Origin of the sequence: Mobilisporobacter senegalensis, assembly GCF_003752155.1 — a bacterium.
Taxonomy (GTDB): Bacteria; Bacillota; Clostridia; order Lachnospirales; family Lachnospiraceae; genus Mobilisporobacter; species Mobilisporobacter senegalensis.
The window spans coordinates 403,700-461,370 of record NZ_RJVG01000001.1 but is presented as its reverse complement, the minus strand read 5'-3'; the positions used below and the strand labels follow the sequence as shown (position 1 = coordinate 461,370).

Annotated in this window: 45 protein-coding genes (1 of these 45 cut by a window edge); 39 read left to right on the top strand and 6 right to left on the bottom strand. The window is 33.6% G+C overall.

What is annotated here, in order from left to right; all coding sequences use genetic code 11:
* A protein-coding gene (gene rplJ, locus EDD66_RS02060; protein WP_123607882.1) for a 50S ribosomal protein L10 crosses the window boundary here: on the top strand, positions 1-6 show its 3' end. It extends 489 nt beyond the left edge of the window; only the last 6 of its 495 coding nucleotides appear in the window; its start codon lies off the left edge, out of view; its stop codon occupies positions 4-6.
* Positions 7-46: 40 nt separating this feature from the next.
* Entirely contained in the window at positions 47-412 is a 366-nt protein-coding gene (rplL, locus tag EDD66_RS02055; RefSeq protein ID WP_123607881.1) for a 50S ribosomal protein L7/L12, read from the top strand.
* Positions 413-459: 47 nt separating this feature from the next.
* Here the strand turns inward: rplL and EDD66_RS18345 are convergent, their stop codons facing one another.
* The 5 genes from EDD66_RS18345 to EDD66_RS02035 form a co-directional block, all read right to left on the bottom strand.
* On the bottom strand, positions 460-606 hold the full coding sequence (locus tag EDD66_RS18345; RefSeq protein ID WP_170164215.1) for a hypothetical protein: 147 nt from the start codon (positions 604-606) through the stop codon (positions 460-462).
* Positions 607-743: 137 nt separating this feature from the next.
* On the bottom strand, positions 744-887 hold the full coding sequence (locus tag EDD66_RS18340; RefSeq protein WP_170164214.1) for a hypothetical protein: 144 nt from the start codon (positions 885-887) through the stop codon (positions 744-746).
* A gap of 118 nt (positions 888-1,005) precedes the next feature.
* Positions 1,006-2,853, bottom strand: coding sequence for a S8 family serine peptidase (locus EDD66_RS02050; protein ID WP_170164213.1), 1,848 nt, complete (start codon positions 2,851-2,853; stop codon positions 1,006-1,008).
* Between the two features lie 536 nt (positions 2,854-3,389).
* Positions 3,390-3,875 (bottom strand): hypothetical protein, encoded by a 486-nt coding sequence (locus tag EDD66_RS02040; protein ID WP_123607878.1) that lies wholly within the window; start codon positions 3,873-3,875, stop codon positions 3,390-3,392.
* Positions 3,876-4,297: 422 nt separating this feature from the next.
* Positions 4,298-5,035 carry a DUF2089 domain-containing protein gene (locus EDD66_RS02035; RefSeq protein WP_170164212.1) on the bottom strand — a complete coding sequence of 246 codons (738 nt, stop codon included), beginning with the start codon at positions 5,033-5,035 and terminating at the stop codon, positions 4,298-4,300.
* 434 nt (positions 5,036-5,469) lie between these two features.
* On the opposite strand from EDD66_RS02035, the gene rpoB reads away from it, so the two are divergent.
* The 16 genes from rpoB (at position 5,470) to EDD66_RS01960 (ending at position 35,587) form a co-directional block, all read left to right on the top strand.
* Complete coding sequence (gene rpoB / locus EDD66_RS02030) at positions 5,470-9,366, top strand: DNA-directed RNA polymerase subunit beta (protein WP_123607876.1); 3,897 nt, start codon at positions 5,470-5,472, stop codon at positions 9,364-9,366.
* 20 nt (positions 9,367-9,386) lie between these two features.
* A complete protein-coding gene (gene rpoC, locus EDD66_RS02025) occupies positions 9,387-13,103 on the top strand; it encodes a DNA-directed RNA polymerase subunit beta' (RefSeq protein WP_123607875.1) in 3,717 nt (1,238 codons plus the stop codon).
* Between the two features lie 200 nt (positions 13,104-13,303).
* Positions 13,304-14,254: a 3'-5' exoribonuclease YhaM family protein gene (locus EDD66_RS02020; protein ID WP_123607874.1), complete on the top strand. Its 951-nt coding sequence runs from the start codon at positions 13,304-13,306 to the stop codon at positions 14,252-14,254.
* Positions 14,255-14,473: 219 nt separating this feature from the next.
* The gene (rlmD, locus tag EDD66_RS02015; protein WP_123607873.1) at positions 14,474-15,856 is read left to right on the top strand and encodes a 23S rRNA (uracil(1939)-C(5))-methyltransferase RlmD; all 1,383 of its coding nucleotides are present in this window, start codon (positions 14,474-14,476) and stop codon (positions 15,854-15,856) included.
* Positions 15,857-15,896: 40 nt separating this feature from the next.
* Entirely contained in the window at positions 15,897-16,646 is a 750-nt protein-coding gene (yaaA, locus tag EDD66_RS02010; RefSeq protein WP_123607872.1) for a peroxide stress protein YaaA, read from the top strand.
* Between the two features lies 1 nt (position 16,647).
* On the top strand, positions 16,648-17,043 hold the full coding sequence (locus EDD66_RS02005; protein WP_123607871.1) for a DUF1284 domain-containing protein: 396 nt from the start codon (positions 16,648-16,650) through the stop codon (positions 17,041-17,043).
* Between the two features lie 111 nt (positions 17,044-17,154).
* Positions 17,155-18,390 carry an FprA family A-type flavoprotein gene (locus EDD66_RS02000; protein WP_123607870.1) on the top strand — a complete coding sequence of 412 codons (1,236 nt, stop codon included), beginning with the start codon at positions 17,155-17,157 and terminating at the stop codon, positions 18,388-18,390.
* 129 nt (positions 18,391-18,519) lie between these two features.
* Complete coding sequence (locus EDD66_RS18790; RefSeq protein WP_279232875.1) at positions 18,520-18,642, top strand: hypothetical protein; 123 nt, start codon at positions 18,520-18,522, stop codon at positions 18,640-18,642.
* 188 nt (positions 18,643-18,830) lie between these two features.
* Positions 18,831-20,195 (top strand): MATE family efflux transporter, encoded by a 1,365-nt coding sequence (locus tag EDD66_RS01995; RefSeq protein ID WP_243115276.1) that lies wholly within the window; start codon positions 18,831-18,833, stop codon positions 20,193-20,195.
* Positions 20,196-20,468: 273 nt separating this feature from the next.
* A complete protein-coding gene (locus EDD66_RS18555; RefSeq protein WP_207667737.1) occupies positions 20,469-21,716 on the top strand; it encodes a hypothetical protein in 1,248 nt (415 codons plus the stop codon).
* 148 nt (positions 21,717-21,864) lie between these two features.
* Positions 21,865-22,251 (top strand): hypothetical protein, encoded by a 387-nt coding sequence (locus tag EDD66_RS01985; RefSeq protein WP_123607869.1) that lies wholly within the window; start codon positions 21,865-21,867, stop codon positions 22,249-22,251.
* 173 nt (positions 22,252-22,424) lie between these two features.
* Entirely contained in the window at positions 22,425-22,625 is a 201-nt protein-coding gene (locus tag EDD66_RS01980) for a hypothetical protein (protein ID WP_148053919.1), read from the top strand.
* Between the two features lie 340 nt (positions 22,626-22,965).
* A complete protein-coding gene (locus EDD66_RS01975; RefSeq protein WP_123607867.1) occupies positions 22,966-24,312 on the top strand; it encodes an Ig-like domain-containing protein in 1,347 nt (448 codons plus the stop codon).
* Between the two features lie 298 nt (positions 24,313-24,610).
* Positions 24,611-33,868, top strand: coding sequence for a glycine rich domain-containing protein (locus tag EDD66_RS01970; protein ID WP_123607866.1), 9,258 nt, complete (start codon positions 24,611-24,613; stop codon positions 33,866-33,868).
* A gap of 192 nt (positions 33,869-34,060) precedes the next feature.
* The gene (locus tag EDD66_RS01965) at positions 34,061-35,296 is read left to right on the top strand and encodes a hypothetical protein (protein ID WP_123607865.1); all 1,236 of its coding nucleotides are present in this window, start codon (positions 34,061-34,063) and stop codon (positions 35,294-35,296) included.
* A gap of 9 nt (positions 35,297-35,305) precedes the next feature.
* The gene (locus EDD66_RS01960; protein ID WP_123607864.1) at positions 35,306-35,587 is read left to right on the top strand and encodes a hypothetical protein; all 282 of its coding nucleotides are present in this window, start codon (positions 35,306-35,308) and stop codon (positions 35,585-35,587) included.
* Between the two features lie 188 nt (positions 35,588-35,775).
* Here EDD66_RS01960 and EDD66_RS01955 read toward each other — a convergent pair whose 3' ends face one another.
* Positions 35,776-36,117, bottom strand: coding sequence for a hypothetical protein (locus EDD66_RS01955; protein WP_123607863.1), 342 nt, complete (start codon positions 36,115-36,117; stop codon positions 35,776-35,778).
* Positions 36,118-36,879: 762 nt separating this feature from the next.
* Here EDD66_RS01955 and EDD66_RS01950 point away from each other — a divergent pair.
* The 21 genes from EDD66_RS01950 to EDD66_RS01850 all read left to right on the top strand — a co-directional run bounded on the left by EDD66_RS01950 (position 36,880) and on the right by EDD66_RS01850 (position 57,224).
* Positions 36,880-37,278, top strand: a complete 399-nt coding sequence (locus tag EDD66_RS01950) for a hypothetical protein (RefSeq protein ID WP_123607862.1) — start codon at positions 36,880-36,882, stop codon at positions 37,276-37,278.
* A gap of 35 nt (positions 37,279-37,313) precedes the next feature.
* Positions 37,314-38,123, top strand: a complete 810-nt coding sequence (locus EDD66_RS01945; RefSeq protein ID WP_123607861.1) for a hypothetical protein — start codon at positions 37,314-37,316, stop codon at positions 38,121-38,123.
* Between the two features lie 13 nt (positions 38,124-38,136).
* Complete coding sequence (locus EDD66_RS01940) at positions 38,137-38,769, top strand: DUF5081 family protein (RefSeq protein ID WP_123607860.1); 633 nt, start codon at positions 38,137-38,139, stop codon at positions 38,767-38,769.
* Positions 38,770-38,771: 2 nt separating this feature from the next.
* Entirely contained in the window at positions 38,772-39,059 is a 288-nt protein-coding gene (locus tag EDD66_RS01935) for a hypothetical protein (protein WP_123607859.1), read from the top strand.
* A gap of 13 nt (positions 39,060-39,072) precedes the next feature.
* Positions 39,073-40,338: a hypothetical protein gene (locus tag EDD66_RS01930; RefSeq protein ID WP_123607858.1), complete on the top strand. Its 1,266-nt coding sequence runs from the start codon at positions 39,073-39,075 to the stop codon at positions 40,336-40,338.
* The gene (locus tag EDD66_RS01925; RefSeq protein ID WP_123607857.1) at positions 40,335-41,180 is read left to right on the top strand and encodes a leucine-rich repeat domain-containing protein; all 846 of its coding nucleotides are present in this window, start codon (positions 40,335-40,337) and stop codon (positions 41,178-41,180) included. Before EDD66_RS01930 ends, EDD66_RS01925 begins: the two co-directional genes overlap by 4 nt.
* Before the next feature lie 75 nt (positions 41,181-41,255).
* A complete protein-coding gene (locus EDD66_RS01920) occupies positions 41,256-41,693 on the top strand; it encodes a hypothetical protein (RefSeq protein WP_123607856.1) in 438 nt (145 codons plus the stop codon).
* Complete coding sequence (locus tag EDD66_RS18985) at positions 41,693-41,995, top strand: leucine-rich repeat domain-containing protein (RefSeq protein WP_123607855.1); 303 nt, start codon at positions 41,693-41,695, stop codon at positions 41,993-41,995. The genes EDD66_RS01920 and EDD66_RS18985 overlap by 1 nt, the downstream gene beginning before the upstream one ends.
* A gap of 75 nt (positions 41,996-42,070) precedes the next feature.
* Positions 42,071-42,562, top strand: a complete 492-nt coding sequence (locus tag EDD66_RS01910) for a leucine-rich repeat domain-containing protein (RefSeq protein ID WP_123607854.1) — start codon at positions 42,071-42,073, stop codon at positions 42,560-42,562.
* 326 nt (positions 42,563-42,888) lie between these two features.
* Complete coding sequence (locus tag EDD66_RS01905; protein WP_123607853.1) at positions 42,889-45,018, top strand: protein kinase domain-containing protein; 2,130 nt, start codon at positions 42,889-42,891, stop codon at positions 45,016-45,018.
* Positions 45,019-45,167: 149 nt separating this feature from the next.
* Positions 45,168-46,022, top strand: coding sequence for an FHA domain-containing protein (locus EDD66_RS01900; RefSeq protein WP_170164211.1), 855 nt, complete (start codon positions 45,168-45,170; stop codon positions 46,020-46,022).
* Positions 46,023-46,038: 16 nt separating this feature from the next.
* On the top strand, positions 46,039-47,085 hold the full coding sequence (locus tag EDD66_RS01895) for an AAA family ATPase (protein WP_123607851.1): 1,047 nt from the start codon (positions 46,039-46,041) through the stop codon (positions 47,083-47,085).
* 11 nt (positions 47,086-47,096) lie between these two features.
* Positions 47,097-47,351 (top strand): ubiquitin family protein, encoded by a 255-nt coding sequence (locus EDD66_RS01890; RefSeq protein ID WP_123607850.1) that lies wholly within the window; start codon positions 47,097-47,099, stop codon positions 47,349-47,351.
* 12 nt (positions 47,352-47,363) lie between these two features.
* Positions 47,364-51,947 (top strand): type VII secretion protein EssC, encoded by a 4,584-nt coding sequence (essC, locus tag EDD66_RS01885; protein WP_170164210.1) that lies wholly within the window; start codon positions 47,364-47,366, stop codon positions 51,945-51,947.
* 11 nt (positions 51,948-51,958) lie between these two features.
* The gene (locus EDD66_RS01880; protein ID WP_123607848.1) at positions 51,959-52,276 is read left to right on the top strand and encodes a WXG100 family type VII secretion target; all 318 of its coding nucleotides are present in this window, start codon (positions 51,959-51,961) and stop codon (positions 52,274-52,276) included.
* A 26-nt stretch (positions 52,277-52,302) separates the two neighbouring features.
* Positions 52,303-52,758, top strand: a complete 456-nt coding sequence (locus EDD66_RS01875) for a hypothetical protein (protein ID WP_123607847.1) — start codon at positions 52,303-52,305, stop codon at positions 52,756-52,758.
* Between the two features lie 33 nt (positions 52,759-52,791).
* Positions 52,792-54,120 (top strand): tetratricopeptide repeat protein, encoded by a 1,329-nt coding sequence (locus EDD66_RS01870; protein ID WP_123607846.1) that lies wholly within the window; start codon positions 52,792-52,794, stop codon positions 54,118-54,120.
* The gene (locus EDD66_RS01865; RefSeq protein ID WP_123607845.1) at positions 54,117-54,500 is read left to right on the top strand and encodes a WXG100 family type VII secretion target; all 384 of its coding nucleotides are present in this window, start codon (positions 54,117-54,119) and stop codon (positions 54,498-54,500) included. The genes EDD66_RS01870 and EDD66_RS01865 overlap by 4 nt, the downstream gene beginning before the upstream one ends.
* Before the next feature lie 68 nt (positions 54,501-54,568).
* Entirely contained in the window at positions 54,569-54,859 is a 291-nt protein-coding gene (locus tag EDD66_RS01860; protein WP_123607844.1) for a WXG100 family type VII secretion target, read from the top strand.
* Positions 54,860-55,057: 198 nt separating this feature from the next.
* Entirely contained in the window at positions 55,058-56,509 is a 1,452-nt protein-coding gene (locus EDD66_RS01855; protein WP_123607843.1) for a hypothetical protein, read from the top strand.
* 22 nt (positions 56,510-56,531) lie between these two features.
* Positions 56,532-57,224: a PoNi-like cognate immunity protein gene (locus tag EDD66_RS01850; protein WP_170164209.1), complete on the top strand. Its 693-nt coding sequence runs from the start codon at positions 56,532-56,534 to the stop codon at positions 57,222-57,224.
* The last annotated feature ends 447 nt before the right edge of the window (positions 57,225-57,671 follow it).

Genomic DNA, 57,671 nt, shown 5'->3' with positions numbered 1-57,671 from the left:
GCGTAGTAAAACATTAAATAATAAAAATTAATCGGAGGTAATTATAATGACAACTCAAGAATTTATCGAAGCTATTAAAGGCTTATCAGTTTTAGAATTAAATGATTTAGTAAAAGCATGTGAAGAAGAATTTGGTGTATCAGCAGCAGCAGGTGTTGTAGTAGCAGGACCAGCAGCAGGCGGTGCAGCTGAAGAAGAAAAAACAGAATTCAACGTAGAATTAACAGACGTTGGAGCTAACAAAGTTAAAGTTATCAAAGTAGTTCGTGAATTAACTGGTTTAGGATTAAAAGAAGCGAAAGACGTAGTTGACGGCGCTCCTAAAGTAATTAAAGAAGGCGCTTCTAAAGAAGAAGCTGAAGAAATGAAAGCTAAACTTGAAGCAGAAGGTGCTAAAGTTACACTTAAGTAATATCACAAAAAATACTCTCACTTATGTGAGAGTATTTTTTTGTTATCTTATTTTCTTAATTCAAGATATCCATAACCATTATTACAGATACCAGCCCATTCCAGAATGGAAGAAAGAGCAGAAATTGTTCTAAGAGTAGATTCTCCCATTTTAATTCCATAAGCTTTCCAGATCAACACTCGTGAAGCTTCCATCTTCCCAAATAGGAAGTCTTGAAAGAATTACTTCTATATTTACTGGTAAATTTTCGTCTTCCTTATTAAATTTTAATAATTTTATAGAGTGTTTCATGTTAGTTTTTATTGTAAGTTAATAGTTTGGAATTTTAAAATTAATTTAGTGTTTCGAGCGCATTTGCTATCATGCCGCCAATATTGGTACCAGCATTTTGAATTGCTGCAGCAATAATGATTCCCGCAATAATTATTGAAATTGCAAGAATAGTTTTCCCTATGATTTCTTGATAATCTTTCATATTAAATAACCTCCTAAAGTTTGAATAATTTACTGATTTAGACTGAGTGTATTATACAATAAAAATATATATAATTCTATTATATTTTAATTCTTATGATCTTGTACAAAGAAGGAATTCATTTTTGGTCATTAACAATTATATATAAATATTTGTGCTTTTTATTGAGTAGTTGTATTTTTATTCGACAGTTTCCTTTTTGATTAGCAGTTACTTTTCCATAATTAGATACAGAAGCAATATTATCATTACTTGAACAATATTTTATTTCATCTGTTGCATTAGTGGGAATCAATTTATACTCTATTTGATATCTTTCACCAATCTTTAGGTGTACTTTTTCAGTTCTTAAGAATAATTTCTTTCCTTGTATATTATGTAAAAACATGGTTAAAACTTTTTCATTCCCCGAATAGTCGCTGGAATATAATGTATAGAACCCCTCTTTGTCAAGTATGATTAAATTGCTATTAATAGTATGCCCTATTGTTCCGCGGGAAAAATCACTAATAAGTTTCTTCCCATTTAACCATTTGGAAAGGCATATTTCTGAACCTCCCTTATCTATAATGATCGGATTGACCATAAACTTTTTGCCATTATAGACATAAGAATACATAATTGATGGCTCAACAATATCTATTTTTAACTGACTCAAATTGCCAATTATCTTTGTTGTGTTCAATATACCTGGATATTGAACATAATCTTTTAATAAACTAATATTATCCAAAGATTTTGTAATTATATTCTTAACACTAATAGGGTATGTATAATTTTGATATGAATATAAAAGTGCAGCAATCGAAGTGATGTATGGAGTAGCAATAGATGAACCATTCATTTGATTATAGTTTCCACCTACAATAGTACTAAGTATGTTTGTTCCGGGTGCAACAACATCAACGCTATTTTTTCCATAATTTGAATTACGTTCTAATTTATTTTCTTTATCAGTATAAGCAATTGATAATATATTATCTAAATCAAATGATGCTGGATAAACTGGATTAACATCATTATCATTACCATTATTGCCTGCGGCTGTAACAAATAACATATTTGATTCTCGAATAGTTTTTTCTAATATTCTACTATAAGTGTAACCACCTAAACTCATATTACAAATTTTAGCTCCGTTCGCAGTAGCATATTTTATTGCAGAAATTGCTGCTGCAATTGAGCCGTTGCCATCAGCTCCACCTTGTATTTTAAGACTCATAATTTTTATATTCGAATTCAATTTACTAATATTTATTAATTTTACATAATTAGAAACAATTATTCCTGCAACATGTGTTCCATGATTGTCACAATCATTTGGATTGGATACATACTCTTTTGTCTTATTATTATACTTGTAAGAGCATAATGTATTATCGTTATTATAAAAATCCCACCCATTAATATCATCAACATAACCATTAATATCATTGTCTATACCATCATTTTCAATTTCATTAGTATTTATCCATATATGATTCTTTAAATCAGGATGAAGTGTATCTATACCTGTATCAATAACAGCAACTATAATGTTATTATCATTTATTTGGTTTTGAAATATAAGAGTATCATTTTTAAGGTTATTTGTTATATTGCCAATATTATTATTTTTTAGAATATAATTCGGTTCAGCTTCTATGATCATTGGTAAATTATTTAATTTATGCAATATTACATCCATATCTTGATCTGCTACTTTTAATTGAACAAAATTTTCATTTATAGCCACACTCTGTGCTATTATATCTTCATTTTCTAATATTTTTTTTAAAATATTATCATTTATGCTAGTTTGAAAAAGTACATTAATTTCTCCTTGTAAAAATTCGGTTTTGCTTATCGATTTTTTACCACAATTATATATTAGAACATCGCAAAGCAATATAAGCGATATTATAATATATAGTAGTAAAAAATTTCTAAAAGTCTTATTTATAATAATTACTGAATTTACCACCATATATTTCATCCTTTTTTACCTTATTTAGAGTACTTCTACGTAGAATTTGTTAAAATATTTAAAAATAACACATCCAACAAATTATTATTGGATGTGTTAAAACTAGTGCTTTTATAATCCAAACCTACTATCACTACCATAAGCTGGCCATGAATATGATGAATTTGCTATACTAGCGCTAACCCCTGCTGTTTTTCCATTTACACCAAAAGTAATACTATTAATTGTTGCCTTATCCCATGTATGTATATAATATCCTGTTGCAACAGCACCAAAACTGGAAAAGTTAGAGTCGTAATTACAAAGACCTCCAAACTGATAGCCAACATAGTATGTAAATAAAGTTCCAGAATCTGCATAAACATAATCTTGTAATCTGAATCCAAACCCTTTACTACCATCTCCATCAGAACGATTTGACGTTGAAACTGATTTTTTGATACGTCCATCATTAATATATCCAGAGACACTGACTACCGATGATTTATAAGTTCCAGTAACACTTGTATAACCTATACCAAAGGCATCTTGGCCACCTACGTTACCAGGAGCGCTTTATCTTTTTCCCAGTTCATATTTTTCCAGTAACCACCACATGTAACTGTCCATGTTTTATTATAAGCATTATAATATATAGTCGGCGTTGATACTGTTACATCTGAACTTGAAGAAAATGTTATCAATTCCTCACTTGATGGATTCAGAACATAACAACCATAGGATTCGAGTGAAGAATAAATTGCTTTTTTATCTGCATACACAGATGAAATTTCTTCTAGCATTAATTCTTCAATCTTCTTAGTATTTGCTTTTTTAATTTTTCCTCCTTTTAATTTGGTATTATATTCTTTATCTTTTGTGTTTTTGAAGTTTGTTTTTGTCTTTGCACTAAAGTATACTGAACCTTTATTGGATTTTAGATTGTAATCAGTATTTTCTTCAGCTGATATGCTAAGAGTAAAAAGATTCATCATTAAAACAAATACTAGTAAATAGCTTAAAATTTTTCTTAGTTTATTCATTTCTTATTTCCTCCATTACGTTAATAGTTTAACTAGCTAAATTTTATCAGCGCGCGAAGTTATTATATGTTTACTTCGCGTATATTGTCAAACTAATTGTCTTAAATGGGAGCCTAGCTTGTCTATTTAGTATTTCAAATGAAATTAAAGAAAATGTTATATTGTGTCTACTGTATTTATAAATAAGCATATCAAGAAATATATGCATAGATATAAAGTAATTGAAAATATAAAACAACTATGATAGGTATTTATAAATATAAATAAATGATGAAATCTATTAGCTCATCAATTTTTTTAATGAGCTATCCTTGGGAATAACAATATCATAAACGGTTATATAAGGACTTTTTTAGTACTCTCCACGCAAGTGAGCGTTTTTATATTATTACATAATATAAAATTTCATAATAAGCAGAATCTTATTTTCTTAATTCAAGATATCCATAACCATTATTACAGATACCAGCCCATTCCAGAATGGAAGAAAGAGCAGAAATTGTTCTAAGAGTAGATTCTCCCATTTTAATTCCATAAGCTTTATAGGCCACATAACCTTCTATCGTATCCAAGGTTAGATCAGGTTCTCCTAATTTAGCTTTCATAGCCTGCCCTTTCTTGGCTTTCCCATGGTTCTTCTCCATCACCTCAACTGCAGAGTCGAAAGCCTTCCAAGTCAGCACTCTTGAAGCAGGCACGTTTGTTGCTATTATTCCATTTCCAAAACCATCATAATAGATCTGGAAGCTGCCCCCTCTGGGCAATGCAAGGGTGGCAAGTCCATTATGTGCATTTAATCTTTTCTTAATTGCTTTTACTGTATTGCTTTCATCTTCGTAAATAGGAAGTTCTGAAAGAATTACTTCTATATTCGCTGGTAAATTTTCGTCTTCCTTATTAAATCCCAATGATTTTAGTACATTATCAAATTGCCTTTTGGCAGCTGGATAGGATATTTTCAATTGTTTTTGTAATTCTTTTAGACTTCCCTGACATTTTAAATACATTTCAATAAAGTTTAAATCATCCTCTTTCAGATAATTAAACTTACTTAAAGTAAAGTCGTTAGATAATTCCAGACCACAATGACGGCAAGTTAATCTGCTTGCAATTAATTGCTCCTGACAGATAGGACAATGTCCAATAATTTCTTTTGACACAACACCCCTTCTTTCAATATTAAGTAAACAGTTGGTTACAATTCAGCTATAAGCTTGATTTCACTTTGCTCCATCTTTCCATATGGCTGAACTGTAATAAAATTTTTATTAAAATAGTATAAATTTAATTTAACACATTATAATACTAATTACAACTTAGTATTAATAAAAATACTTACTATGTTTAATAGAAGATATACTAATAAAATAGTAATTCTAAATTGTTTAAATATAATAAAGAAATCAAAAAATTTTAAGCTAAAAAAGAGATGAAATTAAAAAAAGGCATAAAAAAAGACACACAAAATAGTGTTGACATCTGAAAATAGATGTGATAACATGAAAAATGCACTATTGTGGTGTTGTATGCCTAAAATCTAATATAAATGGATTATAGCATATTAATATAAAAAATTCAAGGGGTGAAAACGTCAATGGATAAAAACAGAGTACGACCAATTAAAATTGGCAACGGTTTAAGAATGAGTTACTCAAGGCAAAAAGAAGTGCTCGAGATGCCTAATCTTATTGAGGTACAAAAAGATTCTTATAAATGGTTTTTAGAAGAAGGACTCAACGAAGTTTTTGATGATATCTCTCCAATTGCAGACTATAATGGACATTTAAGTTTAGAATTTGTAGACTTTGCATTATGTGAAGATGATATTAAGTATACTATTGAAGAATGTAAGGTAAGAGATGCTACTTACGCTGCTCCTTTAAAAGTAAAAGTAAGACTTCATAATAAAGAGAATGACGAAATCAACGAGCATGATATTTTCATGGGTGATTTACCATTAATGACAGAAACAGGTACATTTGTGATTAATGGTGCTGAAAGAGTTATTGTTAGCCAATTAGTACGTTCCCCTGGTATATATTATGGTATTGCACACGATAAGATTGGTAAAAGGTTATATTCTTCTACTGTAATTCCTAATAGGGGTGCATGGTTAGAATATGAGACGGATTCCAATGATATTTTCTATGTACGTGTAGATAGAAATAGAAAAGTACCAATTACAGTTCTTATTAGAGCCCTTGGTATTGGAACAAATGCAGAAATTTTAGAATTATTCGGTGAAGAACCAAAGATTCTTGCAAGTATTACAAAAGATACCTCTGATAATTATCAAGATGGTTTATTAGAGTTATATAAAAAGCTGCGTCCAGGTGAGCCACTTTCTGTGGAAAGTGCAGAAAGCCTTGTTCATAGCATGTTTTTTGATGCCAGAAGATATGATCTGGCTAAAGTGGGTAGATTCAAATTCAATAAAAAATTGGCCTATAAGAATAGAATTGTCGGTTTCCCAATTGTTGAGGATGTGATCGATACATCTACAGGTGAAATCATTGCTGCATCTGGAACGATTGTTACAGAAGAGATCGCAGATCAGATTCAAAACGCTGCAGTACCATTTGTATGGGTACAAGCAGAAGAACGTAATGTCAAAGTACTATCTAATATGATGGTGGATTTAAGCAGTTTTGTTGATGTTGATCCGGAAGAATTAGGTGTTACGGAAGAAGTTTATTATCCAGCATTAAAAGCAATTTTAGATGAATTTACTAATATTGAAGATATTAAAGAAGCAATAGGTAAGAATATAGCAGAATTAATTCCAAAGCATATTACCAAAGAAGATATCATTGCTTCTATTAACTATAATATGCATCTTGAGTATGGAATCGGCAGCGACGATGACATCGACCATTTAGGGAACAGAAGAATCAGAGCGGTTGGTGAGTTATTACAAAACCAATACCGTATCGGTTTATCCAGAATGGAACGTGTTGTTCGTGAAAGAATGACAACTCAGGATATTGAAGGTATTTCACCCCAATCATTAATAAATATTAAACCGGTAACTGCAGCTGTCAAAGAATTCTTTGGATCTTCCCAGTTATCACAGTTTATGGATCAAAACAATCCTCTTAGCGAATTAACACATAAGAGACGTTTATCAGCCCTTGGACCTGGTGGTTTATCAAGAGATAGAGCCGGATTCGAAGTTCGTGACGTTCATTACTCTCATTATGGAAGAATGTGTCCGATCGAAACTCCCGAAGGTCCTAACATCGGTCTTATTAACTCACTTGCTTCTTATGCAAGAATTAATGAATATGGTTTTATTGAAGCTCCATATCGTAAAGTAAGTAAAGAAGACCCTAACAATCCAAAGGTTATTGACGAAGTTGTTTATTTAACAGCAGATGAAGAAGATAAATTTGTAGTTGCACAGGCAAATGAGCCGCTTGATGAAAATGGTTATTTTGTAAATTCCAGTGTATCAGGACGTTATAAGGAAGAAACTTCTGAATTTGAAAAATCAAAAATTGATTTAATGGACGTTTCACCTAAAATGGTATTTTCTGTTGCAACAGCTATGATTCCTTTCCTTGAAAATGACGATGCGAACCGTGCCCTGATGGGATCCAACATGCAACGTCAGGCAGTTCCTCTGCTTATTACAGAATCTCCTGCAGTAGGAACAGGTATGGAATTAAAAGCAGCAGTCGATTCAGGTAACTGTATCGTTGCTAATAAATCTGGTGTTGTTGAGAAATCAACAGCAACTGAGATCATAATAAAAAATGATGATGGAACAAAATCTGTATATAAGGTACTTAAATTTGCAAGAAGTAATCAGAGTACATGTTTGAATCAAAGACCTATTGTTATGAAAAATGACAGAGTGGAAGCAGGTCAGGTAATTGCAGACGGCCCATCTACTTCACAAGGAGAATTAGCTCTTGGTAAGAACCCATTAATCGGCTTCATGACATGGGAAGGTTATAACTACGAAGATGCGGTTCTACTCAGTGAAAGATTAGTACAGGAAGATGTTTATACTTCTGTTCATATTGAAGAATATGAAGCAGAATCAAGAGATACAAAGCTTGGACCAGAAGAAATCACAAGAGATGTTCCTGGTGTAGGGGATGAAGCATTAAAAGACCTTGATGAAAGAGGTATTATCCGTATTGGTGCTGAAGTTCGTGCAGGTGACATTCTTGTAGGTAAAGTAACTCCTAAGGGAGAGACAGAACTTACAGCAGAAGAGCGATTACTTCGAGCAATCTTTGGCGAAAAAGCCAGAGAAGTAAGAGACACTTCCCTGAGAGTACCTCATGGTGAATTTGGTATTATCGTTGATGCCAAAGTATTTACAAGAGAAAATGGCGATGAATTGTCCCCTGGTGTAAACCAAACAGTTCGTGTTTACATTGCTCAAAAGAGAAAGATTCAGGTTGGTGACAAGATGGCCGGCCGTCATGGTAACAAGGGTGTTGTTTCCAGAGTATTACCGGTAGAAGATATGCCTTTCTTACCAAATGGCAGACCACTTGATATCGTTCTTAACCCTCTAGGGGTGCCTTCCCGTATGAACATCGGGCAGGTGCTTGAAATTCACTTAAGCCTTGCAGCAAAAGCGCTCGGAGTTAAAGTATCAACTCCGGTATTTGATGGTGCTAATGAGTATGATATTATGGATACCCTGGAGCTTGCCAATGATTATGTAAATACACCAATTGCAGAATTTAAAGAAAAATATAAAGACATTTTAGATCCTGAAATATTAGAATTCTTGGTAACAAATCAAGATTATAGAAAGCAATGGGAAGGTGTTCCAATCAATCGCGATGGTAAAGTAAGACTTCGTGATGGTAGAACGGGAGAGTATTTTGATAGTGCCGTAACAGTTGGTTTCATGCATTACTTAAAACTTCACCACTTAGTAGACGATAAGATTCATGCTCGTTCTACTGGCCCTTACTCACTTGTAACCCAGCAGCCGCTTGGTGGTAAAGCACAATTTGGTGGTCAAAGATTTGGTGAAATGGAAGTTTGGGCACTGGAAGCATATGGTGCCGCATATACTCTTCAAGAGATCTTAACTGTAAAATCTGATGATGTAGTTGGTCGTGTTAAAACTTATGAGGCAATTATTAAAGGGGAAAATATACCTGAACCAGGTATTCCAGAATCCTTCAAAGTATTATTGAAAGAACTTCAATCCCTTGCACTTGATGTAATTGTACTTGATGAAGATGGAAATGAAGTCAAGATGGCAGAAAGCATCGACTATGGTGATGAAGATTTAACTCCATTAATTGAAGGAGATGATAGCTTCCGCCATAGAGAAGAATCATTCTCCGATGCAGGGTTCAGAGAAATATCAGAGGAAGATGATGATAGTATCTTTGATGCATTTGAAGATGATGACGAGGAAGAAATTGAATTAGCTGATAATGATGAATTAGATGATGATAAGAGTAAACTCGGAATTGGGATAGAATTTGATGAAATGAATGATTTTGAAGACTAATACGAAGGGAGTACCAGAGCATGTCAGAAACAGGTATTGAAAACATTAAGGAAATGACATATGATGCTATAAAGATTGGTCTAGCTTCACCGGAAAAGATTAAAGAATGGTCCAGAGGAGAAGTAAAAAAACCAGAGACAATCAATTATAGAACCCTAAAGCCAGAAAAAGATGGTCTCTTTTGTGAGAAAATCTTTGGACCAAGTAAGGACTGGGAATGTCATTGTGGTAAATACAAGAAGATTCGATATAAAGGTGTAGTATGCGATAGATGTGGTGTTGAAGTTACAAAAGCCAGTGTTCGTAGAGAAAGAATGGGACATATTGGTTTAGCAGCTCCAGTTTCTCATATATGGTACTTTAAAGGAATTCCTAGTAGAATGGGTCTGATTTTAGATCTTTCTCCTAGAACTCTTGAAAAAGTATTATATTTCGCATCTTATATCGTATTAGATAAAGGTGATACAGACCTTCAATATAAACAAGTTCTTACTGAAAAAGAATATAGAGAAGCTTATGAAAAGTTCGGCAATAAATTCCGTGTAGGAATGGGTGCAGAATCAATTCAGGAACTTCTTAGAGCAATTGATCTTGAAAAAGAATCTGTAGAACTGAAAAAAGGATTAAAAGATTCTACTGGTCAAAAGAGAGCCAGAATTATTAAAAGATTGGAAGTAGTTGAGGCATTTAGAGAATCTGGCAACAAACCGGAATGGATGATCTTAACAGTAATTCCTGTAATCCCTCCAGATTTAAGACCTATGGTTCAACTTGATGGTGGACGTTTTGCAACGTCTGATATGAATGATTTATACAGGAGAATCATTAATAGAAATAACCGTCTAAAGAAATTATTAGAGCTTGGAGCACCGGATATTATTGTTCGTAATGAAAAGAGAATGCTTCAAGAAGCAGTAGATGCACTTATTGATAACGGCAGACGTGGGCGTCCAGTAACCGGACCTGGTAATCGTGCCCTTAAATCTCTTTCTGATATGTTAAAAGGTAAGCAAGGACGTTTCCGTCAAAACTTACTTGGTAAACGTGTTGACTACTCAGGACGTTCCGTTATCGTTGTAGGACCAGAACTTAAAATCTATCAATGTGGTCTTCCTAAAGAGATGGCAATTGAATTATTCAAACCTTTCGTTATGAAAGAACTTGTAACTAAAGGTACTGCTCATAATATAAAATCTGCTAAGAAAATGGTAGAAAGACTTCAATCAGAAGTCTGGGATGTTCTTGAAGAAGTTATTCGTGAACATCCGGTAATGCTTAACCGTGCACCAACTCTTCACAGACTTGGTATTCAGGCATTTGAACCAGTTTTAGTGGAAGGTAAAGCCATTAAATTACATCCACTTGTATGTACCGCATTTAATGCCGATTTCGATGGTGACCAGATGGCTGTCCATCTACCATTATCAGTGGAAGCGCAGGCAGAATGCAGATTCTTACTGCTTTCCCCTAACAACTTATTAAAACCTTCCGATGGTGGTCCAGTTGCCGTTCCTTCACAGGATATGGTTCTTGGTATCTACTACTTAACTCTTCACAAACCTGGAGATGTAGGAGAAGGACATTTCTTCAAGAGTGTAAATGAAGCAATTTTAGCTTATGAAAATGGAGCGCTTACACTTCATGCAAGAATTAAAGTTAGAAGAACTGGTATTAATGCTAAAGGAGTAGAAGAATCAAGAATTGTGGAATCTACTTTAGGACGTTTTATCTTTAATGAAATCATTAGTCAGGACTTGGGATTTGTTGATAGAACGAAAGACGAGAACTTCTTAGTTCCGGAAATTGATTTCCTTGTAGGAAAGAAACAATTAAAACAAATTTTAGAGAAAAATATCAATACTCACGGTGCAACCAGAACAGCTGAAACCTTAGATTCCATCAAGTCTCTTGGTTACAGATATTCAACCCGTGCTGCGATGACAGTTTCTGTCTCTGATATGACAGTACCAGAAAAGAAAAAGACTATTATTGAAGAAGCAGAAGCTACGGTTGAATTAATCGCAAAGAACTTCCGTCGTGGTTTAATGACAGAAGAAGAAAGATATAAAGCAGTTATTGAAACATGGAAAGAAGCCGATGATGAAATTACAGACGCTCTATTAAAAGGTCTTGATAAGTTTAATAATATATTCATGATGGCTGATTCCGGTGCCCGTGGTTCTGATAAGCAGATTAAACAGCTTGCAGGTATGCGTGGTCTGATGGCAGATACTTCAGGTAGAACAATTGAACTTCCTATCAAATCCAACTTCCGTGAAGGTCTTGATGTATTGGAATACTTCATTTCAGCTCATGGTGCTCGTAAAGGTCTTTCTGATACAGCTCTTCGTACAGCCGATTCAGGATACTTAACCCGTCGTCTGGTAGATGTATCACAAGATCTGATCATTCGTGAAGTGGATTGCTGTGAAGGAAAAGAAATTCCAGGTATGTGGATTAAAGCTTTTGCTGATGGCAGAGAAGTAATTGAAAGTTTAGAAGAAAGAATCACAGGAAGATATTCATGTGAAACAATCTTGGATGATAATGGCGAAGTAATCGTAAAAGCAAATCATATGATTACTCCAAAGAGAGCAGCAAGAATTGTGAAAACAAAGAAGATTGAAGAAGCAGGATTTAATGCTAAAGTTAAGATTCGTACCATTCTTTCTTGTAAATCTCACATTGGTGTATGCGCAAAATGCTATGGCGCCAATATGGCCACTGGTGAAGCTGTTCAAGTGGGTGAAGCAGTAGGTATCATTGCAGCCCAATCAATCGGTGAACCAGGAACACAGCTTACAATGCGTACATTCCATACAGGTGGTGTTGCCGGTGATGATATCACCCAAGGTCTTCCTCGTGTTGAAGAACTTTTCGAGGCAAGAAAACCTAAAGGACTTGCAATTATTGCTGAATTTGCCGGTACAGTTACAATTAAGGACACTAAGAAAAAGCGTGAAGTAATTGTAACAAATAACGATACAGCTGAATCTAAGGCTTATCTGATTCCTTATGGTTCAAGAATTAAAGTATCTGATGGTGATGTTCTTGAAGCCGGAGATGAACTTACAGAGGGTAGTGTTAACCCTCATGATATCCTTAAGATTAAGGGTGTCCGTGCAGTTCAGGATTATATGATCCAGGAAGTACAAAGAGTATATCGTTTGCAAGGTGTTGAAATCAATGATAAGCATATTGAAGTAATTGTAAGACAGATGCTTAAGAAGATTCGTATCGAAAATAATGGTGATTCTGAATTTTTACCAGGAACATTAGTTGATACACTTGATTTCGATGATGTAAATGAAAAACTGGAAGCAGAGGGACTAGAACAACCAGAAGGAAAGCAGGTAATGCTTGGTATCACAAAGGCTTCTCTTGCAACAAATTCATTCCTTTCAGCTGCATCTTTCCAGGAAACGACAAAAGTTCTTACAGAGGCTGCTATCAAAGGGAAAATTGATCCATTGATCGGTCTGAAAGAAAATGTAATTCTTGGTAAATTAATACCAGCTGGTACTGGTATGAAGAGATATCGCTCTGTAAAATTAGACAGTGATACTGCTGAAGAAATTATGATAGATGAAGATGACGATATGGATGAAGTACTAATTGCCGGCAATCAGGATGTAGATGATTTTAATCTTTCAGAAGATGATTTTGATCTTTCAGAAGAAGATGACTTAGATCTTGATGATTTAGGCGATGAAATCTTTGAAAATGAAAAAGAATAATAAATTATAAATATTTATGTTAAGGCGGATTCTTTTAGACATATACAATTATTTCATATATTAGAGAATTTCAAGTTAATACCTTTAAAAATTCACACAAGGAAAATAATTGTGTGAATTTTTTTGTCTAAGTTTTTCTTTCATAAAAGATAATAGTAAGGTATAATGAGGATTAGGAAATAGAAAGGTTAGGTAGTAAGATGAGATTTATCAATGAATTACATGATGGTGATATGGTTACAGGAACATATCTATGTAAGAAAAAAGAAACTCTTAAGACAAAAGCAGGTAAGAGTTACTATTCTCTGATTTTACAAGATAAAACAGGGATATTGGATGCAAAAGTTTGGGAGTTATCTAATGGTATAGATCATTTTGAATCAATGGACTACATTCATATAGAAGGACAGATCACAAGTTTTCAGAATGCATTACAATTAAATGTCAAAAGAATACGTAAGAGTCAGGAAGGAGAATACAATGAATCGGACTTCTTCCCTGTTTCTAATAAGAATGTAGAAGAGATGTATGGTGAACTTTTAAAATATATCAATAATATTAAGGAACCTCATTTACGTAAATTAGTTTCCAGCTTTTTTGTAGAAGATAAAGATTTCATTATAAGATTTAAAAAACATTCTGCGGCCAAAAGTGTACACCACGGTTTTATTGGAGGCTTATTAGAACATACTTTAGGTGTAGTTAAGTTTGCTAATTATATAGCAGATAACTATCATATTATTAATAGAGATCTATTAATCAGTTCAGCTCTTTTTCATGATATAGGAAAGATGGACGAATTATCTACATTTCCAGAGAATGATTATACAGATGATGGACAGTTGCTGGGTCATATCTTTATAGGAGCAGAACAAGTTGGGTTAAGAATTAGAGAAATACCAGGTTTTCCAGTGAAATTAGCAAGTGAGATAAGACATTGTATTTTAGCTCATCATGGAGAATTAGAGTATGGATCTCCCAAAAAACCGGCACTTGTGGAAGCAATGGCGCTTAATATTGCTGACAATGCAGATGCAAAACTTCAATCTATGATAGAATTATTCCAGTCAGCAGATGATAGAACAGACTGGTTAGGTTATAATCGGTTATTTGAATCTAATATCAGGCGCAGTTCAAGTTACAATAGTTAAAGGGAATATAGCAAGATCAAAACATATTAACGGTACACTAAGAATTGAACATAAGATTTTTATACTTATTTTGAGGTTTCCCAATTATTTTATGGGTGACCTCATAATGGTTTTATCAGATGCGGTTCAAATCTCATCTGGGTTGAGCTTTACTTTACTGTAAAACATTTTCTAAGATATATATTGCTTAGAATAATATAACTGTCCTGGAGGAATACAATGACAAGTGAAAAAGAATTAAAAAAGAATGACATGATTCGAATAGAAATCGATGATATTAGTTCAGAAGGGGAAGGAATCGGACATTTTAACGGATATACCCTTTTTGTAAAAGATACAATTACAGGGGATATAGTAGATGTTAAAATAATGAAGATGAAGAAATCCTATGGTTATGCAAGGTTAATCCATTTAATTACTCCATCTCCTATCCGTGTTGAGCCGAAATGTCCCATCGCAAGACAATGTGGCGGATGCCAGGTACAACATATGGATTATAAGGAACAGCTTAAGTATAAAGAAAATAAGGTGAAAAACTGCTTAACCAGGATTGGTAAGTTTGATAAAGAATATATTGATTCTATTATGGAGCCCATTGCAGGGATGGAAGAGCCATTTTATTATCGCAACAAAGCCCAATTTCCCGTAGGAAGAGATAAAGATGGGAAAGTTGTGATCGGATTTTATGCAAGCAGAACACATACTATTATCGATACAGCACATTGTTATATACAGGCAAAAATAAATGAGGAAATTATTGAAAGAGTTAAGGTCTTTATAGAGAAATATAATATCACAACCTATGATGAAGAGAATCATACAGGACTGGTAAGGCATATTCTGACAAGGGTCGGATTTGTCACAGGTGAAATTATGGTCTGCCTTATTCTTAATGGTGATGATATACCACATAAAGATAAATTCATAGATAGCTTAACAGACATTGAAGGTATGACAAGTATCAGCCTGAATATCAATAAAGAGAAAACGAATGTTATTCTTGGAAATAAGGTGGTAACAGTATGGGGGAAACCATACATTGTTGATTATATCGGTGATGTGAAATATCAGATATCTCCTCTTTCCTTTTATCAAGTTAATCCGGTTCAAACAAAAGTTCTTTATGAAACTGCATTGGATTATGCAGGTTTAGAAGGGGACGAGACTGTTTGGGATTTATACTGCGGTATAGGAACCATTTCACTATTCTTAGCGAAAAAGGCGAAAAAGGTCTATGGAGTAGAAATCATACCTCAGGCAATTGAAGATGCAAAAATGAATGGGAAGATTAACGGGATTGAAAATGCAGAATTTTTTGTGGGAGCGGCTGAAGAAGTATTACCGGCTAAATATAAAGAAGAACAAATCTACGGTGATGTTATAGTGGTGGATCCACCTAGAAAAGGGTGTGATGAAGGTCTTCTTGAAACGATTATAAAGATGAATCCGAAAAAAGTAGTATATGTAAGCTGTGACCCGGCTACATTAGCCAGAGATTTAAGATATTTAAATGATAACGGATATAACCTTAAGAAAATCAGAGCAGTGGATCAGTTTAGTCACAGTACACATGTGGAGTGTGTGGCCCTCTTAGAATTATGATCAAAAAATAAGATGGTATGAGCGTTAGAAAGAGAGAGTTATGAGAATTATTATTTCACCTGCTAAGAAGATGAAAATGGAGACAGATTCTTTAAATTATTATCAGCTTCCTCAATTTTTAGAGGATACAAAAATCCTACAGTCCTATTTAAAAGAATTAAGTTATCTGGAAGTAAAATCAATATGGAATTGCAATGATAAAATTGCTGCATTAAATTATGAGCGGATACAGAAGATGAACTTATACCGCAATTTGACACCTGCGATTCTTTCCTATGAGGGAATCCAATATCAATATATGGCTCCTGGCGTGTTTCATACAGGAGAGCTTACATATCTGGAAACACATCTGCGTATTTTATCCGGGTTTTATGGTCTGCTCCGTCCTTTTGATGGTGTTGTTCCTTACAGATTAGAAATGCAGGCAAAGTTAAAAGGCAATGAATTAGATTCACTCTATGATTTTTGGAGTAACAAGCTGGCCAGCCAACTCTTTTTGGAAAGTCATTGCATTATAAATCTGGCATCTAAAGAGTATAGTAGATGTATTTCTAAATATTTGAATAATAATATACGATTCATCACCTGTGTTTTTGGAGAAATCATTGGACACAGGGTAATTGAGAAAGGTACCCAGGTAAAAATGGCCAGAGGTGAAATGGTAAGATTCATGGCAGAAAGACAAATTGAAGTTGCAGAGGAAATTAAAAACTTTAACAGGCTGAATTATATTTTTGCAGATGAACTGTCAGATGATAGCACATATGTATTTATAAAACAAGGAAAATAAGATGCAGAAGAGAATGGTAAAAATGAGAAATTATAAAATAAGAGCACATCACGGACTTTGCCTTGCTTTTTTCAAAGGAGAAGGATATAGTTCAGATTTTGTGAACAATATGAAGGAAGTCATTGAGAAACTAAGTGAAGATCCGATAATAACAATCACTACTTCCCTGGATGACATTTGCATTAGCTGTCCTAATTCTAAAGATGGTATATGCGAGAGTATTGATAAAGTCAATAGATACGATAATTTAGTATTGAAGCAATGCGGCCTGGAATGTGGTGAAACTATGTTATGGTCAGAATTTCAAAATAAGGTTTTTACAAAAATAATCGCTGCAGGTAAAATGGATACCATATGCAGAGATTGTGAGTGGTCATATATATGTTTCGAATCTTGATATTTAAGTAATAAAATATTCTAAAATGTGATTCAAATCTCAGAATTATTTATGAAAGTGTCTTACAATGAAGGGCGTAAAGAAAGTAATAAATAATTTGGAGGTTATGATATGAATAAATTAGGACATGTAGAATTAGGAAAAGATATATACTGGATAGGAAAAATTGATGACCGTAAAGTACCATTTCACAGATTAATATTGGAAAAAGGAACATCATATAACGCTTATTTATTAAAAACGGAAAAACCAACAGTAATTGATACAGTAGACATTTCATTCGGAAGAGAATTCATAGAGAATGTAAGCTCATTAATTGATCCAAAAGAGATTCAATATATTGTAATTAATCATACGGAGCCAGATCATTCTGGTGGATTAGGAGCCTTGGCTTTACGTGCTACAGAGGCTACTATTGTTTGTACAGAGCCTGCTGTTCATGAACTAAAAGAAATGTACCGGCTGCATAATCGTAATTTTTTAGTGGTAAAAGACGGAGATACTCTGGATGTTGGTGGTAAGACATTAAAATTTAAAGAAACGCCATATCTTCACACGGAAGAAACCATGATTACCTATTGTGTAGAAGATCAAATACTGTTCCCTTGTGATATTTTCAGTACACACGTAGCAGATGAAAAACTATTTAATGATGTGGATGGAATTGATATTACAGATGATTTTATCGGCTATTATAATGTTATCATCCACCCTCATCGCAGATATGTAGGGACTTTACTTGATGCCGTTAAGGATATGGACATTAAGATGATTGCACCTTCCCATGGTTATATCATACGTAAGGATATAGAAAAGTTCATTGACTTATATAAATCATTGAGTGCTGATATGGCAACGGGTAAGAAAGCAGCAATTGTTTATACGACCATGAAAAACAGCACGAAAAATATAGCTATGTTATTAAAAGAGATATTTGAAGAAAATAATATTGAAACTGCTGTATTTAATGCAGATAAATCAGAGAAAGAAGAAGTATTGGACAGTATAAAGGAAGCAGATGTGATTCTTTTTGGCAGTTCTACAAGATATGCGGATATGATTGGTAACTTAGAAGAGATACTAAAATCATTAAAGGATATAAATCTTGAAGGAAAAGTGGGAGCAGCCTTCGGTTCTTACGGATGGAGCGGAGAAGCGATTGAAGTAATTCAGGACTATCTGTTAGAAAGTAAGCTTAAAGTGCTTACTACTTCTAATGTGATCAAATCTACAGGTATGACACATGTAGAATTTCCTGTGAGAGTTCGATTTGCACCAAATAATGAACAAGAAAAAATTAAAAATGCCGGAATATTCATTTCTGACTTATTATTAAGCAATCATTAGAAATAGTGGAAAAAGAGCTATGAATAACATGTCTAAAACCTTGGGCCCATTGGATTTGTCAATGCAACAATTCTAAAATAAAACATACCATATATTATAAATGTGGGATGAAGAAGATGAGTTAATTTTATGAGTTCAAATCAAAGAAATAGAAGAAGTGGTGATATTATACATGTGAGAGATGCGCTTATTGAAGATATTTTTCGAGATAGAAATGCTGGATATGTAACCATAATTAAGAAGTACCGTTAGCTGTGATTCTACCGGTACTTCTTTTGTATTTATAGTATATAATAAATTAAATATATATTTAATTACTAGTTATAATTTCTATTGATAACTTATCACCACGGTGCTACAATATACATTATCTTTTTTGAATGAATATAATAAATTTTACTTAAACCAGAGATAAAATAGAAAGTACAAAGGTGTATTTTATGGATCATGTAATGGAAGATGTCATCATAGAAAATAATAAAATCACAGAAGGAGTCATCTGGAAGCAATTGCTTATCTTCTTCTTTCCTCTATTATTTGGTTCTTTCTTTCAGCAATTATATAATACAGCAGATGCAATTGTTGTAGGCCGATTTGTAGGAAAAGAAGCCTTATCTGCAGTAGGTGGGACAACCGGTACATTGATAAATGTTTGTGTCGGTTTTTTTGTGGGAATTTCAGCGGGAGCTACAGTAACAATCTCTCAGTACTATGGTGGAAAACAGAAAGAGGAAGTAAGTAAGGCAGTGCATACTGCCATAGCATTTTCTCTTATAGGTGGCATCATTATTATGTTCATTGGTATTATAGGTGCTCCATATGCACTGAAATGGATGGGTACGCCGGATGATATTATGTCAGATTCCTTAATGTATCTTCGTATATATTTTGGCGGAATGGTTGCAAACCTTACTTATAATATGGGAGCAGGAATACTTAGAGCCATCGGTGATTCTAAAAGACCATTATACTTTTTGATTATCAGCTGTTTTATCAATATAGTACTTGATGTCTTATTTGTAGTTGTATTCGGCTGGGATGTAGCAGGTGCGGCAATTGCAACCGTTGTTTCTCAGATATGCAGTGCATTATTTGTTTGGATAACACTAATGAGAACAAATGAGAGTTATAAACTGCATATAAGATCAATACGTATACATAAAGAAATGCTAAAGAAGACTATAAAACTGGGACTGCCTGCAGGATTTCAATCTTTAATGTACACCACTTCTAACGTGATCATCCAGTCAACAATGAATGGGTTCGGAACAGATACTATTGCGGCCTGGACAGCCTATGGTAAGGTAGACGGTATCTTCTGGATGACGATGTCATCTTTTGGTATCTCTATGACTACTTTCGCGGGGCAAAATTTTGGAGCTGGTAAATATGACCGTGTTAGAAAAGGTGCAAAAGTTTGTTTAACCATGGCTATGTCAACAGCAATATGCATGAGCCTCTTCCTTTTCTTTGGAGGAACTTACATCTATCAGCTATTCAGTACGGATAAATTAGTAATTGCAAAAGGTATGGAAATATTGCATTTTATGGTACCTGCATTTTTCACTTATGTCACGATTGAGATCCTATCCGGGACTTTAAGAGGCATGGGAGATTCTTTAATACCAATGATACTTACAGGCATGGGAATATGTGTATTGCGTATCATTTGGCTATTCACAGTAGTTCCTGCATGGCATGATGTAAAAACAGTAGTGTTTAGTTATCCGTTTTCCTGGACGATAACTTCGATACTTTTCATATTGTATTATCAATATTATTTAAAGAGAAATCAAATTACATAGTGAATGGATCATGATTGTAAAATCCAAAGAATCCCCCTAGTGAGATATTATATCTAACTGGGGGGATTTTGGCATTTATTATACTTTCAATAATAAGGGACAGAAACAGCATTATAAAATATAGAAAATAAAAAATGCTTGACTTTTATAACTGAATTGGGTGCAAGATATTTTCAATAATATTTAATCTACATTTAAACTATGTAAGAGAAGGTTTATAAAAAGATATATTTAAAGTAATTGAATGAAATAAGATTAATAAGGGGGTAAGAGATGAGTACATTAGCAGTATCCTATCATGATCTGGAAGACGCAGCAAAAAATGCCAGAAAGGCAGCAGCATTGTTAGAAGAATATGGAGAAACAATTGAAGAAAAGATATGTAAAAAACTAAAAGAATACAGTGGAAGCTGGACAAGCAATATTGATGTGGCAGACCAGTTAATGAGAGATAAGTTAGTACAGTTAAGGAAGAAACAAGAGGATTTTGAAACTCTGGCAGCAAATATTGAAACTTTTAAGAACAATTGTGTCACAGCCGATAATAATGTAAAGGCCACAATTGAATCTCTGTCAGGAGATTTTAAAAATACATATGGAATCAAAGAAAATATAGTAACAAAGTGGTTCAATTATATAGGTACGGAAATCAGTAATGGGGGTGCATTAGGAAGATATCTGAAAGATATTGGGAATACCATAGAAGTGGCAGTCACAGACGGTATCGAGAATATTAAGGACTGGTATAAATATGAAGGCGGAAAATATATCATAGATGATATATTGACAGTAGCATTAGTCACACTGGAGGTAGTGGGAGCTGTGGTTGCCATAGCTTCCGGAGTAGGAGCTATTGTAGCCATAGCAATTGTTATAGCCACGACTATGACAGTTGCAAATGGACTGACCTCCATATATAATAATTCTAAAGCATATAATGCAATGCAGAACGAGAATCCGGCATGGGCAATGAGATATGCAGGAAGAGATACCCTTACGGAACAAATGAGGGAAGGTAGCGACAGTAAGTTCGTTCATAATCTTGCAACAGGACTTGATGTATTAGAAACATCTGCCGGGCTTGTACTTTTTGCGAAAGATGGAATGGATGCGTTAAAGAGTATTAAGAATTTCTCTGGAAGATGCAGGATTTTGGGGAATGGAGGCACTAATCTTATTGATGATGCTGCCCAGTTAGGGGCAAAATCAGTGGATGGAATATCTGGTAAGACAGTTGTTGATAACGTAATAGAGGGAGGCTCTAAGACGCCTTCAGAGATAGCACAAAGCTGGCAAGGGACAGGGATCCCGGTATTGACACGTATAAGGATATTACAATTAAGCAGGATAAAATCATTTATAGAGGAGAACCTAATGGAACTGAGTACTTTACGACAAGGTCTGCTATTGAACGCTCGGGATATGATGCAAATACTGTTTTTGAGGGGTTGCAAGTTGAAGAAAATCCGATACATGGTTATCGCTCAAATATGCAAGGATATAAAGCGACAGTGGATTTAGATGCAGCGTTCGGTATAACTAAGGCTAATCCTCAATTTGGAAAAGGGGGACTTCCACAAATATTTATGCCAGACGCGAATGATTTAATTAATAAGGGATATTTAGTTCCAGTAGATAATATTCCATTAAAGAAATAGAGGAGTTAAATATGATTAATAAAATTACAGGTGAAATTAAAATTAATGAACATTTGATATTCTCTCCAATGATGACTTTCGAAGATTTTAAAGAAACACCATTTTATAATAATCAAGATGGTATTAGAGTGATACAATTAAGTGATAGGCAATACATTGATGGTAATGAGTATTACGTAAGTTTTTTCTTTAGAGATGATATGATATATGCACTTACATTAATCTGTGCTAATGTGACAATTTCAGAAGAAAATGAAATGGAAAGAAAAGAACTACATGACAAAATTCTTATTGATAGTAATATTGAGAGTGGTAAAGAATATAGTTGGGGAAGAGTAACATCAGAGTATGATGCGAGAAGCAATAGCAGTGAAATAGTAATAACTTATAAGCGTTAGTATAAAGCCATAACATCATATAGATTATGAGAGAATCCGGCATGGGCAATGAGATATGCTGGAAGAGATAACCTTACAGAACAAATGAGGGAAACCAGTGACAGTAAGTTCGTTCATAATCTTATAACAGGAGCTGATGTATTTATGAAGATAAAAATGATATGTATCCTTATATGATAGGAGTAAATTATGATGGTTCAGTAAAATTTGAATTTCATTCAACTGACGACTTAGGAGTAACTAATTTCTCAACGCACCCTGAAATTTCAGTTCCAGTAGTAGGATGGATTAATGAAAATGGTAGATTTATAGACTATTATTTTTCTATAAATATGGAAACTGGAGACTTAAGTAAATTCTGCAGGGCTTATTAAAAATAAGAATGGGAAATCTTTTGGATTTGCAATGCTAAAAGATTATAGATATGCCAGTGAAACCGGTACATGATACTGAAAGGAAAATAAAGATGGATTATAAAAATACAAGTCAATTGGTTAAATTAACTTATTAATTACATATGTTGACATAAATGTAAAATTAACCTAAAATAATATCATATAGTTCATTTACTTTAATTAAAAAGAGAAGGGTGATATGAATACAGGATTAATATATGGATTCAGACGTTAGTGTAGGGATAAGGAATGAGAGGTGATAAGATTTAAAGTAATCTGTAAAAAAGCTAATAATGAGGAAAGTGGAGGTTTATATTTTATGTCAATAAAAGATTCAGTTATTAACCATTCTATCAGTAATAAGAGGTTTATTAAAATTATAAGCTTATGTTTAGTATTTTCTTTGATGGTTGGGTTGTGTCTACAGCCAACTAAATATGTATATGCCAAAGAAAAATTCCAAGGAATACTGATTGAAGAAGAATTATTGGTTATGAAAGAAGGAGACAAATACAAGCTAAAACCATGTGGCTATAATTATATTAATGTATCTGGGACTAAATTGATGGAAGTAGATGATATAAGCAATGTCAAATGGAAATCTAGCAATACCAAAGTAGCAACAGTAAATACAAAAGGAGAGGTAACAGCAAAAAAATCTGGTAAATGTACGATTACAGCAACATGGGGAAAGAAAAAGGCTGTGAGTAAGATTCGGGTTTATACTGAAAAACAACAATATCAATATATACTTGATGGAGATATCTCTCATCAGGATATTTATATGGCATTAACAACAAATAAGTATAAGAATTATGAAGAATATTTATATGATTCGGGATATATAGATACAGATATAAAAGCGAATTTAAAGGCAGCAAAGAAAGTAAAAGAAATTATCGATGAAACTATTACCAAAGATATGAGTGATTATGAAAAGGTAATGGCGATAGCTGCATGGCTTGTTGAAAATATTGAAATAGATGACACGTTTGTAAGTGATTATGCTGATAGTCGATTAAGAAATCAGCGCAAGAAAAGCTTCTATATGGATCCATTACTCTATGGAAAAGGGACTTCATTTGGATTTGTAATGCTATTTGATCTTGTATTAAATGTATGTGGTATAAGATGCGAATATGTTTATGATAGTTATTTCACTATGGCAGATGGCGAATCAGAATATATCTATTTATCAAATGTAGTGGAATTAGAAGGTGATTTTTATTATTTTAATGTTATTTCATTGGCTGAGGATATGAAATATTATAAAAAGCAAGGAGTAAAAAAATCATTTAATGATTTAATTACTCCAGATTCAGAGTTCACAAAACAATTTATAAATATTATTTCTCTTACAGAAAAAGAGAAGCTCTATGAAGAAGGAGAAGACCTTAGAAATACGTTCTATAGCACTACTCAGGGAGATACAAATTATATAATTGTGCCTTTAGGTTGTAATACCAATAAACTCTCAGGTATGTCTCATTACTTCTATGATTTTTATACTAATTCTATTAGGTATGTGACCTTAAAAGAAAAGAAGAAAGATATATACCCTGCAGTTTATTTCTCATCACTTCCAATTTATCCTGATTCAACTGCAACTAAATATAGGGAAGTGATAAAGGAGTTAGCTAATAAAAATGGAAATGTAATAAATTAAAAATTAAATGGTATCGTTGGGTTGTTATGCCTATAAAGTAGATGGAACCAAAAAGCTAATATTTATATGTTAAAGCAACTCATGAATAATTATTAATAGAAAATGACACTTAAATTAAAAAACCTAGTTCAGATTGAATCTGAACTAGGTTTTTTAGTCTCTGTGTTTCAACCTTTATCTGAGAATGAAGAATTATAATATGAAATAAAAAGTACTTGACAATTATAAATGAATTAGGTGCAAGATATTTTTAGTAGTAAGTTGTTTTAATACATTTTTGGTTAGGAGGATTGAAAGAATGAGTAATTATATACTAAAAAATAAAAATAAGTACAAAACCTTAATTATTTTTGCGCTGTTATGTATGTTTTCTTTATTCCTTAAAGATATATGTACTAATAAAATAGTAAGTGCAGAAGGTGGTTGGGCCATTGGTGAAAATGGGACGATAGGTAAAGATCCAACCCCAACTTCATACGGTGCGACTGCCTGGCCAATTGGTAATGGAATCTTGATTAGTACACAAACATTACCAAAATATGCAGATAAAAATGGAAGAGATAAAATAATTAAAGAAGTTGATTCTTTGAGCCCAGATTATACGGATAAAACGGTTGCTATCATTCCTTATGAATTGCATAAATATATGGATAATCATAATTATGATTCTATATATGTTGTGAAAAGGGCAGATACGGGAGGAGCTGATTTACAGAAAAAAGGTAAACCGGAATATACGGGTGCAGTCATAAGAATGGAAACAAATCCTGAAACAATTGATTTAAAAAAAGAAACATATATACGTGATGGAATTTTTTATGAAAAGTTGAGGGAACTAAGCGGGAATACAAGTAAAAAAGCATTAACGGGAAAAAAATGGAAGGATGTATTAAAAAAAGACAAGAATAATTCTATAAAGCAATGCAAAGTATTATGGAGTTATCTTACACTAGTTAAAAATAATAAATATGATGTTACAGGACGTATTGACCAATATTTGCATTCAGAACAATTAATTGGAAATAATTATAATGACTTATCAAATGTACACTCAGATAAAATGAGAGAATTTGAATTTAGATATCTTGATTTTTTGATAACTATATATACTATGTGTGATAGTAATTCCAAAGCTGTTAACCATTGGGAAGGGATTATAGATGAATATGTAAAAGGATTAGAACCTGCTAAACCTAATAAATGTAATGTTATAATTTCACCATCTGTTGCAGCAAGAGGTGAAATTGAGAAAAATAAATATTATAATATCATCGCTGGTTGTCAGGACTATTTAGATTTCACCATGGGGATAGATAGAAATTGGTATTCATTAGGAAAACTTGATACGGCAGAAACTGTAGAAGAAAGCTTAGAAAAAAGTAAGAAAGGAACAAACTATTATAATAGATTATTAGAATCTATCCGATTAAGTTTGGTATATCAATCAAAAAATCATATTAAAGTAAATAGAACATATACAGGCTCAGGGCTTTTTGCTTCCAATGTTGTATCACGATTAATAGATCATAAACCTATTATTAATGGAACCAGCGTTAGCTACAAAAGTGCAAATTGGAGTCAGCAGCGTATCATAGAGAATATCAGTCTTAAAGATAAATATTTTGGGTTAGCATTGGTACCGGCTATTGATGGCAGTACTCCTGGATATAAGGCTAAACTAACAGTAGGTTCCACTAAACCTGGATATGAAGGTCAAAAGAGAGTTCCAATATATAATGAAGCAGTGTTAAATGATTCATCAAAAATAACTATTAATTTAGAGAGTGAAAAAAATGATGAATGGAAAAGAATATTTAAGAATTATAAATATTATAAGGTACAAGTTAAAATGACAAGAACTCCAGCATCACCTGCCGTTTCGCTGGAACCAAAAACATATATAACGAAACCTGATAAAATTTCAGGAAAAGAATTGGAGAGCATATTATTAAATAGTGAAAAACCGTTACATCAATGGCTTGATACTTCGCTCAATGGGGTTCCAATTAATGAAAAAGAAATAAAAAAATATACCTATAAAGCGGAAGTAACCATATATTATTCAAATACTACGGAAACACCAGCTGAGATGGAATCCATAGCAGTAGAGACAAATTCAGATTCTATCACATATGAGAAAAAAGAAACAAAATTATATGGAAGCTACGTATCAGAGCCGGATGCCTACTCTGAATTAAAAGAAGGTGGCATCTATAATGAAACATTTGAGGCTATGGCAGGTGTTCCAACCACCAGAAAGTTATATTTTGCATCCGGAGGTTCCGAGTTCATGGTTGAAGTCGAAGTTATGTATGATAAAGACAAGACCGCAGAACGTACTTACAGGTCTTATTTCAAAGGTGGAGTGGATTGTGAGTTTAAAGAAGGAGATACTGCAAAGCCACAAAGTTTAGGCGGACAGTCCGCTGATTTACATAATGGAGGAACCTATACAAAGACATGGACGGGATCCATACCTAATACTGCCAGTCCGGCAAGCGGAACTGGTACAGTCACCTGCTCCGCAAGGCCGGACCGCAGTGCATATAATAGTGCAAAGGCAGAGGCAGCAGCTTTTGCAGCAGAAGTAAATGGTACCACTTTATCGTATACTTCGGCAAGTGATAAGAAGACAAGAAGCAAGGCTGGGTGGAATGCATCCATAACGACGGATTCGCCAGTAGATCCTGTAGATGTAACAGAAAGTAAATACCATACTGAGACAAGAGGAACACCACCTGACACTTATACTGTAGAAGTGCCGGATCCGGTCACTGCAAGCCCAAGCGGCCCTGGAAGCTATACAATTACAGTCACCTGGACAGTTCCAGCTCATATAATATGCGGCCCTTGTTGCAATCATGTACTGAATTCTGTAGAAGATACCTGGACTCAGAAATCCAGCTTTGACACACTTAAAATTACGGATGTCCGTGTGTGGAAGATAGACTCCTCTTATGTAGGCGGTATGGAGGAAATCACATATGACGCAGATGCTTTTGTGAAAGCAACCGTAAAACAAGGTGATCCTAATATCTTTTATAATGTGGCAGCAACAGATACAAGTAAGGCCGGCCGGCTGCGTTATAGTTTACAACAGCAGCAGCACGATGTTGTTACCTGGTATGAAACCAGTGATATTGGAGAAAGCAGGACTAATAAGTGTGACGGACAAAGTGGTACATTATGTTCTCAAAATCCTATGCCAGTAGCGAAGAACCAGGGACATCTAAATAGCTGGTCAAAGGGAATTCTATATAATAATACAACCTATGCAAATGATGTAGATCATCACAAAGTTAGTAGTGGAACTAAGTCAACTGTTACGAATAATTCAACAGATTCAATTGATAAAGGAACATTGGAGTATATCAGATTCAATGAACGGCGTAATCAAGAGAATACCATGACTGTTATATCAGATATGCTTATTCTGCAGACTTCAAGCGGAGATCAAAGTGTTATATACTTTGATACGAAACAGACCAAGAAAGCACAAGTAAATTTTGATAATATTGAAGTTAAATTTGAAGAAATGTGGAAAGATAACGGACTAAGCGCTTCAAATTGGAAAGAAAACAGTATTAATATTGGTTCCTATAACGGGAAATATAACCAAACTACTATAAAATATGAAGGTACAGGCAGCAAAGAACAGATTAAAACTGCATTTGACAATGATGCTGCAAAAACTACCGCAGGAGATGAATTAGGCAAAGCCAGGGTAGTAAGTTCCATGTCATTTACAAGTGGGTCAGCTAATAAGTCTTCACCATCTGCCGGACAGGCAAGAATGACAAGACCTAATAGTTTGCGCATATTTATTGATAAGATCAGGCAGAACCCGATCAATCCCAATAAAGAGTATTTTACAGGACAGTCCTATGTCTACTATAGAAATATCTTATCACTTACAGATACCCAAAATACAATAAAACTTGCAGTTGCTCATAATGATGAATTAACAACCAATGACATGGGCGATTATGGATATACTATAAAATCAAGGTATCGTATTACAGATAGTAAAGAGGGCAATGTAAATAGCATTGTTGTACAAAATCCTGTGTCAGTGGAAGATGCCAGAATTGTATCTTTACCAGATAATATGGATCAAAGGGCTACAATACCGGAAGGTTCAGCGAAAGATCTGCTCCAGGAGATAGCCGCATCACAGGTTTGTCCTTTATCCCCGGGACTATGTGAATTCAGGAAACTTAATTGCAATTATTTCTCAGAAAGTGTGAAAGCATCTTTTGATTTTGAGAAGGTAAGTACCTTAGAATTAGTAGATAGCAATCATACAGAAGAAGATGCGGATGACAATTCAGATACGGAAGAAATCATCCAGGATCAATTAGTTTTTCAGGATTTTGAAACAAATGATTATGGCATCACAGCGAAAAATAATTGTAATGTCAGTACCTCCAAAGAGCGTCTGGTAGTGGAAGTTACAGGGAAAGATTCTTCGATTGAAATACCAGTTAATCTCTACTCATCCGGTATTGTATCTGCAAAAGTATATTTTGGTACGTCTGGTTCATCAAAGACAAGTAAAATGTACTGGGAAGGAACGAAGAACAGTTCTTCCGTGAATACAGTCATAGAACCTGAGACAATCAATCAAACAGCTACTTTCAATTTAAGTACTATTGATCAATGGAAACAGGCAGGAAAGATTATCAAAATTAAATTTAATTTTGATAGTGATAATACTGGAGATGGAGTTTATATTATATCAAAGATTGAATTAATACAACAAGGAAGTACTGAATTAGAAGATGGAATTTATACAGGCTCTGAGGATGATAAGACAATCATTCGAAGTTTAATAAAAACAGTTTCTGGTGAAACTATGGATTATGATTTGCCGACAGGCTTTTCTATTACGGAGGGAAGCAGCAATGGATTCGGATCAGGAAGATACTTATATGCAAAAGGGAAGAGACTGCCGATAGAACTATCTGGATTAGGGTTAGCCTATGACAAAAATTTAAGAGTAAAAGTAGAATCTAATCTATATATACCAGGTATAAGTAGTTCGAATAGGATGTTGTTTTCTTTTCATAATCTTGGATTTTATATTCCATCAGGGCAAACTTATGGTGCATTTACTACAGGTAATGGTGTAGAAAAGAAAGCAAATTGTAACTTAATAGGTACGAAAGTTAAACTGGGAATCGTATTTAGCTTTGGCAATATTGCAGACTGTGAAATATATATTAATGGGCAGAAACTGGATAATTATAGCACGGTAAATACCAGCAATAGTATTGACGAGGATGTCATTGGGGACTCAGTTTATCTTGGCTGCTGGAGTAAGAATGATAGTTATATCAGTGATTTTTATCTTGATAATCTGACAATCACCAGAATGCCGGGAACCAATACACATACCGCGTCCTGCTATACTACGATTAAAGAACATAGTTATACAAAACAGTATACCTGTAATTCCAAATTAGAGCTTAATCATGTTCATAACGATTCATGTACTTATCGGATTAGTCAGGATAATACCCATGTACATACTGCGGATTGCTTTGATATTGATGAAAATGCACTGCAAGTTGCATATGATAAGGCAATCGGTGGAGAAACGGAACTTATTGAGAATATGCTAGGCGATAACCTATTTCGAGAGTTTGAAAATAGCATGACTGGGGTGAAGAAAGATTTTGAATATACAGGTAGTGTTCAATTCTTTACTGCACCAGTTACAGGTTATTACATGTTAGAGACATGGGGAGCTGAAGGTGGTAAAGGTGACGGTGGAATAAATCCTGCTGGCTTAGGAGGATATTCAAAGGGTACTATCAAATTAACAAAGGGACAGACTGTACAGGTGCATGTTGGAGAATATGGAGGGATTTCCCCAAATAAAACACCGGCATTTAATGGGGGAGGAGCATCATTTGATAATACTGGGCATAATGGAGGCAGAGGTGGAGGAGCCACTGACATCAGAATTGGTGGTAAAAATATTATTGAAAAGTCAATTAGTAAAGAACTTGGCAGATTTTATAATGAAACATATTTAGATGCTGGTGTGACCAGAGAAAATTTAGGCAATGAAAATGTAATAAAGATAGCCAAAGGTTCCATGCATAAGGCAGCGGCATTACCAAATACATTGAGTACTGGCCATAATTATATTATTACCTTTGAGGCATGGTCAACCGCTAATAATGACGAGTTACGTATAGATGCATATCCGGATACATTACCGGAACTTGCTATTAATTTAACTTCAAATCGTCAACTATATACTGTAAACATATCATCTAATTTAGCAGAGATGAACAATGCAGCATTAAGATTTTTTGTAAATTCTAAAGTGAATATTGGTGATATATATATTACAAATGTAAGAGTATACGATACAACATTAATTACTGATCATAGTTCAAGAATAGTTGTAGCTGGAGGCGGTGGTGGTGCTATGCCTACATGTGGTGGTACAGCTGCTACAGCAGGCCATGGCGGAGGAATAGAAGGTGTCCATTCCGAAAATACAGCGGGTACATACGTAGGCAATATTGCTTATGGAGGAACTCAAACAGCAGGTGGTTCTTATAGACCGGGCGCTACTAATTATGCACCTAGTAATGGTAATGGGATTCTAGGCGCGGGTGCGAATGCAGGAACATGCGGTGCCGGTGGAGGCGGTGGATATTATGGTGGTGGTACGGTATATACTGCCGGTGGTGGAGGCGGTTCTGGCTATATTGGTGGTGTTATTAATGGAAGCATGACAACAGGTGTTAGGACGGGTAATGGAAAAGCCAGTATTACATATTTAGGCATGACCGGTGAAACTGATTCAGCTGCTGATTTTATTTATACCGGTGGGATGCAAACATTTACTGCTCCTGTAACTGGAGAATATACCTTTGAAGTATGGGGAGCCCAAGGTGGTTACACTTATGGTGGTCTGGGAGGATATTCTAAAGGTACTGTAACTTTGACTAAAAATGAGACAATCTACATTGGTGTGGGACAACAGGGACAATCTTATAATGGTGGATATAATGGAGGTGGTTATAGTGCAGCCTATGGATATGGAGGTGGTGGTGCCACTCATATTGCTAAGGCGACAGGTGTATTAAGTTCATTGGCATCTAATAAAAACTCGGTACTTATTGTGGCTGGAGGTGGCGGAGGCTGGGCTGGAAGAGATGATAGATACGGAGGAGCCGGCGGTGGCTTAACCGGTGGTACAGGTTTTGCCGGATGCGGAGGAGCTGGAACCGGTGGAACTCAAACAAGTGGGGGAACCTCAGGTAGAAACGGATCAGCAGCAGGATTTGGATATGGTGGAAATCAGACAATCGGTTCCTCAAATGGTGGCGCTGGCGGCGGAGGAGGTTACTATGGCGGAGGAGCTGGTGGAAATGATTACCCTAATTATCATGATAATGACGACTCCGGCGGTGGCGGTGGTTCCGGATACATTGGCGGTGTTACCAATGGGACTACACAATCAGGTGTCAATAGTGGTAATGGTAAAGCCAAAATAAGTTGGAAGGCTGGAAAAACCTTTGAAGACGTACTGGAATTCGTACAAGAACACAAAGGAGAATTACCTAAGATCGTTAATGGCAAAACCAATCCTATCTTTAAATGTACAGGTATTTATAATACTCATGTATGCAATGAGAGCTGCAGAGAGATTAAATTACTAAACTGCAGTGAACCACACCATAGTGGACAGCATTATGATTATGACAATGATATCTGCTGGGATGCATGCGGAAATGATAATAATCACAAGCACAGTGCTGAAACACCTGTACAGGATGCAACTGGAAAATTTATCAAGAATGGTACATTTATCAGTTTGGATAATTATTTTCAAGTCTATTTCCCTAATGTAGGTGATTTCCTGGGCAATAATTGTTATGGAATTTCTCAGACTACCACTTATAGGGGAAAAGGGTACACGGATAATATGAGTACCTTAGAATGGACGAGAGAAAAGAAAGTTCAATTCAGCTATAATGTGCTATTCAATCGAAATGGCATATGGGAACAGCATATGGCTGGTGAATGGATTACGCTTCCTATATATGATTCCAATGGAAGAGAAATGATCTATTATGATTTCTATTGTCTATTATCCAATGATGAAGCAATTGGTACAGGAGTAGATTTTGTTGTGGAAGCAATTAATTGTGATCCTTCTCCAGGTGGAAAAGAAGATCCGTACTTAGGTGATGATTCCTGCGATGCAGACTGTATTTTTGACATTTATGATGGTTATGTAACTAATAAAAAGCGTTTCAGTAGTTTAGAAGCATATCATAGTGCATATCGAAGGACTTACACAGATATTGTTGGAAGAATCGGAAACTTAATTATGGAAGATACGGAAGATATGAGATTCTCTAATCTGTTTAAGCAATCCACTGGAAATAATAAATGGATCATAGAAGGGCTTTTACATGAAGTAGATACAGGTATATCTAAAAACTATCTGGCCTGGTTCAATAATGATGGCAGCTATGGCAAAGATATAAGAGGAGTGACGGTAAGTAAGAAGAATCAAATGTATAATACCTATGGAACCCAAAAATGGACGAATGATGCAGGTGCATTACCATTTCCACTAGAAGCAGATAGAAATATAATCACATCTTTAAAGAGTGAACAATTAAAACCTGGTTATAATGTTCTATTTGATATTTCAACCATAGGTGAATATAAGAGTAAAATACAGACAGTTCCATATTTTTACGCGCTGAATACGGATACTGATACATTAACACCGATTGATTTATACATTCAGATGGATGGCGGCTATGAACCAATTAACTATTTTGGGTTAATGTCAGAGTATGTAAAAGACGATAACACCTATTCTGATGAATATTATCGATTAAAAGATAAACTGTATCCGTATATTATGAATCTGGATTGGAAAAATGAATCCTTAAGGCGTAATTATACAAAGGAAGAAGAGGCTGTTACGAAAGATCTGGCAACCAATCTTCTGGAATATGTTACGGATGATTGGGGGAATGTAATAACTTCAAAATATTTAACGATTCCTTATGGTGAAAATTATGCCCTTGGAACTCTACAGATGTTATTACCAGAAACAAGAGCAAGAACCTTTATTGGAACCAGTAAAGTAACTGCAGTTAATATGAACGGTGCAACAGAAACGAATATAGATGGAAGTATCCCAAATAATTACTTTACGAGAAGTGGACAGCGTTGGCATTTGAAGTTAGGAATTCCTTCCTCAGTAATCTATGTTCCATATCGTAACAATAAACATCTGGAACCTACTGCCAATGTAACTTTATCTGATGGCACCAGATGTAAGGCATATGAAGAGATTGAAAAAGGAAATTATGTAATATTAATGACTGCAGATATTAAAGCAATTGGGAATAAGTATATTCTGGGATATAACCAGGGAATGAATAATGGAAAAATAAAAGTAAATGGAAAGACCTATTCCTTTGGAGATGATATACCAACTGTAATTGCAGTTTATGATGGGAAAAAGAATTCATCCCAGGATGTTGATTTTATCGGAACACATTAACTTTAATCCACCTCTTTTCAATTTTACATAAGAGATATTGTTATACAGTCTGGGCGTAAGTCCAGACTGTATACATAATATGGCATAGGTATAAAGGTAAAAATATAAGGTTCATGGGATTAAAAGACGGTAAGGTATGATATTCAATTATTGAATAAGGCAGAAGAAAAATTTAATAAGAGGGGAGAAAAAATGAGTACATTAGTAGTATCCTACAAGGATTTAGAAGACATGGTAAAGAATGCTGGTAAGGCCGCTGCCTTACTAGAAGAATATGCAGATACAATTGAAGATAAGGTGTGCAGAAAATTAAAAGAATACAGCGGAAATTGGACAAGTAATATAGATATGGCAGACCAGTTAATGAAAGGAAAGGTAGAGCGGTTAAGGCAGAAGAAAGAAGATTTTGAAACCTTAGCTTCTAATATTGAAACATTCAAGAATAATTGCAAAACAGCCGATAATAATGTTAAGTCAGCAATCCAATCTTTGTCAGGAGATTTTAAAAATACATATGGAATAAAAGAAAATGTAGTAACAAAATGGTTTAACTATATAGGTACAGATTTAGTTAATTCAAATGCTTTAGGAAGATATCTGAAAGATATCACAAATAGTGTAAATATTAACACGAGACATGCAGCTGAAGTGATAAAAGATTGGTATAAGTATGACGATGGTAAGTATATAGTTGATCTTTTAGAATTATATATGAAACAAAAGATTGACCATGGATTATCTATTCTTAGACAAGTAGCTTTGGGAAGCTTTACCGATGACGTTACTTTGGAAGGAACGGTATTGCAAATTGCATTAGGGTTTACGGGTTTTGATCTTCCATGTGATATCCGGGATATTATAGGTGATATATACAATTTAAGAGAACCTGGCCAAAGTAAACTGCCGTTATTATTGGATTTAATAAGTATATTGCCCATAGTAGGGGCTCTAAAATATACAGATGAGATTGGAACAGTATTAAAAAATGGATTGAAACAAACGGATGAAGCCGTAACTTTTATAAAAAAAGGGTTGAAAAATGGAGATGAAATAGTAGATAATGCAGGTAAGGGGATAAAGGGTGGTTTAAATGCAGTAGATGATATAGCTGCTCAAGGGAAAAAGGTGTTGGATAACTTTGATATTGATTCAGCCTATGTAAAACCCAAGCATCTGGCAACTAGCGGTGGAAATGGTGCGAAATTTCTAGGAGATACTAAAGAAGCAGCGGAAGTAATCTTGCAGGATGCAATAAAGAATGGAACAATTGTTGAAATATTGGATGATGGTGTATCTGCGCTTGGTAACAAAAAATATAGTATCCTTATTGATGCAGGAAAAGAAATTGGAACAAAGGGTGAACATTTTATTAAGATAATAATATCAGATGATGGAGGTATGTTAAGCGCATACCCAGTTAAATATTAGGAGGATTATATGGATATTTTAAAAGAATTTTTACGGGATGAAATCCAATCAGAAGAAGAAGGACTAGATATAATTAATTTTATTGAGTCATTTAATATACGGAATGGTGAATACGAAGGAAATAGGTATGTATTAAAAAAGATTGATAATTTAAATTTTTTTATTTTTCCGGAAGATATTTACCCTGATGGGCATAAAGAAGTATCTGGATGTATCTCTATTTACAAAACACAACTACTCAAAGAAATAAAAGAATGGGCACAAAGTAAAGGAATATTTAAAGAGATTTAAGAGAAAAATTGAGATGAAACAATTTTGTTTTAAATTTCCTTGACAATCCTAAAATACCCATGTTACAATGGCACTCACCAGGGGGGATAAGGGGGAAATTATTCTCTTTTATACACAAAGAAAAATACAAAATCGGAGATAATACCTGACTTAAGAAGTCTCAGACTTATCTCCGATTTTTGAGTTTATTATCTCAGGTCTGCCAGTTCCATTAATAGGGAAAAACAACATTGTATTCCCATGAGGAAAATAACCATAGAGTAAGTAGTATTTTTGGCGCGAACAGCATCTGTCCATTGTTCAATGACCTTGCGTTGTTCTTCCAGCAATTCTAAGCCTTCATACTGTTCAAAAAGCATATTTTCGGCTCGTAGAGCTTCTTGATACTCCTCATCTTGCTTAAGTTGTTCATATACGTTGTTGAAAGAACGTTCTTCCAAGTGGGTATAAAGTAATTGGAAAAATCTGTATTCATATATTGCCCTCCTTTCTGACAACACACGATACCGTAAAAACTTGAATCCATCCATTCACAGAAACCAATAAGAATCAGCAGGAAAAATAAAGCAGAATAGACAAACAAAAGGGTTGGTATAAAAAGAGTAGAAATAGTAGGAAAAGTTATACCATGGAAAGTTTTCCTAACGGCTCTACCGGTGGGTGTTCTTTGGGGTTATGCAACTCTTTAGCATAACGCCTTTAACCTGCACTATTTTCGACCCTAGTAATGTTGCTGGATTTCAGAAAATCATGTCTTTCACATTTCCCCAACAAAGTAAAAAACTCTCGATATCGGAGATATTCCACAGTTTTAAACTGTGAAATATCTCCAATTTTTACATCCATTATTCAAAGCTCATCAGTTGCATCAGTAGGGAAAACAGCACTGCATCCCCATGTGGAAAACAACCATGGAGTAAGCAGCATTTTTGCATGGATAAAGTCTGTCTATTGCCCAATGACCTTACATTGCACTTCCGATAAACCTAGATTTTCATACTAGTCACAAAGTCCATTTTCTACCTTTAAAGCTTCCCGATAATCTTCATCTTGTTAAGCTACTCATATACATTGTGAAAGGGGGTATAAAGCAGTTAAAAAAGTCTGTTTTTATTTACAAATCATTGGATTCTCTCTTGACACATATGAATCAATTAGGTGCATACTAAGACTGTAACAATGGTATCTTATATTATTGACATGGAAATTATTTGTAATTTATGGTAAAATTATATCATAACTATTGATAATCCACTTAATAATATAAATCAAATAATTATAGGAGTGGTTATATGAATTCGTTAGAAGCATTTGCAAAAGCCAACAAGTACACAAAAATAGCAAGCGAACTTGAGACGTATATCTCAGTTATAAAAAATGAAATTGAATGGCATTTAGAAGATAGTAGTTTAGGAAATCCCTCTATTTCAGGAGGGAATTTAGAAGGTAAATATGTGGATTTATTTGAGATGGTACTGGATAAATGGAAAATCAACTTTAGAAGTTTACTAGAATACTCTCAAACAGCATTGGATACAGCAAGTGACTGTAAAAAAAATGCATTGGAGAAAGCAGAGTATTATAATAGGGAAGGCCGTAGATTACATGCAATTGAAGAGGCAGAACGAAGAAGGGCTGAAGAGGCGAGAAGAAGAGCCGAAGAAGCAGCAAGGGAAATTAAAGTCAGATAAATCTACATAGTTCAACTATAGGGAGGGTTAATTACATGAAACTTGATAAATTATATGATATTCTTTCGGATGTGGAAGAGCGATTAGATAGTGCCAGTGATAAAATTAAGGATACTCTCAGTGATGTAGGAGAAAAAGTATCCAATTATGGGGATAAATTATCAGATAAAATATCCAATGCTAGTACCAAAAAAGCCATGGAAATTGAAAAAGAAGCAAAAGAAAATTATGAAAATAATATGTCTAATTATGATAAATGGCAGACCCAGATGGAGTCAGATTTATCTTCCGGTAAAGTCGATGCAGAAGGAGTAAAAGCGGCTGCTGATAAAAGTGGATATAATATTAATATTGATGATAATGGAACACCTGGTAATACATCAGATGATACGATAGATTGGAAGAATACCAAAGCATCCAATTATGAAGATTTTAAGAATAAGCGGGAGTCAGCGGAAGATAAAGCTTATAACATAGATAAGTTTCATAACGGCCTTGCAAATGCTATTGATAAAATTGCAGGGGTAAAGGAGTATATACCAAGTATTAAAGTAGATGAAGATATTAATGATATGATTGGTTCTATTGATGTACTAATAGGAGATTATCAGACGAACATTCTTGAACGATTAAAGACAGTAACTTCTAAAATAAACGGAAATGTGGAGTGGATAGGTAAAGCAAAGGATAGATCATTAGTAATGATGGACACCTATCAGATTTATGCTGAGGATATCGGATATTTTTTTGAAGCAATGAAAGTACATATGAACTCACTGACAGAAAATACGGAAAGCTTCTATTCCACTTCCTCAAATATAAGAAAATTACAAGAGTATCAATAGAAGGAGGAGTAAAATGATAAGTTTAACATTAAATGAGATAAAAACATTGAACAGGGCAATTGATAATAAATCTATTATTGGAATTAAGAATAGTGGGAATCCTAGAACAGAGCAGAAGGCTAATTTATTCGCCAATGCAAAAGCTTCTATGATAAAAAAAGGAGTTTTAAAAGATTTTTATCATTTTACAGCAGAGGGAGCTCTTATCTTTGGAAGGTTAAAGAAATATAAAGAGGCAAAAAGACACATAGAAATCCAAGGAATCTGGATGGGAATATATGATGAGACCATTACCATTGTTATAAATCCGAATGATTATGACGCTTATGAGATAAACACAATATTTACTGATTCCATTATTAAGACAATAGAAAAGAAATACGATTTTGTAAACAGAGAGGGTAAGGCGCCCTATAGCAATCCAGTAGATAATATTGATTATAGAGATATCAGTAATAAATATCTGTTTGAATCAAAAGGCAGATTTCGATTAAGTCACATTATAGGGGAAAAGATGAAATCGATGTTATTCTTCTATGACGGAAATGAAAGATATTATTATGATTCTATGGATCATATATTATATAAAGATTCAGCCGACATGATGAATGATCGAATAACAAGATTAATTGGTCAGGAGGCGTAAATATGGCAGATATAGTATTTAATCCGGAATTTTTGGAAGTATTAGTTCAAGATATGAAAGATTTAAAAACAGAAATGGATTCCGTAATTACAAAAACCAATCAATTACAGACTAATATTCCAAGGGTTTATAAGGGAATGGCATCCAGTGGGCTGGATGAAAGTTTTACTCCATTGCTGGCCCATCTAAATAGTTTTTCTACTTTTTGTAGCGTAGCGGCAGAATATTTTCAATATGTAAAAGAGACAGCAGTAGCAGAAGATACTGCTGTTGCAAAATCTATGAAATAGAGGGGAGTATATCATGCGGTCAATTGAATCAAGTTATGATAGTTGGAATGAATTATATAATCATTGGAATGATAATAGATATAGTCGCGCAATCTCTAGTTTAAAAAGAATTCGAATTGCAGCGGAAAGTGCCAGGAAAGTTGCGTATCAAACAGGGGATATAGGAACAGTTACCAATGATTTAACGGATAGGGATATCAATAAATTAGAAGACATTCAGGAGGCGTTAGCTGATTATGCTAATAAAATTCATGAAGAGATAGCAGAGGTTATTGATAAGCCGTTTTGGCAGCAAATCCAGGGCTATATTAGCAGTTTATATAAACTAAACCCCAGTGATATTGAAGTAGACACCAGCAAAGGTGCTCCATTTTATAATTACAAAGGGGATAGCCTTCTTGACATAGTAGCCAGTCTTGAACTTGACAGTGAACTTGCGAATGATTATGAATCAGCATTGGGTGATCTGGATGTTGATGTTCCTTCAGATAATCTGTTAGATTCTATGGATAGACATATTAGTTCCTGGAGGGATGAAGTTACATTTGATGACATGAGAGAGATAGACCGAATCCTCTGGGACAATAAAAATAAGAATGAGATCGGAAAATATTTTGGGAAAGAAGCAAGGGAAGTTACAGATAAAATTATCGACTTATATTATGAGAATTCTGTATATTGGTATTTAGTAGATGGCAATTATTCATTAACTAGTAATTATAACATGAATTTTAACGGTGTCTATATGAATATGCCTACAGAGAAAGATAATCTTAGAAATCCTTATACCACCTGGTTCCATGAATATGGACATTGGACAGACAATAATGCAGTTGACATAGCAAAGGGTGAAAGTATATTTAAAGATTCTGATTATTACATTTCTACTGGACCATATGCTAAGGAGTTTTATGATGCATTGATTAGTGATTGTGAGGCGATAAAAACTGCAAATAATGGTGATTCCTCTAAAGCTATGAAAGCAATTAAAACAACTGTGAATGTTAACGAGCCAAAGATTGCTGAATTTACTGATATAATGGGAGCAGTTTATAAATATAACGTAAAGGGATATTATGGTCATTATGATGAGTATTGGAAATACGGTTCTGATGGGAAACCTGATCAGAGACGGCTGAATAAAGAAGCTTTTGCACATTATACAGAGATTACAATTATGCAAGATCCCAATGATCTTAAAATATTAGAAAAATATTTTCCTAATTCATATAAATCTTATCTTAAAATGATGAAGGGCGCAATGGAGGGTAATAAATGATAAGAAATTATATTGTGCTAATTATAATAAGTGTACTTCTATCAGGATGCGGTAATGGAAACTTTGATAATTCAAGAATAGATAAACCAGGACAAAATACAAAAAAAGAACAGTCTGTATATGATGAGGTATCTTATGAGGGAGATACTTTTGTAGTTGTACCTGAAAAACGAAAAGTTGACTTTTGGGATGAACAGTTCGGATATCAGATTATGGGGAAATCAGAAGTTTATATTGCAGATGTACAGGATGGACAAGATGGTGCAACACAAGTGCCAGGTGTAGAATACTATAATGGTTTTGGAATAAAAGACGTAGTAGAAGTTACTATTCCAGAAAAAGTGATTTATGACAATAAGACCTATACGGTTGTAGGAATAGGTTATTATTCCTTTACAGGCTGTGATAATGTCAAAAGTATTTATATGCCTGATACCATAAAATTTGTGGAATATAGTGCTTTTGAAGCTTGTGAACAAGTTGAGACTATTAAGTGGTCAGAAAATCTTGTATATATTGGAGATAATTCCTTTTCTTTACTTGAGCTAAGTGAAATAAAATTGCCTAATTCATTGAGGTGGATTGGTGAATCTTTAATATCTTTTAATAAAAAAGTGGTTAAAATTGAAATACCAGAAAATGTTCAAGTATTGGGAAAATGGGCTTTTAACGATTGTATTAGCTTACAAGAAGTCAAATTTCTTTCACCAGAGATAAAAGTAGGAGAGTATGTTTTCTTTAATTGTGATAATTTAAAAAAAGTATACGTTCCAAAGGAAAGTCGAGATTATTATAAGGAATGTTTTAAGGAGTATGACTTTGAAGTATTAAGCATTGAGTAATACCTAAGATGGTAAGGCCTATAATTCGTATAAAGCATATCTTAAAATGATGAAGGATGCAATGGGGGATAATAAATGATAAAAAAATATGTTGTACTAATTATAATAAGTATGCTTGTAACTGGATGCAGTAATGAAAGCTTTGATAATTCAAGAACAGACAGAGTGAATCAAAACACCCAAAATGAAATATCTTACGATGAGGGAGATACTTCACAAGTTGTATCTGAAAAAAGAAAAGTTGACTTTTGGGATGATCAATTTGGATATCAGATTACAGGAAAGTCAGAAGTTTATATTGCAGATGTACAGGATGGACAAGATGGTGCAACACAAATATACGGTGAGGAATATCCGAATGGCTTTGGAATAAAAGACATAGTAGAAGCTAATATTCCAGAGGAAGTAGTTTACAATAATAAAATTTATACTGTAGTTGGGATAGGGCTTAACTCCTTTACAGGTTGTGATTATTTAAAAAGTATAAAAATGTCTGATACCATAATGATTTAATTAACTTAAATAAGATACAATTACCTAATTCCTTACGGTGGATAGGTGATTCTTTATTATCATATAATAAAAAAGTAGTTAAAATAGAAATACCAGAAAACGTTGAAACGTTGGGGGGGTGGGCATTTAACGATTGCAGTAACTTAGAAAAAGTTACAATTTTATCTAAAAATCTAAAGTTAGGAAAGTATGTATTCCAAAATTGTGATAGTTTGAAAAAAGTATATGTCCCAAAAGAAAGCCTGGATTATTATAAGGATTGTTTTGCAGAGTATGACTTTGAAGTATTAAGTATTGAGTAATACCTAAGATGGTAAGGTTTATAATTCATATAAAGCATATCTTAAAATGATGAAGGATGCAATGGGGGATAATAAATGATTAAAAATTATATTGTAGTTGGGATAGGACTTAATTCCTTTACAGGTTGTGATTATCTAGAAAGTGTTGTTATGCCTGATGCAGTAAGATATGTGGAAGAGAGTGCATTTCTTTCTTGTAGGCTATTAGAAAAAGTTAAATGGTCATCCAGCCTTGAAAGTATTGGCAGAAATTCGTTTTCATTAAAACTAATAAAAGAAATTAAGTTACCAGATTCTTTGAGAAAATTAGGGGAATCATCATTTTCATTTAATGATAAAATTACCGAAATAGTTATTCCTAAAAATGTAGAAGCAATTGGAAATTACGCATTAAGTGATTGCGATAATTTAAAAATAGTGACATTGCTTCCCCCAAATATGGAAATCGGAATAGATATATTTAGTGATTGTGTTAGTTTAAAAAAGGTATATGTCCCAAAAGAAAGTCTAGATTATTATAAGGAATGTTTTAAGGAGTATGATTTTGAAGTACTAAGTTTAGAATAACCGTATAAGATAAAGGCAATATTTATACTAAATAAAAAGCAGAGAAATCAATATATTTTTAAATAATAATATTTGATATAGGAAGAATAAGCCAGCCAATATAACTGAATAAAGTGAAAAAAGTCAGTGATTTTCCATTAGAGAACTCACTGACTTTTTTATTTGTATAAATAATTTCTTGCCTTAATTAGGTGATGTTAGATAAATATTTAATCATTCAATAATTCCCCATTATTATTCAAATTTCCGCTTGACATATATAAAGCAATTAGGTGCACACTAAAATTGGAAATAAATTTATTTATAAGGGAGTTAATAAGTCAAATATGGATATGAATAAATTACATGAATTTGAACCGTTTTGGAATAGCTGGTACATAGATAGTTTAATTGGGGAAGGTAGTTTTGGAAGTGTATACAAGATTGTAAGGGAAGAGTTTGGGCAAAAATATTATGCTGCCCTTAAAGTCATATCAATTCCAAGGACAGAGAATGAGATAAAACAAGTTTATTTTGAAGGTATGGATGAAGAAGATGCATCGGATTATTTTAGGGAAGTAGTAAAAGATATTTATGAAGAGATTGCGCTGATGTCCCAGTTAAAAGGGAAAACTAATATTGTCAACTATGAAGACCACCTGATAATTGAACGTAAGGACACTGTAGGATACCACATCTTTATCCGAATGGAACTGCTTCAAAGTTTAAATGAATTTGCTATCAATCGTAACCTTTCCAATGAAGAAATCGTACGAATGGGTAAAGATATCTGCAAGGCACTTATTTTATGCGAAAAGAATGATATTGTACATAGAGATATTAAACTGGATAACATTTTTGTGTCAAGTGACGGAGATTACAAGCTGGGGGATTTCGGAATAGCAAAGCAAATCCATAGCGCAGAGTTAGGACTATCCATAAAAGGTTCCTATGAGTTTATGGCTCCTGAGGTTTATCTGGGCAAGGATTATGATTATCGGGCAGATATTTACTCGTTAGGGATTGTACTTTACTCCTTTCTAAATGGAAGAAAGATACCTTTCCTTCCGGCTGATTCTTCCACAATAAGACATAGTCAGCGTCAGGAAGCCTTGCTTAGAAGGTTTAAAGGAGAAGATATGCCGATGCCGGCTTTTGCCTCAGATACATTGGGCAAAGTAATATTAAAGGCAATCGCATTTAATCCAAAGATACGCTATGAAACAGCAGAAGAGTTCTATGAGGCGCTAAATTCTTTAGAGGCATTGGACTTGATTATAGAAGGTAACACTGGGACGAATAAAAATTATAAGAAAATAGATGGAATGAGCTATACAGAGGCAGATGAAGCAGAGCTCTCTTCTTTAATGAATAGAATATCATTAATTTCAGAAGAAGACATAGGCCCTACGGTATCACTTTCAGGAAGTGAACTGGAGGAGGATTATGAAGAAGATATCAAGGTAATAAATCTACGAAACAAATTAGATATCTCAGAAGAAGATCCAAAGAGGGATATACTGAAAGAAAAGCAAAAAGATCAGGGGAAGAGTAATAAGATAAAAAAACAAAGGAGACCAAAATTAAAGAATAAAAAGAAAATCAACAAGATACTACAATTTGATAATCAAACGGGTGAAAAAGCCAACAAACACATTGAAAAAGTTAATCAACATATTGATAAAAAGGACATGAAACATATTGACAAAGAGATGGGGGCACAGGACATTGATTTTAATCTGACTAAGAACGAGCAAAATTCATTTCAAATTAAAAGATCATATATTATTGCTTTTATTGGAATAATTACGGCTGCAGCCATATTCATATTCTTTAATATATTTTCATCAATTCATTATATAAACAAAGAGAACAAAGATGAATCATTTGATAAAGTTTCTCTTAATGAGCCTATAAAACCATATGAAATTAATATGAGTGATAAAGGTCTTACTAATATTGTGAATTCAGAAGATCTTAATAAAGTAACTATATTAGATATAAGCAATAACAAAATTAAGGATATAGAACCTCTTGGGAATTCTCTATATTTAGTCAGCTTAAAGATTCAAGGTAATAATATTAGCGATATTCATCCTGTTGGTAATATGACAGAATTATCCTATTTGGATGGATCTGATAATCATATTCAAGAGGTTGAAGCATTGTCGGAATTAAAAAAATTAACAACTCTTAAGTTAGGAAATAATGAGATATATGATATAGAAATTCTTTCAAAATTAGTTAATATGAAAACCCTTCATCTAAACAATAATTATATAGATGATATTACAGTATTAAGTGAATTGAAGAAATTAAAATATTTAGATTTAAGTAATAATGAAATAGATGACTACACACCTTTGTATGAGCTGAAAGAATTGGATGTGCTGATATTAAAAAACACTTCAATATCCAAGAAAGAACTGGGTGCATTACAAAAGAAGTTACCTGATTGCACAATAAAAAGCAAATAAATATTTTAATAAGTACAAGCAGGAAAAATATTGAAAAATCTCTTGACAATATTATTGTAATTAGGTGCACACTAAATTTGTAAGAAAATTGAGAATATAAAATTTCATATATAAAATGTTAAAGTTTTATGGAGAGAGGGTACATAAGAATGAATAATTTTCAGATGGATCAGATAATAGAAAAAAGAGGGCCTCAGTATTTAAGCTTCTTATTTGAAAAAGAAGATTTATTCTCCCACACAGGCTATAAAGTATTAGGCAACCAGCAGACAAAGGGGATTGTCCCATGCTGCCTGGTAAATATGAATGGAAAAAACAAACTGTTTTATGATTTATATTCATATAAACCTTTAAAAGTGCTTTTACCTTCCTTAGATTCAGATAAATATATCGCCATAATATTAGACTATTTAAATAAAGTGAGACAGATCACAAACAATGGATTTATTCAAATTGATAAAATAGGCTGTTCTCCTGATTATATTTTTGTTGATAAAGAAAATAGAGCAGCTCTGATATATTTTCCAGTGAATATAGAACCAGGTCAGGACAGTTTCCGCATATTTAATGAAAATGTTATGAATATGGTAAAAGAAGCATCAGAGGGACATGAGAATTTAGATGATAACAAATTAGCTAAGTTTAGTATCGAACTTAGTAACCGTCTTGATGTATTCGAGGGGGATGGAATAAGAGCAATTGAAGCAGAGGCGAAACTGGTAAGAGTGGGAAAGAAGGCTCAGGATATAATAATCGATAAAAGTGAAATTGTGATTGGTAAAAACAGAGCTTTAGTGGATGTGGTAATTTCTTTCAATCCAGCTATCAGCAGGAAACATTGCAAGATTGTATATACAAACGACAGATATCATGTAATGGACCTGGGGAGCGCAAATGGTACATATATTAACGGGGTACGTATTAAAGAGCAAAAATTATTCCCAATTGAAGTGGGAGATGAAATTCGTCTTGCCAATTGCACCTATGTGTTAAAACGTATATAAGGATGGAGGAAATAAGATGAGTAATATTACAATTGCTTTAATAGATACAGATGAGTCTTATTTGACTCCCATAGAACTTAAATTTATTCATAGTTTTGGAGATCAGGCCAAATATATAGTGATCACAGATATTAATTATCTGGAACAATTTTTTAGTAAGCCACAAGATATAGATATCATGGTAATAGATGAAAAATTATATGATCATTCCTATGACAGGCACAATATAGGCAAGATATTTTTGCTTACCGATGATAGAGAAGATCAAAATACAGAAGAATGCAGCAATAGAATATATAAATATTCAAGCGATGTAGAGGTCTTTAATCAGATCATTACAAATTCCCCTATTGATAAACTAAATTTAGTGAAAGATAAGGAAACAAAGGTAATCATGGTATATTCTCCCATTGGAGGAAGTGGTAAAACAGCATTATCCCTGGGAATATCCAGTGCATTGAGTAAGACTCATAAGAAGGTACTATACATAAATACAGAAACAATACAGAGCTTCTTTATTTATCTGCAGGATTTTCATTTTCTAAGCAATGACAAGCTACATAACTTTTTTACGAAAGACGCAGATATTATTTCATTTTTAAGTGAAGTAATTGAAAATGAATTCTTTGATTATGTTTTACCAGTAAGGCAATCCATATCTTCTTTAAACATTCAGTTAGAACAATACCAGGAATTAATTGAAAAATTAAAGGATATTAAACTTTACGACTATATTATATTGGATACTTCAACGGAATTTAATGCCCAAAAAACGAAACTAATGGGGCGTTGTAATAAGATAATTCTCATTACAGGAGAAGATAGTTATTCAAAGTGTAAAATAGCCAGTTTCCTTGAAAATATTGATTATGGGGGATTTAATCGTTTCATTTTTGTATCTAATGTATGGAATTCACAACCCAGTGCAAAGGCTGTTAATATGGATCCTAATAAGAAATTCACAGTAAGCGAATATATTCAAAAATGGGAGGATTCTAATAATGTAACGATTTCCATGCTAGGAGATAATGTGAATTATAACAATATTATTAAACTATTATAAGGGGAATCATAATGGTAAAAGAACGAATAGAAATTATGCTGATAGTGCATAAACAGAAGAAACAATATTATATTGAGGTACCGATATCTATTACTGCCAATGATTTAGTTCTCGCATTAAATCAGGCTTATGCCCTTGGTATAGATACGGATGACATTACCAATTGCTACCTTAAGGTAGAAAACCCAATCGTATTATTAAAGGGGAATAAAACAATTGGAGAATATGGCCTTAGGAATGGGTCAGTGATTCATTTTACGAATTAGGGAGCGATGATAATGTTAAAGAATAATTTTAAGATAATAATTTATGGAAATAAAATATATCGAGAGATTGAACTATCTGATAAAACAGAAGATATTATTATGATCGGGACAAATAAAGAGTGTCAGGTCCGATTCAATAGAGATATGTTTTTTGATGAGTTCAGCCTGTATTTAAAAAGAATGAATGGCAGTTGGAATCTTTCATGTAACGATACAGTGTATATGACTCAGGATGGATTTATGAAAGAGAATTCCCATACCCTGAATTATGGGGACGTATTACAAGTGAAATATCAAACATTTAATAAAGAAATATTTCAGATAAGTTTTATCGTGAATTTTGATCAGATAAAGCAAAATTATGAAAGAGTCATTGATATTTCCAGTAAGGCACAAGTAAGTATCGGTGGTATTAAGACCTGTGATATTTTTTTAAATGATAAGAGTACGGGAACGGACCAGATTATTCTGTCACGAGTCGAAAAAGGGTATACGATTACTGAGGTCAAGACAACCTACGGTGTATATGTGAATGGATATAGAAGAAATAAGTCTAATGTCTCAGATTATGATTTCTTTATGTTAGATGGTTATTATTTCTACATCAAAGAGAACAAACTTTATACATCCAGAAGTGACAAAGTTATAGTTAATAATCTGGACTTTGATGATATAACAGATCAGAAGAGTGCCCTCAAATATCCTTATTTTAATAGAAATACCAGGGTGAACTTCGAGATTCCGGAAGAAGGAATAGAAGTATATCCACCAGAGAATAAACCTACAAAACCTAAAAAGAATATTATATTAACATTAATTCCAGCTCTTGCCATGCTTGCATTGGTAATTGTGGTCAGAGGGTTTATGGGAGGAGGAGGCAGTTTTATCATTTATAGTGTCTGCTCCATGAGTATTGGTATCATAATGTCTGTTGTTACATATTTAGATGATGGAAGGCAATACAGGAAAGATGTTAAAAAGCGTGAAGAGAAGTATTTAGAATATATTAAAGAAACAGAAGATAATATCCTTCTATTAAGAAATAAAGAAAAAAATATCTTAGAGAAGATATATACTTCCATGGAAGATAATATAGGAAAAGTGGAGGACTTTGATCGCCAGCTTTTTGAAAAAGATAAAAATGACAAAGATTATCTTTCTGTACGGATAGGATCAGGTAAAATTACTGCACATTGTGAAACAAAATATACGAAACAAAAATTCAAGAATACCGAGGATGAATTAGTGGACATCCCGGAGCAGCTGGAAGAAAAGTACAAATTTATAGAGGATGCTCCAATTATATCCGAATTGGGTAAATCAAATGCGATTGGAGTAGTTGGGGATAAAGACAGGTTATATGAACTGTTGAAAAATATAACATTAGATATTGTAATCCGCCATTATTTTAAAGAAGTCAAATTATATTATATGTTCTCAGAACATGACTTGAATAAATTTGAATGGATACATTGGCTGCAAAATGTGGATAATGAAGATTTAGATATTAAAAATTTCATGTATGATGAAGAAAGCTGCAATATAAATCTGGAATTTCTATATTCGGAACTGGTGAAAAGACAAGCAATGTTAAAAGAAAAAGAGATAGTATTTGATACTCATTTCGTTATATTTGTTTTTGATTCAAGTATGATTGCCAGACATCCGGTAACCAAATATATACAAGATGCAAAAGAACTAGGGTTCACATTTTTATTTTTTGAAGAATATAGAGAGTTTCTTCCAAAAGGCTGTACAGAGATAATTGAGTTGGATGTGGCTGAAAACAAGGGAATATTAACTCTAAGCAATAATGGGGAAGAATATCTCAATTTTGTATATCCAAGGGTCATGGACCAGGTTGCAAGAAATTTAGCAATTAAATTAAGCAGTGTATATATAGATGAAGTTAACCTGGAAAGTGAATTAACTAAAAATATATCACTGTTTGAAATGCTGAATTTAATATCCATAAATGATTTAGACATTAAGGAAAGATGGAGCAAATCAGAGGTCTATAAAAGTATGTCAGTTCCATTAGGAGTAAAGAAAAAAGGAGAATTGGTGTATCTTGATATTAGTGATAAAGCATCTGCTCATGGACCCCATGGTTTAGTTGCAGGAACAACAGGTTCCGGTAAAAGTGAGATTATCCAAACTTATATTTTATCACTGGCAAGTTGGTTCCACCCACATGATGTTGGTTTTGTAATTATTGATTTTAAAGGCGGTGGAATGGCAAATCAATTTAAGGATCTTCCTCATTTGATAGGAACCATCACGAATATTGACGGACGGGAAATAAACAGATCTTTGCTTTCCATTAAATCCGAGTTAGTGAGGAGACAAGAGGCGTTTGCGGCACATAATGTAAATCATATTAATGATTACATAAAATTAGTTAAGGAAGGGAAAGCTTCCTGTCCGATGCCCCATTTAATTATGGTAGTGGATGAGTTTGCTGAATTAAAGAGTGAATATCCTGAATTCATGAAAGAAATTATTAGTGCAGCACGTATAGGCAGAACTTTAGGAATCCATCTGATATTAGCAACCCAGAAGCCTGCCGGGGTAGTAGATAACCAGGTTTGGAGTAATTCAAAGTTTAAATTATGTCTGAAGGTTCAGACAAGAGAAGACAGTATGGAAGTTATAAAAACTCCGTTAGCAGCTGAGATTGTGGAAGCAGGAAGAGCCTATTTTCAAGTTGGAAATAATGAGATATTTGAGTTATTCCAATCTGCATATAGTGGAGCAAAAGTATTTGAATTTGATGGGCAAATAAACGAAGTATATGAAATATACCAGAAGAACCTTTGGGGTAAAAAATCGTTAGTATACACAAATAAGACTTCAAGGGAAGAGAAAAAATCCAGGAATCAATTAGAGACAATGGTGGATTATATCAGTAACTATTGTGATGACAATGAAATTAATCGATTACCGGGAATTTGCCTTCCACCCCTTGAAGATATCATATATCTTTCTAATATTAAACAAAAAAATCAAGAGAATATTCAGGATGGTATCAGCATCTCAGTTGGTATCTTTGATGATCCTGAATTACAGTTACAAGAAGAGGTGTCACTGAATTTCTCAGAAAACAATACTTATATCGTTGGTTCTACTCAAACTGGAAAAACAACGCTATTACAAACTATTATTTATGCATTAATGGATCAATACACCCCTGAACAAGTAAGTATGTATATAGTAGACTGTGGAAATATGGCATTAAAAGTTTTTGAGGAATCGAATTATGTAGGTGGAGTTGCTTTAGTATCTGAAGATGAAAAAGTAATAAATCTATTTAAGCTGTTGAAGAATACAATCGAAAAAAGAAAGGAAAGATTTGTGCAAAAAGGCCTCGGAACCTATAAGGCTTATATAGAAGCAGGATATAAGGATTTGCCACAAATCCTGGTATTTATTGATAATATTGCAGTATTTAAAGAATTTTATGGCTTTCTGGATGATACATTTCTTAGTCTTTCAAGAGAAGGACAAAGTGTGGGCATTAATTTAGTTGTTACTTCTACCTTGACTTCAACGATTGGATATAAAGTGATACCTAACTTTGGAACTAAAATTGCTCTATATTGCAATGAAAAAGGGGAATATTCCAATCTGTTCAGTCGTTGCCGCATGGAGCCTAAAGAAGTGCCGGGAAGAGGTCTATGCTTAATAGATAAGCGTATTGTAGAGTTCCAGACCGCACTGCCTGTAAATGAAACAAAAGAATACCTCCGGGTAGCAAGGATGAAGGAATTTATTGAATTAAAGAATGGTCTTTATCCAAATAGTAAAGCAATACCAATTCCTATGGTTCCAGGCATTATAACAAGGTCAGAATTAAAAGCTCAAAGACCGGATCTGTATGAAGCACCTTACACTATACCGATTGGTATTGAATATAATACGGTATCTTACAGTACTATCAATCTCTTAACTCTTGGAGTATTTGCAGTGATGGGAAGAGAACAAAGCGGAAGGACGAATTTTGTGAAACAGATCCTAACAGCCATAGAGAAAGACATCTTTAAGCACTATACGGAAGTTTATCTCTTCGATAGTGGAGAGAGGGAATTCGATAGTGTAAAAGATTACAATATTGTTAAGGAGTATAATATCGATCATAGCAATGCAGAAATAATCTTTGAGAATATTATGGAAGAATTAAGAAGGCGAAAAGAACTGGCTTTAAACCGTCCTGAGAATAAGTCAATTGAAGATATTCTAAAAGAATTACCACTTCAGCTAATAATTATAGAAAATGCAATGCTAGTAAAAAGTATTAATTCAGATAAAAAATTAATGGAATTCATAAATACATGTTTTAAAGACCTCAAGAATATGAAAATCTGCATTATATTCTCCAATATTGAGAATGCCCAGGTAACCTTTAATGCCGGAGAATTACATAAGATGTTGAAAGAGAATAAAAAAGCGATTGTATTTGATGATGCAATTAACTTTAAATTCTTTGAACTTTCTTTGAAATTGCAAAAAGAATTTACTAAAAATATTGACACAGGTGATGGATACCTGTGTATGGGAACAGAGATTACTAAGATAAAAACAATTCTCAATGAATAGGAGGAAAATATATGTCAGAGAGCAGTATAAGGATGGAATTAGAAACAAAATACCTGGAAGATGCAAACAAAGATTTTCTAAAAACATTAAAATCCTTAGAGGACATAAAGAAAGATATTGAGGATAATGTCAACCTTTTATATGACGTGTGGGTAGGCAAATCCCGAAATGAATTTGAACGTCAGTATAATTTACTATTCAGTAAGATATCTGATATCAAAGATTCTTTAGATGAGATATACAACATGATGGTAGCAGCACAGACATCTTATGATGAAACAGATGATGATATCAGACAAAAGATTGCCATGGGATCCCAGCAATCATAATTTGTTCATGTAAAGGAGGTGTTATTATGTATAGTTCATCATATTATAGCAGGTTAATCTCTGAGGAGAAATCTAAATTAGAGAAATATAAAAAGCAAAGAAAAGAGTTGAATGGTGTTAAGGAATGGATACAAAACAAAAGTAACTATGAATTGCTTAGGGCAAATAATAAGATTACAGAAGTAAAATCAGAAGGCACTTCAGCCATCAGACACGATGTGACGGTAACGAATCATATTGAAGATATTGAAGAGGCAAAAGAAAAAAACTATGAGAGAGATAAAAAACTTTCTGGTACCTATAGTGCCCTATCTTCAGAAATAAATGATTTGGATACTAAGATAAGAGATTGCGAAAATAGAATCAGGGAATTGGAAAGACTTCGACAAGCTGCAATTGAAGAAGAGCAGAGGCGTGAACGGGAAGAAGCAAGAAGAAGGGAAGAGGCAAGGGCAGCTTCCACCCGGAGCCCGTGGTATTAAAATGATAAAACATCATCTGGTAAAGGAGTAAATATGGACAAGCTAGAAGAGTTAAAACTACAGGTAAAGGAATATAATGAGCAGGCACTGGTATTACAAAACAACGGAAAACCAGAGGAAGCATATGAATATTACGATAAGGCAAATGCACTTGATTCCATGTACATAGAAACTTATATTAACCGGGCAAACCTGTATTTAAAAAACGAGAAATACGATGAAGCTGAAGTTAATTATAAGAAAGCATTAATGATTAATAAAAACGATGGAAGAATCTTTTTTCATTTAGGTAATCTCTCGGTACTTAAAGGTGATACCAATGCTGGAATAGAATATTATAATAAAGCTATTTCATTAGGGTATGTTGCTGCCAGACTTTTTTATAGTATGGGATTGATATATGAAGAGACGAAAAATACTGATTTGTCTTTAAGGAATTTTTCTAAAGCGATTCATTTAGATGGTAATGTTCCTGAATACCGGATTCATAAGGCATCACTTCAAGTGACATTGGGTATGTATGAAGAAGCGCTAACCACATTAAAGGAAACCACATCATATCTGCCTGATGTATATGAGGGGTATCATTATTCATTTGTTATATTGTGCTCATTAAAAAGGTTTGAAGAGGCCAAAGATATCATAGATAAAGCATTATCATTGTTTCCGGGAGATCCAGCTTTAGTTTTAGACAATATAAAGTACTATACTCTTACTTCACAATATGATAAAGCACTGGAGATGATTGCAGAAGCCAGAAAAATGGAGGGATATCAGGCAGTAGAATTGGAACTGTTAATTGAACAGGGAAAAGTTTATATGCTGCAGAATGAATTTGAGAAGGCAACAGAATATCTGAGAAAAAGTGAAGAATTAGTGAAAGATGGAGGAGAGAATGCAGAAGCACTATTTTTGTTAATGCTTATATATGCTCATAATGAGAAGTACGAGCTTTTATTAAAATGTGCAGAAAGACTTTCAGAAATGAAAACAGATAATTCATTTGAACGCGCTGCATTTTATTATAAACCGTATGCTTTGAACAAAACAGGTAAAAAGGAAGAAGCAAAAAAGTATTACAAAGAAGCAATCTCATACTATAGATCAGCAACCATTAAGGAACCAACATTAGTAGATGCTTATCTGTTTCGGGCATTATGCCATAAAGAACTTGAAGATTATGTCAAGGCGCTGGAACTAGCTGACTATGTTGGCATGCTTTTAGATTCTTCTGAAGTTCATATGGTAAAAAGCGAAATTTATCATGCTATGAAAGATATAGAAATGGCAAATAAAGAAAAGGATATTGCAAAAAGTATAGATACTGGTGCAGTGAAAAGAAGAGGGGAGGAATTGGTATGATAGCGTATGAAGGAAATAATAGTTTTTGCTATGAGACGGAAGTTTTTGCTCAGGCGTCAAAAGCTTTTAATGATTCTGCAGCCACATTAAAAGAAATGAAAGATAATTTAGTTACCAGGATAGATGATTTACGAAATATAGGCTGGAAATCGGATGCAGGTAATTCTTTTTTCGAAATCATTGACCACAACTGGTCAAATGATATTGAAAGATATGTAGATTTAATGGAAGATTTATCAACAATGATCACATATGCGATCCAACAGTTCGAATCAGTCAGTGAGCAGGCGAAATCAATTAAATATGAAGAGAACCTGTCAAGACTGTCTGATATTCCTTCTGAAAAAGTAGGAGCGAAGTCTTTAAGAACAAAATATTAAGAAACACAATTACTTCGGTATAATCCCCAAAGGGTTATTATACATAAATAATTTAAGGAGGTATTTATATGGCAAGTATTAAAGTAACACCAGAGGATCTAAGTATTCAGGGAAAATCCATTGTAACAATGGGAGAGGAACTTGCAACAATGATGACAACTCTGGAAACCACAATTAACACGGTTATCGGTGAATGGGATGGTCTTGCTCAGGATGCTTTTTTAGAAACTTATAATGGAATGAAAGATACATTAAAGAAGTTTCCTGAAATAGTGAATGGCATTGGTTCTCAGGTAGTAAGTGCAGCAGATGCATTTGAAAAAACTGATTCCGAATTGTCCGGTATATTTAAACAATAAGAATCGTAATATTCTTATTAAAAGCACGGTAAGACTGGCAGAATGACTTATATAATGAATGGTTATTCTGCCAGTTTTATACTATCAGTATATAGGTAATTGAGAAACTCTTATTTAAGCTTAAGAACACGTTGGAGCAATCATAGACGATTAGGAGTTTTGAAATTAACTAATCATAGAGAGTAAGGAGGGCAAAATATGAGTACATTAGTAGTGTCCTATCGTGATTTAGAAGACGCGGCGAAAGATGCCAGAAAAGCAGCAGCATTGTTAGAAGAATATGAAGAAACAATTGAAGAAAAGATATGTAAAAAACTAAAAGAATACAGTGGAAGCTGGACAAGCAATATTGATGTGGCAGACCAGTTAATGAGAGATAAGTTAGTACAGTTAAGACAAAAACAAGAGGATTTTGAAACTCTGGCAGCAAATATTGAAACTTTTAAGAACAATTGTGTCACAGCCGATAATAATGTAAAGGCCGCAATTGAATCTCTGTCAGGAGATTTTAAAAATACATATGGAATCAAAGAAAATATAGTAACAAAGTGGTTCAACTATATAGGTACGGAAATCGGTAATGGGGGTGCATTAGGAAGATATCTGAAAGATATCGGGAATACTATAGAAGCAGCAGTCACAGATGGTATCGAGAATATAAAGGACTGGTATAAATATGAAGGTGGGAAATATATCATAGATGATATAGTGACAGTAGCCTTAGTCACACTGGAGGTAGTAGGAGCAGTGGTTGCCATAGCTTCCGGAGTAGGAGCCATTGTGGCCATAGCAACCGTTATAGCCGCAACTATGACAGTTGCAAATGGGCTGACCTCAATATATAATAATTCTAAAGCATATAATGCGATGCAGAACGAGAATCCGGCATGGGCAATGAGATATGCCGGAAGAGATACCCTTACGGAACAAATGAGGGAAACCAGTGACAGTAAATTTGTTCATAATTTTGCAACAGGACTTGATGTATTAGAAACATCTGCAGGGCTTATACTTTTTGCGAAAGATGGAATGGATGCACTAAAGAGTATTAAGAATTTCTCTGGAAAGTGCAGGATTTTAGGGAATGGAGGCACTGATCTTATTGATGATGCTGCCCAGTTGGGGGCAAAGTCGGCGGATGGAATACCAGGTAAAACGGTTGTTGATGATATAACAGAGATGGGATTGAAAGCTACTGACGATGTACTTGATACAACAAGAAGAACTCAAAAATCAATTATTGAGTCTGTAGAAAATAGTCCAGGTGGTTCAAAATCATTAACCAATCTTCAAAAAGGAAATTATGGAGAAATGAAGATGGATGATCTCTTTGAAAGTCAGGGATACCAAAGAATTAGTACAGATAGAGTCACCGATTTAAATATTCCTCCCCATCAAGGAATTGATGGCGTATATTATAAACCAGACAGGCATCCGCCATATGTAATAGGGGAAGCAAAGTATGGAAGTTCAAAATTAGGAAAGAGTTTAGATGGTAAACAAATGAGCGATACATGGATAAATGGCAGTAATAGACTTGAAAATGCTGTGGGAAAAGATATGGCTGACGAAATCTTGATGGAAGGATATGAAAAAGCAGTTGTACATATAGATACAAGTGGGAGTGTTACAAGTAAGAATCTAGATTGAGAGAATGGAGGAAAATAGCCTTATGAGAGATAAAATAAAAAATCAAACATATTTTAATGAATTTATTTCTGAAGATACAGACAGGATAAATAAATTTGTAAAGAAATTAGCAAACAATGAAATCAAGGAAGAAAGAGTATTATCTATAAAAATTAAAATTCATGACTTAAGATTAGGAATTTTAATAGCAAAATATTCTAGAGGGGATAATCTAGAAGAAATTGAAAAAGATTATTTAAAATTAATAGAAGATTGGGAAGAAGTATGGCAATCTGACTTTTATATGAAAAATCTTTGGATGATTTCATTAGGAGTTTTATTGAATTTAGGTATGAAACAATTTGAAAAAATAAAAGAACTGTTAGATAAATATAATGTAAATGATTGGCTGTACAATTTTTTGCTTAGATATAATGTGGACGGTATAGATGAAATACAAGGAGATTTATCATTTCCAGAGGTTTATGTCAAACTGAAAGAGATTATATGCAATCAAACAAACCGAAGTGAAATGCTAAAATTATATATAAGCAACGATTGGTATCATAGACACAATGAGTGTGGTTGGTATGATTCGCATAAAAGCAAGCAAAATCTGTATTATGGATATTGGAGTTTTGAGGCAGGTGCTATAGCTAAAATCCTGGATATTCCTGACAAACATCTAAAAGATGAACAATATTATCCTTATGATTTAGTACACTATACAAGCTAATGGTAACAGATTATTACTTATAGTATAATTATTTGCTATAGATTATACGCTTGGATTTTAGAAAAATAAATTAAATCTTTCAATATATATATGAGCTATGAAAAATTAGGTGAATAGTTATTCTGCCAATTTTATACCCTGATGGTTCTTTGCGCCCAACAAATTTAAAATTTCATATCAAATTGAAGTTGAATTACCTAGTTGTGAAACGAATAAATGAATAGGATAGATTTTGGCTTAATGGAAAATTAAAAAATGGAGAAGGAGAAATATACTTTTTCTCTACATTACTTGATAATCCTCAAGAAGATAAATATTCATATTTTATTCAGATGGATTTGGAGTGAAAAAATATATATGATGAATTAAATGGAAAAATTGTTAAATCTACAAATTAAAGGAAAAGATATGATATGGTTAAAAATTACAGCTAGTAGAGGTGAAAAT

Bases quoted from the DNA above. Each gene is read 5' to 3' on its own strand.
- EDD66_RS01980 (WP_148053919.1), top strand. From the start codon at position 22,425: ATGATAGGAGTAAATTATGATGGTTCAGTAAAATTTGAATTTCATTCA.
- rpoB (WP_123607876.1), top strand. From the start codon at position 5,470: ATGGATAAAAACAGAGTACGACCAATTAAAATTGGCAACGGTTTAAGA.
- EDD66_RS01880 (WP_123607848.1), top strand. From the start codon at position 51,959: ATGTCAGAGAGCAGTATAAGGATGGAATTAGAAACAAAATACCTGGAA.
- EDD66_RS02020 (WP_123607874.1), top strand. From the start codon at position 13,304: ATGAGATTTATCAATGAATTACATGATGGTGATATGGTTACAGGAACA.
- EDD66_RS01860 (WP_123607844.1), top strand. From the start codon at position 54,569: ATGGCAAGTATTAAAGTAACACCAGAGGATCTAAGTATTCAGGGAAAA.
- EDD66_RS02005 (WP_123607871.1), top strand. From the start codon at position 16,648: ATGCAGAAGAGAATGGTAAAAATGAGAAATTATAAAATAAGAGCACAT.
- rpoC (WP_123607875.1), top strand. From the start codon at position 9,387: ATGTCAGAAACAGGTATTGAAAACATTAAGGAAATGACATATGATGCT.
- essC (WP_170164210.1), top strand. From the start codon at position 47,364: ATGTTAAAGAATAATTTTAAGATAATAATTTATGGAAATAAAATATAT.
- EDD66_RS01900 (WP_170164211.1), top strand. From the start codon at position 45,168: ATGAATAATTTTCAGATGGATCAGATAATAGAAAAAAGAGGGCCTCAG.
- EDD66_RS01850 (WP_170164209.1), top strand. From the start codon at position 56,532: ATGAGAGATAAAATAAAAAATCAAACATATTTTAATGAATTTATTTCT.
- EDD66_RS18555 (WP_207667737.1), top strand. From the start codon at position 20,469: ATGAGTACATTAGCAGTATCCTATCATGATCTGGAAGACGCAGCAAAA.
- EDD66_RS01970 (WP_123607866.1), top strand. From the start codon at position 24,611: ATGAGTAATTATATACTAAAAAATAAAAATAAGTACAAAACCTTAATT.
- EDD66_RS01910 (WP_123607854.1), top strand. From the start codon at position 42,071: ATGATTAAAAATTATATTGTAGTTGGGATAGGACTTAATTCCTTTACA.
- EDD66_RS01950 (WP_123607862.1), top strand. From the start codon at position 36,880: ATGAATTCGTTAGAAGCATTTGCAAAAGCCAACAAGTACACAAAAATA.
- EDD66_RS01995 (WP_243115276.1), top strand. From the start codon at position 18,831: ATGGATCATGTAATGGAAGATGTCATCATAGAAAATAATAAAATCACA.
- EDD66_RS01920 (WP_123607856.1), top strand. From the start codon at position 41,256: ATGATAAAAAAATATGTTGTACTAATTATAATAAGTATGCTTGTAACT.
- EDD66_RS01865 (WP_123607845.1), top strand. From the start codon at position 54,117: ATGATAGCGTATGAAGGAAATAATAGTTTTTGCTATGAGACGGAAGTT.
- EDD66_RS01945 (WP_123607861.1), top strand. From the start codon at position 37,314: ATGAAACTTGATAAATTATATGATATTCTTTCGGATGTGGAAGAGCGA.
- EDD66_RS01890 (WP_123607850.1), top strand. From the start codon at position 47,097: ATGGTAAAAGAACGAATAGAAATTATGCTGATAGTGCATAAACAGAAG.
- EDD66_RS18790 (WP_279232875.1), top strand. From the start codon at position 18,520: ATGAGTTCAAATCAAAGAAATAGAAGAAGTGGTGATATTATACATGTG.
- EDD66_RS01965 (WP_123607865.1), top strand. From the start codon at position 34,061: ATGAGTACATTAGTAGTATCCTACAAGGATTTAGAAGACATGGTAAAG.
- EDD66_RS02040 (WP_123607878.1), bottom strand. From the start codon at position 3,875: ATGAATAAACTAAGAAAAATTTTAAGCTATTTACTAGTATTTGTTTTA.
- EDD66_RS18340 (WP_170164214.1), bottom strand. From the start codon at position 887: ATGAAAGATTATCAAGAAATCATAGGGAAAACTATTCTTGCAATTTCA.
- EDD66_RS01955 (WP_123607863.1), bottom strand. From the start codon at position 36,117: ATGGATGGATTCAAGTTTTTACGGTATCGTGTGTTGTCAGAAAGGAGG.
- EDD66_RS02000 (WP_123607870.1), top strand. From the start codon at position 17,155: ATGAATAAATTAGGACATGTAGAATTAGGAAAAGATATATACTGGATA.
- yaaA (WP_123607872.1), top strand. From the start codon at position 15,897: ATGAGAATTATTATTTCACCTGCTAAGAAGATGAAAATGGAGACAGAT.
- EDD66_RS18345 (WP_170164215.1), bottom strand. From the start codon at position 606: ATGGAAGCTTCACGAGTGTTGATCTGGAAAGCTTATGGAATTAAAATG.
- EDD66_RS01905 (WP_123607853.1), top strand. From the start codon at position 42,889: ATGGATATGAATAAATTACATGAATTTGAACCGTTTTGGAATAGCTGG.
- EDD66_RS01960 (WP_123607864.1), top strand. From the start codon at position 35,306: ATGGATATTTTAAAAGAATTTTTACGGGATGAAATCCAATCAGAAGAA.
- EDD66_RS01870 (WP_123607846.1), top strand. From the start codon at position 52,792: ATGGACAAGCTAGAAGAGTTAAAACTACAGGTAAAGGAATATAATGAG.
- rplL (WP_123607881.1), top strand. From the start codon at position 47: ATGACAACTCAAGAATTTATCGAAGCTATTAAAGGCTTATCAGTTTTA.
- EDD66_RS01935 (WP_123607859.1), top strand. From the start codon at position 38,772: ATGGCAGATATAGTATTTAATCCGGAATTTTTGGAAGTATTAGTTCAA.
- EDD66_RS01875 (WP_123607847.1), top strand. From the start codon at position 52,303: ATGTATAGTTCATCATATTATAGCAGGTTAATCTCTGAGGAGAAATCT.
- EDD66_RS01855 (WP_123607843.1), top strand. From the start codon at position 55,058: ATGAGTACATTAGTAGTGTCCTATCGTGATTTAGAAGACGCGGCGAAA.
- EDD66_RS01940 (WP_123607860.1), top strand. From the start codon at position 38,137: ATGATAAGTTTAACATTAAATGAGATAAAAACATTGAACAGGGCAATT.
- EDD66_RS01985 (WP_123607869.1), top strand. From the start codon at position 21,865: ATGATTAATAAAATTACAGGTGAAATTAAAATTAATGAACATTTGATA.
- rlmD (WP_123607873.1), top strand. From the start codon at position 14,474: ATGACAAGTGAAAAAGAATTAAAAAAGAATGACATGATTCGAATAGAA.
- EDD66_RS01925 (WP_123607857.1), top strand. From the start codon at position 40,335: ATGATAAGAAATTATATTGTGCTAATTATAATAAGTGTACTTCTATCA.
- EDD66_RS01895 (WP_123607851.1), top strand. From the start codon at position 46,039: ATGAGTAATATTACAATTGCTTTAATAGATACAGATGAGTCTTATTTG.
- EDD66_RS01930 (WP_123607858.1), top strand. From the start codon at position 39,073: ATGCGGTCAATTGAATCAAGTTATGATAGTTGGAATGAATTATATAAT.
- EDD66_RS01975 (WP_123607867.1), top strand. From the start codon at position 22,966: ATGTCAATAAAAGATTCAGTTATTAACCATTCTATCAGTAATAAGAGG.
- EDD66_RS02050 (WP_170164213.1), bottom strand. From the start codon at position 2,853: ATGGTGGTAAATTCAGTAATTATTATAAATAAGACTTTTAGAAATTTT.